We start from the raw sequence: 57,671 nt of genomic DNA on the forward strand, positions 1-57,671 counted from the left end.
GGTTTGTACTTGTTAAAAATCTAATTTTCTACGAGGTTTTGTTTGATTGAAACCTATTTGGCTTTGGCTTCTAGAGCTTCTAGACGACTTTTCAGATCTTGGTTTTCCTGTTTTACCTGATCGAGTTCAGTGCGGAGTTGTTTGACGGCTTTGTCTGATCCGCAGCTTTTCTGCACTTTTTGCACGGCTTCTTCAGCAATGCGGCGCACCCGACCATCGGGGGTTTGGTCTGCCAAGCCTTGGAGAATCGCGATCGCTTTGGCGGTTTCCATTTGTCCCAGGGCGTTGGCAACAGCAACTTGGGTGAGGAAGAAGCTTTCTCGTGAGAGTTCTTGCAGCCGATTTAAGATCCGCTCTAGGTTGACGTTGGTTTGTCCGCTGGAGAGGGTGCCGAGGGCGCGAATGGCGGCGAGTCGCAAGGCTTGGGGAATGCCTGGTTCTGTGTAGTCGAGAACTATATCCAATGCGGCTTCTGAGGTTTTTATTTGGCTGAGAGCCGCGATCGCACCCGATCTCACTACTTCATTCCAGCCTTGGCGCTCTTTTAGCACCGACTTCAGCAGTTTCAAGATTTTTTCTTCTTTCACATCCGCCAAGTTGGCTCCGGCAATGCCGCCTAACGCACGAATGGCGGCAGCTTCCACGTAATAGCTAGCATCGCCTTTTTCCACAATCGGCTTCAAGGCTTTGTAGCTATCGATGGTTTTGATGGTTGCTAAGGCTTCCACGGTGGCGCGACGCACTTTGGCATCGGTATCTTCTAGACCCATCAGCACGCCTGCAAATGCCTGATCCAGCTTAATGCTTGCCAAATTTTTCACCACTTCCACCCGTACACCCCAGAATGGCTCTTGTTTCAGGGCGGCGGCAAGAGCATTGACGGACTCTAATCCGCCTTTTTTTGCCAGGGCTTCGGCGGCGTAGATGCGAGAAACCGGATCGGGATCGTGCTGTAGCTGGGCTTTGAGTTCGGGCATTGGATATTCCAGCGCTACGGTTTTCAGCGTGGGATTGTTCACGTCAAAGCTAATGAAGTGTGGCTTTTGTTCTAGCGGAAAGTAGAAGGATTGTTCGCGATCGCACAGTCGCACGGTGAAGGACTTGAGGTGTGGCTTCTCTGATGACTCTGCCACGTAGCCAAAAGCGATCGCAATTTTCAGGTCAAATAGATCTTTGCTGTTGCTATCGCTGGCTTGGATTTGGGTGACGCTGACTTTTGCCAGATTGCTGTCGCTATCCCAGGAGTAGGCGACTTTGTAGTCGGGGTGTCCGCCCCGAAAGACATATTGGTCGAACAGGAACAGCAGATTGCGTCCGGTGGCGGTTTCAATAGCACGCAATAGGTCGATCGTTTCAACCGTTCGGTGGGCGTTGTCGTTGACAAATTGAGCGATCGCCTTCCAAAACAGATCCTCGCCCAACTCTGCCCGAATCATGTGATAGACGCAGGCTCCTTTTTCGTAGAGGTGGCGATCGTAGAGTTCGATCGCTTCTCGATACACGTGGGTAACAATCGGGCGACGATAGCGAGACTTGTCTTCTTCTAAATAGTTGCGGGCTTCGTTGAGCAGATAGTAGGCGGCATCCTCAGCACCGTATTCATGAGCCGTCCACATCACCTCGGAATAGGATGCCATGCCTTCTTTCAGCCATGCGTGTGACCAGTGTTTGATCACCACGAGATCCCCAAACCATTGATGCGCCAATTCATGGGCAACCAAACTTTCGGTATTGCGGTTGTCGATCGCGGCTCGTTCGTCAATCAGGCAGCGATCAGTCAACAGTGTCGTGGAGGTGTTTTCCATGCCGCCAAAGATAAAATCATCGACGCAAACCTGAGCATATTTAGGAAATGGGTAGGCGTAACCGTACTTCTCACTAAAAAACTCAATCATGCGCGGCGTTTTGCCCATGCTGATCTGAGCTTGAGCTTCTTTCCCTTTCTCCACGTAATAAGTGACGGGTTTGCCATTCCACTCATCTCGTAGTTCAGCAAAATCACCCACGGCAAGCGTCATCAGATAAGTAGGATGCACCTGCTTTTGATGCCAGTGAAAAATTTTGGACTTGCCCGCTTCTTTTATTTTCACCAATTCACCATTGGAGATGGCAATCAGGGTTTTGGGCACTTTCACCCGAATTTCTGAAGTTGCCAGTTGCCCTGGATAGTCGAAGCAGGGAAACCAAAAGCGAGAATCTTCATCTTCGCCTTGAGTCCACACCTGCACGGGCTTATTGGGGTAGTGCTTATCGGGCGCGATGAAATACAATCCACGCTGAGGTTTTTCCACACGATAGGCGATCGCCACGGTCACTATTTTTCCAGCTTCCGTTGGCTCAGTTAGCTGCACATGCAGTTGTTCCCCGTCATAGTCAAACTTCTGCGGAGTTTCTGCCACGGTTACTGCGTCAATGATCAAGTTGACGGCATCGAAGGTGAAGAACGCGATTCCACTGCGAACGGGCTTAATCTGAGTGCTGCACGTTCCTTCGTAGCTCTGGTTGGGAATGTCCAGAATGAGATCTAAAAAAATATGCTCCACCTGCCCAGGGCGATCGGGATTGTAGTGAGGTTTCGCACCGGGCAATTCAAAAGACTTGTGACCGTTATTAGGATTCAGGTGTGACTGCATGGTGGGGCAACTAGGGAAACATTGTCTAGAAAAGTAATTGTAGTCTTTACTCGCTTGCCTAGGCTACGTGCTGGATAATGAGTTTGGATATTTACAATCGTTTTACCTAATTTTTTATGACTGCTACTATTTCGGCACCCAGCCTCGCTTCTCGTTTAGTCAATGGCATTCTGGCAATTAAACCGATCGCCGCTCTGGCAAAAAACCGCGCTCGTCAAATGATGATTCAACGGGCGGACGACATCGGCGTGCCTTGGCTAGAGGAAGTAGCGACCCTGAGGGCACGAGACTGGAGCGCGGATCTAACTGCGGTGCAAAATCCCGATTTACACTATCCCGCTTACTACACCACATCCTTTCACGCCTATGAAGAAGGGAATTTGGGCTGGGAACCTGCCTTAGAAGTGGAAGTTGCTGCCCACGCCGTCCATGCGCGAATTTGGCAAGAGGGCGACGCAACGGGAGACTCTCGGTTACGCCAAAGCTACCATGAGGCGATGAAAGCCCAGTTGTTAGAACTGCCCACCGATATTGTGGATTTGGGCTGTAGTGTGGGCATGAGTACCTTTGCGCTACAAGCGGCTTTTCCAGATGCAAAGCTGACGGGAGTTGATTTGTCGCCCTATTTTCTTGCGATCGCCCACCATCGCGCCCAGTTGCGATCGCAAGATCAGGCTTACGGAGTACAAGCCCGCTTTCTGGATACTCCACACACACCCTCAACGCCCCGTTGGGTTCATGCCGCTGCCGAAGCCACAGGCTTACCGAGCGCTTCCTATGATTTGGTATCGACTTGTCTGATGTTTCATGAGTTGCCCCAAGCAGCCGCGATCGCGATTTTGCAGGAAGCCCGTCGCTTGCTGCGTCCCGGTGGTCATTTGGCAATTATGGATATGAACCCTAAATCAGAGATTTATGCCAAAATGCCGCCCTACATTCTGACGCTGCTCAAAAGCACTGAACCCTATCTAGATCAATACTTTGCGTTGGATATAGAACAGGCGATCGCCGATGCTGGATTCGATCGCCCCACCATTACCCGCAATACGCCCCGCCATCGAACGATTGTTGCCCAAGCGAGATCTATGTGATTAACCAACGTGGAGGTGAAAATGTGGCTTTAATTACCGACTTGTAAGATTCTCGTAAGATTAAGGAGTGACTAAACTAGAGCGACCCATTTCTGCAAACACAATGGTACAACTGGCACTCCGACAACTCAGCGTTCCTCCCGGACAGAAAGTTCTGCTCTACGATGTCTCCTGGCAAGAATTTGAGGCGATTTTGGACGAGCTAGGGAACCATCGCGGTTCTCGTCTTGCTTACGACAACGGTGTTTTGGAGATTTGGATGCCGCTACCCGAACATGAAGATGATAAAGAAATTATTGGCGACCTCCTAAAAGCTCTCCTGGAAGAGTTAGACATCGAATTCAGGACACTTGGCTCAACGACTTTTAAGAGCAAACAACTTGGGCAAGGCTTGGAACCCGATCAATGTTTTTATATTAAGAACGAAGCCGCGATTCGAGGAAAGAAGCGACTCGATTTAACCGTTGATCCACCGCCTGACTTAGCGCTTGAAATTGATATCACCTCTCGCACTCATCCCGATATTTATCAAGCATTGAAAGTACCGGAATTGTGGCAGTTCGATCGCGCTCAATTGCAAATCAAAATTCTACAAGACGGTGAATATATTGAAGTTAACGAAAGCCCAACTTTTCCCAAAATGCCACTCAAGCAGATCATCCTGCAATTCCTGGAAGACAGTAGAACTATAGGACGCAACGCCGTTATGAAAGCCTTTCGCCAATGGGTACGCGATTGGGTATGCAAACAAAAACCTTGGTAATTGAGCTTTTAGATTGACACCGCGATCGCTCAACAGGAGCAAAAGCGATCGATAAAATTGCGTTATAACCACACAATAAGCCTAAACAGAGTGCATGGAGGCGACGATGCGGTTGACTGCCGAATGTGAAATTTTGTTTGAAGCCAGCGAACCAACCCCCGTCATTTTCATGCTGCGCCCTCGCAGTGGTCAGGGACAGTGGGTTGTGGCGGAAACCTACTTGCTTGAACCCAACGTTTCCGTCACTGAATATACTGACACCTTTGGTAACCTATGTCAGCGGTTAGTGGTGCCAACGGGCGCGTTTCGGCTGCATACCACCGCGTGTGTCGAATCTGCTGCTGAGATTGATGTGTTTCCGGGTGCGCCCTTTGTGCCGATTCAAAATCTACCAGAAGACGTGCTGCGGTTTCTGCTGCCTAGTCGTTACTGCCAATCGGATCAAGTGGGCGACTTGGCATTAGAAATCGTCGGTGATGCTGCTCCAGGCTATGACCAAGTAGAAGCCATTCGGCACTGGATTCAAACCCAGGTGGACTATCAATATGGCACCAGCGATGCCTCAACTTCCGCCATGGACACCGCCCATAGCCGTGTGGGAGTCTGCCGGGATTTTGCCCATTTAGGAATTGCCCTCTGCCGCAGCCTCAATATTCCGGCTCGGATGGTCGTGGGCTATCTCTATCAGCTTGATCCAATGGATCTTCATGCCTGGTTTGAAGCCTATGTGGGCGATCGCGCTGAAACTCCAACAGAAGGACGCTGGTATACCTTTGATGCGACTCAAAAAGAACCACGGGGCAACCGAATCGCGATCGCCTATGGCTGCGATGCCACGGACGTTGCCCTTTCTACCCAGTTTGGGGCAATGCAACTGCTAGAAATGAAAGTAGGAGTGGAAGCAGTGGGGGAAGGAGTCAGGGAATAGGGAAAAGAAAAAAGGGAATAAGGGGACAAAAATAAAAGTCAGAAATCACGTAAAGGGCTGATTTCTGACTTTTTAAGTTTGATTACTAATTGCTGACTAATCGCTGAAGATTAACCAACTATTTTGGCAAATTCCCAACAATTTGATCCTTCAATTCACCTAGCTCTTGTCCTAATTCTTGGCGTGTTGATGCCTTCAACAGATAGCGATAGACAAACCAAGCGCTATATCCAAGCCCAATCAACTGTAAAACTGGAGCCAGTAGCGGAATGTCATCCACGGCATCGAGTAACGCTAATGTCATCTTAACGGCTAAGATGCCGCCAAAAAGTAGTCCCAAGGTAATCAAAGGACGACGATATTCGCTAAAAAAGTCAGACAAGTATTCAGGCAACCCAGCCAAAAACTTGGAGACGCGCTCTCCAGCCTCGTTCAGTTGTTGCTTAACATCGCTACTAGATTCACCAGGGGGTAGAAGAAGCGGCTCATCAGAAATCGGCAGCATGGCAGGATCGCTGTAAGCAGGATCGCTATAGTCGGAGGGGGTTACCACTGGAATTTCAGTTTCTGTAATTTCGGAGTTCATATTCATTACCTGGAACAACAACCTAAATACTGCCTGTTGGGGGAGTCACCACCACTAAATACCAACGGCTTGATAGAACTATTTTGACTAACTTTTCTGATAAATGACATATGCAGTCAGATAGATAAATACTCGATATTCCTAAATCTGTAAACGGTATTTAAAAAGATTCCATGTGATTTTCTTGACGATGTTGTTTTTTCTGACCGTCTGAGAGGAGAAATGGCTAAACTTTAAATGCTGTGCTGTTGCTTTAAAGAGGTGCGCGATCGCATAGGTTCAGGTTCTCCTAACTGTTGAGTAAGGGCAGTAAAAATTTCTTCTTGGACATAGTAAATTGATAGGCGAGTTGCCCCAACAAGCACCCAGGCATCCCAGCAAAGTTTTTCCATGTCATACAACAATTGATCGACCATCCAAGGCTCCGTGCAATGGATGGCTAGCAGATTGTTAGGGTTTAGATGGAGAAAACATAGCGATAAAGACTGAAGAGACACAGCCCGAAATCGCTCTATCCGCTGCTGCTCAAGCGTGAGTAAATCATTGTGGTTAAGGTCTAAAAACATAGGACGATCTCGGTTCGGAACAATACATTGATTTAACCGGACTGGAAAAGATACCCCTACGGTAAAACCTAGGATATTTTTAGTCAGCTTCATAAGCATCTAAGGAAATTTACTTAATAGTTGTCAATAGAACCAAGCCAAGATGCACTGAGCATTATGCGGGATTGACTGCAAATCATTGATGATGAATTATGAAGTGTGGATGAGCCTGGGAAATATATTTGTAATGTGAGAGATCGTAGGGCACGGGCGATCTCAACCAAAGGGATAGGTTTTAATCCCATTACTTTGATCGCGATCGCCGAATGTCAAAATAGGCTTCTAGCAGATCTTGCCAGCGTGGATGGTGTTTCAGTCGAAGTTTCTGCCATTTAGCCGCTGTTTGTTGAATAATTGCAGCAAAGCTGGAGGATGGGATAACGAGATCGGTGAGGGCTTGAATTTTGAGGCGTTGTTGGAAGGCGATCGAGATCGTGCCAATGAACTCTTCGGCGTGGTTTCCGACGACATGGGCACCCAGCAGCGTTCCATCTCGCTGCACAACCAGCTTGCAAAAACCAGTCAAGTCACTGTGGATCTGAGCCTGGTGCAGGGTATAAAACGGTTGCCGTAAAACCACGACATCCTTGCCATACTGTTCAACAGCCTGATGTTCAGTCAATCCTAGCCATGCGGCAGATGGATGAGTTTGAGTGCTAAAGGGAATGATTCGGTACTGGGTGAAGAACTTGTGGACGAATAGCGCATTCTTAACTGCAAGTTTGGCTTCATAAGCGGCTAGCTGTAGCGAGAGAGAATGCCTTGTGCGCCCTTCACAAATGTAAATGCTAGGGTTGGTGGTTTGCAATTGAGAATTCCGTAAAATCCCGTGGTTTAGCCTTTGCACATTCATTGCATCCAGATTCCAGATTTCTACATCAGGGATTTGCTCCGTTGCTAGCAAAATGTCATCTACAACGAGAGAACGATCGCCCCACTGAGCCGATTTTTTGCCATCCGCAGATTTCACTTGACTAACGCTGACATTTAGCCACACCTGTACTCCTTCTGCCTCAAGCTGTGCCTGGATTAATTGAGAGACCTCTCGATCCGCTTCGTTGAGCAGTTGAGCAGTGGTCATCAGTAGAGTAATTTGGCATCCCAACCGCTGAAGCGTTTGAGCAAGCTCTACGGCGGCTGTCGTACTGCCCACGATCGCAAGGGTTATCGGTAAAGCAGCGAGTTGTAAAAGCGTTGCCGGGGTTTGATACCCTGCGGCTTGCAAACCGGGTATGGCGGGAATCGGCGGGCGATGAGCCGGGGCAAGCAGGTAAGACCGCGATCGCAGCAGTCGTCCATCCACCAGAAATCCGGGGGCTGGCTTACGGCAAAATTCGCCGCTGTCAGTGATGATGTCAATACCAAGAGTTGCCAGCGCAGAAGGTGACTGTAGCTCGTCTAGATTATGGGCGATCGCCTGTATCCAAGGCTTCACGGCTTGCCAGTTCACAGTCGGAGATGCCGTTTCAGACCAGAGGCTCGATTGCTGCGATCGCTGCCATGAATCAGCCCTGTGCCCAAGTTGGGCGATCGCGGATATCACTAGTGAATCCGGTAGCGTAGAAAAAGAAATTCCTTGCGTTACCAGTGCTACACGCGCTTTAAAGTGCGCTGCAAAAATGGCGGCTTCCACTCCCGCAGTAGTGCCGCCAATCACAACTAGATCGTAGTCAACGGGCATAGCGTTGACTATTCCTCATATTCAGTAATATCGCCAGCACCAGCGGTTACAGCGGTGGCAGTCGGCTGGAGTTGAGGCTGGAACTGGAATAGAGAATAGACCACATTCCGGCGAATATCGGTCATCATTTCCAGGAAGAATTCGTAGCCTTCGCTCTTATATTCAATCAGCGGATCTTTTTGCCCATAGCCCCGTAAGCCTACGGATTCACGCAGTCCATCCATTTGCTGGAGGTGTTCACGCCAGAGGGTATCAATTTGCTGCAAGATGAAGAACCGCTCTGCCTGCCGCATCAGTCCGGGCTGAAGTTGATCGACTTGCGCCTCTTTAATGTCGTAAGCAATGCGGACTTGCTCATGCAAGAAGGCTTTGATTTCCCCAATGGAAAAGTCTTCTAGCTGTTTGGGTTCCAAATCTGCCAGGAGATAGACAAATTCTTTCACCTTGCTAGAAAGCTTCTCCAGTTCCCATTCTTCGGGGGGCAGTTCCGGATTGACGAAGGCACCGACAATGTCGTCCATGGTCAATTCGGCGTACTTGATCATCTGCTCTTTCAAGTCTTGCCCTTCCAGCACCCGGCGACGTTCGGCATAAATCGCTCGACGCTGGTTGTTCATTACTTCGTCATACTCAAAAACTTGTTTGCGAATGTCGTAGTAATAGGTTTCGACTTTTTTCTGTGCGCCTTCCAAGGAGCGGGTTAACATGCCCGATTCAATCGGCATATCTTCCTCCACGCGGAAAGCATTCATCAAACCCGCGACGCGATCGCCGCCAAAAATCCGCAGCAGGTTATCTTGCAGGCTGAGGAAAAATTTGGTGGAACCCGGATCACCCTGTCGAGCAGCCCGCCCCCGCAGTTGGTTATCAATCCGCCGAGATTCATGCCGCTCCGTGCCGATGACATGTAAACCGCCCAGATTCACCACTTCATCATGTTCCGCACTGGTAAAAACCTCGTACTCTTGGCGAATTTGATTGTAAATTTGGCGCAGCTTTTGAATCACGGGATCATCGGTGGGCGCTTTTTCGGAGGCAACCGCCACCATATCTTCGGCTTCTAGCTCAGGCAGCGATCGCTCTCCATACTGCTTGACCGCAAATTCCACTGCCTCTTTCAACAACTTTTCAGTCTCTTTTGAAAGGTTCGTAGGATAAATTTGGGGTGACGCTTTCCAGCTTTTCACCTTACGACCCGGAACAAAGCCCTGTCCCCCGCCTTTGGTACTGTGGGCACCGGGGACATCGGTTACACCAAATTCGTTTTCATCTTCCGGCTGCACAATCCGGGGCATGAAGTATTCCCGCAGCTTCAGCCGCGCCATGTAGTCTGCGTTGCCGCCCAAAATAATGTCAGTGCCGCGTCCTGCCATGTTGGTGGCGATGGTGACTGCGCCTTTACGTCCAGCTTGTGCCACAATTTCCGATTCCCGCTCTACGTTTTCGGGCTTGGCATTGAGCAGGTTGTGGGGCGTGTTGACTTCTTCCAATAGACGAGCCAATAGCTCAGACTTTTCAACGCTGGTGGTGCCCACGAGAACAGGGCGACCCGCTTTGTTCATTTCAGCGCATTCTAGGGCGATCGCGTTCCACTTGGCATCTTCAGTTTTGTACACTACATCCGACTGGTCTTGGCGAATGTTAGAGCGATTGGTTGGAATCGTCGTCACGTCCAGATTATAAATCTTGCCAAGCTCTGCTTCTTCAGTTTTGGCAGTGCCCGTCATCCCTGCCAGATTGGGGTAGAGCAGAAAGAAGTTTTGGTAGGTAATCGTTGCCAAGGTCTGGGTTTCGGGTTGAATTTCCACCCGCTCTTTCGCTTCAATCGCCTGATGTAATCCGTCACTCCAGCGGCGACCCGGCATCACCCGCCCGGTAAACTCATCCACAATCACCACTTCATCATTGCGAACGATGTAGTTCACATCTAGGATAAATAGCTCTTTGGCTTTGATCGCATTGAAAATATAGTGCGCCCAAGGATCTTTCGGATCGAACAGATCCGTCACTCCTAAAATTTGCTCTGCCTTAATAAACCCTTCATCCGACAGCAGCACGTTTCGCTGCTTCTCATCCACCTCATAGTGTCCTTGGGTGTCATCTTCATCCACTTGGCGAACCAGTTGCGCCGCGATCTCAGCCGCTTTCAGATATTTCTCACTGGGGTTATCGACCTGCCCTGAGATGATCAGCGGTGTGCGGGCTTCGTCAATCAAAACCGAATCGACTTCATCAATCACGCAGTAGTTAAACGGACGCTGCACCACGTCTTGGATATCAGTCGCCATGTTGTCGCGCAAATAGTCAAATCCCAACTCGCTGTTGGTGCTGTAGGTGATGTCACAGGCGTAGTTTTTCTTGCGCTCGGCTGGGGTCATGGTTTGCTGGATTAGCCCCACACTCAAGCCCAAAAAGCGATGGACTTGCCCCATCCATTCGGCATCGCGACGCGCTAAATAGTCGTTAACGGTGACAACATGTACGCCTTTGCCGGCGATCGCATTCAGATAAGCAGGCAAGGTAGACACCAGGGTTTTTCCTTCCCCCGTTCTCATTTCGGCAATCTGCCCTTCATGCAAAATCATGCCCCCCAACATTTGCACATCAAAGTGGCGCAGTCCTAATACCCGTCGGGCGGCTTCTCTGACGACCGCAAAGGCTTCGGGCAGCAAATCATTCAGGGATTCGCCCTTTTCAATCCGCTGTCTAAACTCAACAGTCTTCCCCTTTAAATCTTGGTCTGACAGGGGTTGAATGTCGGCTTCAAACAGAGCAATTTCGGTCACAATCGGCTGATACTTTTTGAGCTTCCGTGTATTCGGATCGCCCAGCAACATTTTTAACATGGCGGAATAATTGCAAATTTCTAAGTTTTTACTGGCAATTTCACTGACAAGAATCGGGTTGCGATAGGAAAATTTTGATCAGTCGAAGACTCTCAAAATTCAACCCTTATTCTCACGGTGCATTCTGCCACTCGGCGCTGAGGGTGCGGAAATCATAGGTTCCGGCTCCGGGATGGCAAGAGAGGCAGGTGGTCAAACTTGCTCGTTCGGGAAACTTGACTCGCGGATGCAGCAATTGAAAATAAGAAGATTGATAAACCCGGTAGGGAACGGGTTCGTCTGCACCCAACGGACGGGAATAGTCTCGCAGATATTGCCAGACGATTTGAACTTCAGGATTGACTAACGGTTTGATGGTTGCGCCGTAGTGGTCGGCATCTTGCAGCAGCGATCGCCAAGTTTGAGATGGCATCACCGCAGGTGGCAACCCAATATGGCAAGTGGCGCAATTTTCTAAATAAAGCTGTTGTCCCAACTTCTGACGGTCTGGAACCACATCGACGGTGCCGATCGCCGCAGTTGTTATGGCATCAGGCGTTGTGGAGTCAGGCTTAGCAGCATCAGGCTTTATAGAGTCAGACGGTGCGGCAAGCTGAGCCGTCGAATCTCGTTCTTGAAACGGAATGACTGCCGATTTTGGGGGTTCTATAGCTTGTGCCAAACCGATTCCTAGGCACAAGCTCCAGAGCAGCAATAGCACCAGCAATACCCAAATAGACCGCTTTTGAGGAGGTTGAAACTGACGGTTTTTGCGCCTCGTGCGATCGCGGTTTGTTTGAAAATTGCGTTTGGGAGAAGTCATGCTAGCTACAATTGCCAGTCAGAATAATTTAGAAGAAAGGGCTGTGAGGTATCTAAGTCCCACATTGCATTCTAGCGCTGCCTGTATGCAATCAGGCACGTAAGTTTTATCAAGGAGCAGTCAACCCCTCTAAAAAGACAAAGTTTTCTGCATCAAAGGATTCATTTATTACCGAAATGGTTCTTGTAGTCTAAATGAAATCATTCAGTGCAATTAGGTCTATGGATTGTCGAAAAATTCAGTTTTGCGATCGCCATTCTCAGGTTGATTTTCAGCAGCTTCAGGCGTTGTTCAACCTCGCGGCATTTTGGGCACGCGATCGCCGCTCCGAAGACCTGCAAATTGCGATCGCGAACAGCAATCCAGTGATTACCGCCTGGGATACTTTGGAAGCCTCTCCCTACGAACAGCGGATGATTGGCTTCGCCCGCGCCACCTCAGACGGTATTTATCGCGCCACTATTTGGGATGTAGTCATCCATCCCGATTATCAGGGCGCAGGACTCGGACGAAAACTGGTACAAACCGTGATCAGCCATCCCCAACTCAGCCGTGTAGAGCGGGTCTACCTCATGACCACCCACCAGCAAGAATTTTATAAAAAAATTGGCTTTGAACCCAATACCAGCACCACAATGGTCTTGCATAATCAACCAATTGAAGGAATTAGGGATCAGGTTTCGGGTTTCAGGGAGTGGCGAGTGGCAACTGGCGAATGACGAGTGGCGAGGGGTGAAAACACACGCGATCTCGGTGAGTGCGTTTCGACTTCGCTCAATCCACCAAAAGACAGGAGTAAAAAATAAATGTCACGATGGCAATAGTTCCAGCAAAAGTCTAACTCCACCTGAAACCCGAAACCTGAAACCTAACTACCTGTTGTGAAAAAACGTGTTACTCTGACCTTTCCCAAGCGATCGGTGCAAATGCCGGTCACCTATCGGCTGGCAAAAGATTTTAACGTGGCAGCAAATATCATCCGGGCGCAGGTGGCTCCCAATCAAATTGGCAAGCTAGTAGTTGAGCTTTTGGGAGATATTGATGAGTTGGAGGCGGCGATCGAATGGATGCGATCGCAGGATATTGGAGTGTCTTCATCGAGTCGCGAGATTGTAATTGATGAAGACGTTTGCGTTCACTGTGGGCTTTGTACGGGCGTATGTCCTACTGAAGCGCTCACCTTAGATCCAGCATCTTTTAAGCTCAACTTCACGCGATCGCGCTGCATTGTTTGTGAGCAGTGTGTTCCCACTTGCCCCGTACAGGCAATTTCTACCAATCTTTAAAACCCATTTGCCATTCTGCTAGGATACGTTTCGTAAGGCTCGATATCCCCCACACTATCCCTTGTTTCACTCGCCATTCGCCGTTCGTCACTCGTCATTCCCTTCTCCGGCTTCCCTCGGTTCCCACAAAGCCGTAGACTTACATACAAGACTGAGTTTCTCAGTTTTGTCCTGTTTACCCCACCGAGCGACCCGTGCGTAAGAATGTAATTGCTGGCAACTGGAAGATGTATAAAACCCAACTGGAAGCCTCAGAGTTTCTGCAAGGGTTTATGCCGCAGTTGGAAGATACTCCTCCAGATCGGCACATCATCCTGTGTGTGCCCTATACAGATCTGTTCGCAATGTCCCAAAATTTGCACGGTAGCAGCATTCGTTTAGGTGCCCAAAATGTTCATTGGGAAGAATGTGGGGCTTATACCGGCGAAATTTCCGCAACCATGCTCACTGAAATGGGTGTGCGCTATGTAATTGTGGGACACAGCGAACGGCGGCAGTATTTTGGAGACACCGATGAAACGGTGAATATGCGAATTAAAGCGTCTCAAAATGCTGGATTGACTCCCATTCTGTGTGTGGGTGAAACCAAGCAACAGCGAGATATGGGTGAAACAGAATCTATCATTTGTGAGCAATTGGCACGTGGATTAACGGATATTGATCAAACTAATTTGATCGTTGCCTATGAGCCAATTTGGGCGATCGGAACGGGAGATACCTGTGCTGCGAAGGATGCCAATCAGGTCATTGGGTTGATTCGCAGTCGATTAAAAAATACCGATGTGACTATCCAATATGGCGGCTCTGTGAAGCCAGATAATGTGGATGAAATTATGGCGCAACCAGAAATTGATGGGGCGTTGGTGGGCGGAGCCAGCTTACAGCCCGACAGCTTTGCGCGGATTGTAAATTATCAAAAGATTTAGGGTGATTTTCGTTGTTTATTCGCAATTACTCGTTTGCTTGGGGCGCTCGCACCTACATTATGGGCGTTTTAAACACGACTCCAGACAGCTTCAGCGATGGAGGAGAGTTTAATACGGTAGAGAAAGCCGTAGCACAGGCGCGATCGCTGCGGGATGCCGGGGCAGATATTTTAGATATCGGTGGACAATCGACTCGCCCCCACGCCGCAGAAATTTCTTTACAAGAAGAACTCCAACGGGTGGTTCCGGTGGTGCAGGCGGTGCGCCAAGAAATGGATCTACCGATTTCAGTGGATACCACACGGGCGGCTGTAGCAGCAGCGGCGATCGCGGCGGGTGCCGACCTGATCAATGACATTTCGGGAGCAACTTACGATCCCACAATGCTGGCAACGGTGGCAGAACTAGGCATCCCGATCGTTTTGATGCACATTCGCGGTACACCTGAAACCATGCAGCAGTTAACCGACTACCAAGATTTGATTGGGGAACTGATGTCGTTTCTGCAAGGGCGAATTGAGGCTGCCGTTGCCGCAGGAGTGAAACGAGACTTGATTGCGATTGATCCAGGCATTGGCTTTGCCAAAACTTACGCTCAAAATATTGAAATTTTGCGGCATCTATCGGCGTTTCAGGCGCTTAGTTGTCCGGTACTGATCGGGGTTTCGCGCAAGAGTTTTATTGGGCATATTTTAGAGCAACCCGATCCAAAACAGCGGGTTTGGGGAACTGCGGCTGCGTGCTGTGCCGCGATCGCCCACGGTGCCGATATTCTACGAGTCCATGATGTTCGCGAAATGCGAGATGTTTGCCGGGTTGCCGATGCCATCTGGAGATCGCGATCTTAAACTTGCTGGCACACTTTTTCCTTTTTCCTTCATATTAAGCTTCCCCACCACCCATATTTTGAATATTTTCAGCCACTTCACTATCAACTAAGCCACCGATCGCTTCATTTAGCTCTTTCGGATGCATGAAGATAATTTTAGAGTTATTACTTTTGCCTAACTCATAGTTTGCTTCTACATACTGTTGGGCAAGCAGATATTTTAAGATTTCGGAGGTTTGATCCTTGTCTTCCTTTAGCGCTTTGGCAATACGTCGGATCGAATCCACCGTCCCATCTGCCTTAGAAATAGCCGCCCGCCGTTCGCTTTCTGCCGCCTGTTCATTTTCTAAAGACTTTTCCAAAGCGGATGGCAGTTTAATTTCTTGCACCTCCACTCGAATCACCTCAACACCCCACGTTGCAGTGGGTTTATCTAGCTCTTTTAATAGCACTTGACTGATCTTGTTGCGTGAAGAAATCGTTTCTCGCAAATCCATATGCCCAATCTCTGCCCGTAGCGTAGTCAGCACCAAACTCTTCAACGATTCTTCAACATTTTCTACGGAATAATAGGCTGCCTGGACATCCAAAATTCTCCAAGACAAAATGGCATCAACAATAATCGTTACTTGATCTTTAGTGATGACAGACTGCGGATCAACGTCTAGAAGATGTTCACGGGTGCTTTCTACCAGTACAGTGTCTAAAAACGGCACTACAAAATTGAGTCCCGGCTTTAAGGTGCGTTGGTATTTGCCAAGCCGCTCTACAATGCCTTCATAGCCCTCGTTGATAATTTTAATTGAGCCGATGATGTAGCCCACGATCGCTAAGGCGACAATGACAATTAATGAAGGGAGCACTGTATCCACAAAATCAATGCCTCTAAAGGTCGGAATTCTACTGAAATTGTAGCCTTGCTTTGTGGATACAGTGCCTAACGATCGGTTTCAATGAGAGATGCGTCTAAACAGGCATTGCCATTGGCATCACCGCACGATTTCCGTAGAGATCATTGGACGAATCGCCAATTGACCGTCCCACCGCCGCCGCGATCGGTTCCAAATTGGTCATCAACTCAGCCATTGCTTCTAAAGACAGGGCTTGACGAGCATCAGACACCGACTGTTCAGGCAGGGGATGGCATTCGATGATTAGTCCATCAGCACCCGCCGCGATCGCGGCTTTTGCTAAGTTCGGCACCAACTCCCGCTTCCCTGCCGCATGGCTAGGATCAACAATCACAGGCAAATGGGTCAGTTGTTTCAAGCCAATTACTGCGCCCAAATCCAGCACATTGCGAGTGAAGGAGTCGAAACTGCGGATGCCTCGTTCGCACAGCACCACATTGGGGTTGCCATGCGCCAAAATATATTCCGCTGCCATGACAAACTCTTCCACCGTTGCGGCTAAGCCCCGTTTTAGCAGGACGGGCTTGCCTGCTTGCCCTACGGCTTTAAGTAATTCAAAATTTTGCATGTTACGGCTACCAATTTGCAACATATCGGCGTAGGCGCAGACTGGCTCAATTTGGGCGATCGCCATCACTTCCGTCACCACAGGCATTCCATACTGTTCTCGCATCGCGGCTAAGATTCGTAACCCGTCGATGCCCATGCCCTGGAAACTGTAGGGCGAAGTGCGCGGTTTGTATACGCCCCCCCGCAATGCAGCAACCGCGATCGCGGAAAGCGACTGAGCGACCTGCTCCATTTGATCCCGTCCTTCAACTGAACACGGTCCGCCAATTACCACTAGGCGATCGCCACCAATCATCACCTGCTTAGAGAGGGAAATCACCGTCTGATGATTGGGTTGAGATTTCATTGCCAATTTAGCTTCTAACACAGACTAAACTCCTTCAAAAAAGCGTAATAGAACATACAAAAAAGCCCGGAGCTAGAGAGTTCCGGGCGAAAACAGGCTTTGCACAGCAGTTTACCCAGAAGATTCCCTGATCCAAAAATAAAAGATAGAAAACCAACCGAACTGTTGAGCCATTAGATGAAACGAGAAATAAATTAAGTTAGGGAAAATACCTAGAAAAACAAAAAGCCGCAGATGTCACTCTGCGGCTCACCAGTAGATAGCATCAACGATGCTCACCTCCGGTGAACCGCTGGATACCAAAAATAAAAGTTAAACAAGATCATCATCTTTTTGGGGAATTGATTTATATCTCACTAAGCAAAGTTAACAAAGCCTAGAGATGCAGTCAAGCCCTAATGGAATCGTTTTTCCAAGTTTTATGGGAAATATCTCCTCCTTTGGGTATGCATGCCGCCGCTTACAAAAGCATAAATTATGTAAAAGTCTGATGAAGCTGTCCGGGTTCAATGGTATCGATTGAGAAAGATTGTTTAAAGGCTGGTTTCAGCGACTCATGCTTGAACTATGTCTTTTGCTCACTACATTTACTGACTTTAATAATTGATGAACATACTTTGCCCTGAAACAATTGTAACGAGAGCCTTTCCAAGGAAAATATTGCTAAAGACGAGAAGGTTTAATGCATATACTCCTCGCTTCAAGACATCTTTATAAAAAATCCGTAGATCTACTGGGCAGATTCAGATAATAGACCTAATATTAAGCAAAGCACAAATTCAAACCTAATGAACGTGTTCCGTAACTCTGTAATTTGCATAATATCGCTGATGACGGTAGCCTCTGGGCTATCAGGATTTCAATCGAGAAATTTTGCTGTCTCTAAAGCGTTGATTGCTTCCTTTGCAGCGGACAATGCGGCACCCAAAGAGGTTGATTTACAGCAGCAAGCTTCTCAGTGGTGGGTATGCTCTTATGAACCACCTCCAGATATCGGGGGTCCAAAGCGTACTGGCGGTTCTGGTGGGCGCTACGTTTAACTAAAAGTTTTGATCCTACCAATTCCTAGTTTCCTAGTAATCCTACTTATCAGCTTTTTAACTGTCTTGTGGTTTAGCGGCTTCCAAAACCTTTCCCAGGCAGCGCTTGAGACCAGATAAAAAGTTCTCCGTTTTGTCCACCTGCGGCAAGCTGATGACCTTGGGGATGCCACGCTAGACAGGAAAAGCCATTAGCCGCGCCTTTTAGAGTAAGGGAAAGGGTTTTAGCGTGATGCCATAGACTAATTTGCCCATCTTTTGAAGCGGAAGCGAGTAAAAAGGAATGGAACTGAAAGGCGATCGCGCTAATCTTCTCCTGATGATGCTTCAACTCGGTGGCATTCCAACCAATTTGTTCGTCTTGATCCTTTTCCCATCTCACTATGCTATCTCCACTGCTGGCAATCAGCAGCGGTGCGCCAGACGGAGAGGCTTGATCCGACCAAGCAAGCTGGCTGACCTTACTGGGAAATCCTTGCATTTGCCAAGGATACTCACCGCCCCACTGCCACACCAGCAGGGTGCGATCGTGTCCACCCGCAGCGATATAATGTCCATCGGGCGACCAAGCGATCGCAGAACTAGGTGCGGCTGTTTCCCAGTCGTGCTCAAGTTCCCAGGTTTGGGTGTTCCAAATGCGGATGCTGTTTTTAACGGCGATCCCGAGTGCTTGCCCATCGGGGTGCCAACCCAAATCTTGAGCCGTAGCATCAAGGCTCAAGGTTTCGACAACGTGAGCGGCTTCTGCATCCCAAATTTGTATACAAAAGCCCAGTTGAAAGGCAAGACAAGGGCTGGTTGGACTCCACGCTAGGCGATCAATCCAAGTTGCGCGAGTCTCTATAGTGGTGATCAGCACGGGTGACTCAGCCTGGAACTGCCAGATTTTTACCAGCCCTTGCTGTCCGGCGGCGGCTAAAAACTTGCCATCCTGGGAAAACGCAACGCAGTCCATTGACTGTCCACTACTCGCTTCTAGCAAGGTGACCTGCCGCAGTTTAATATCTAGTAAGCTCACTTCGCCTGCCGCAGAAGTTGCTGCTAGATAGTGACCATTGGGCGACCAAGCGATCGCCGTAATATATTCCGCTAGCGTTCCCTGCCAATGATGTTCAAACTCACCCTGCTTTTTTGTTTTCACACCAAACATTCCCGAAAATCCTCTCGCAGTTGAGCTTCGTCCAAGTTGCGACCGATGAAAACCAGTTCATTTTTGCGGGTTTCTCCGTCTTTCCAGGGGCGATCGGCTTTGCCATCAAACAGCATATGAACACCCTGAAACACAAAGCGTTGATCTTCACCAGCGATCGTCAAAATGCCTTTCATCCGAAAAATATTGGGACCTTGGGTTTGTAGCAATTTACCAAGCCATTCATTGAGCTTAATGCCATCTAGCTCACCCGATTCCACGATCGCCACAGAACCCACCGTTTCATCATGTTCGTGAGCAGTTTCATTGAGGAAGTCCGGATCAATTTCCAATGCCCGATCCAGATCAAACGCACCAATTCCCAGCAAAGCGTCCATTTCCAATTCGGCGTTATGGGTGCGATAGATTTTGGCAAGGGCGTTCATGCTGCGAATTTTTCGTTCCAAGGCATCTAAGGCTTCAGGTGTAACCAAATCAGTTTTGTTGAGCAGCACCACATCGGCAAAAGCAATCTGTTCCTGCGCCTCTTCCGCGTCCCAATGTTGCGAGATATGCTTGGCATCTACCACCGTCACGACTGAATCGAGATTGGTTTGCGCCTGCACATCTTCATCCATGAAAAAAGTTTGAATCACCGGAGCCGGGTCAGCCAGCCCAGTAGTTTCAATCACCAGATGGTCAAATTTGTCCCGCCGCTTCATCAGATTGCCAATAATGCGGATCAGGTCACCCCTCACGGTGCAACAAATGCAGCCGTTATTCATCTCAAAAATTTCTTCATCCGCATTGATGATTAGCTGGTGATCAATGCCCACATCTCCAAACTCATTGACAATCACCGCAACTTTTTTGCCGTGTTCGTGGGTGAGAATGCGGTTTAGCAGCGTGGTTTTGCCTGCTCCTAAATAACCTGTAAGCAGGGTCACAGGAACCGAATTTGCTGTTGCGGTGTTGACCATGTTTTAGATGCTCATATTATTTAGGAACGAGAACCATTATCGCTCATAATTCATGATCTAGGTGAGAGAGTCGATCGCCGCAAGAAAAATCTTCTCAAGGATCAATCCGGTTTTGCTTCCATAGCTTGCCAATGCTGCATTTCGGCGGAGATGAAGTGCTGGATCAATGCCTCGTAAAACTGAGCGATCGCCTCTGGATCTAACCCCGCTGAACTTGCCCACGCTCGTCGCTCTTGCAGCATTTGTTTCAAGCGCTCTGGAGCTTTGACGCTCTCAACATCAGTTTTGAACGGAATCGCCGCTTTGACATAGGCAAAACGTTCACCCAAAGCCACAATGATTTGCCTATCAATCCGGTCGATTTCCCTCCGAATATCTTGCATATTCGTACATTCATCAGGCTGTTTCATCGTCTCAATTATTGTTTGAGGCATGACTAGTATAACCAGCAAAAAAGCGAATGGAAAAGGTTTGGTTGCCTACCCATCCGCCTTCTTCAGAAGTTTAGCCCGTGTCTTTACCGAATTTTGAGGTTTGGCTGATAGCACACGCCGGAGCCTTCATCCGGGACAAACTGGCACTCCTTTTGAGAGCGGAAGAAGCTTTTCCAGATTGGCTGATCGGATTTGCGGTAGTAATCGCCCAAGATGGGTTTGATGGCTTCGGTCGCTGTCTTCAGGTGGTAGTGGGGCATGTTCAAGAAAATGTGATGCGCCACGTGGGTGCCAATATCGTGATGAATGGAGTTAATGAAGCCATAGTCGCGATCGATGGTAGAAAGGGCACCTTTGAGGAAATACCAATCGTCACCGCGATACCAAGGAATATCGGATTCGGTGTGGTGCAAAAAGGTGACCAAATCGAGCCAGATGACGAATACGATGTAGGGCATGACATAGTACTGCACCAAAAACAGCCAGCCAAATGTGTAGGTGAGCCAGCCTAGAAAGCCGACCATGCCTAAGATTGCTGCCGTGCTGGTCAATACATCCCATTTTTCTGAGGGGCGAAACAGCGAACTGCCGGGTAAAAAGTGGGAGCCGCCTTCACGGTCGGGCGATCGCCGAAACAAGTAAATCGGATAGGCGATGAGCGGCAAATTAAACCGGAACAGCTTTTCATACCAGGTCATTTGCTCGTAGGTGGATTGTGAAGTGGGATACCAGCTTTCGTCGGTGTCGATGTTGCCCGTGTTGGCGTGGTGGGTGCGATGACTAATCCGCCAGCCGTGATAAGGCACCAAAATTGGCGTGTGGGCAAGGTGTCCAACCAAGCTATTCAGCCATTTGATCTTAGAAAAAGAGCCGTGTCCGCAGTCGTGCCCAACGACGAACAGCGACCAGAATAAGGTGCCTTGCATCAACCAGAAAAACGGGAAGAAGAACCAGGAATCGAGGCGATAGGCGATCGCGTAGAGTCCCGCAATCATGCCAATATCTAGGAAAAAGTAAGCGAGGGATCTGCTAACGGACGGCTCGAAGCAATAAGCCGGAATCGCAGCCTTCAAGTCTTGCAACGTAAACGGTAGCTCAGGAGTCCGAGAGGTAGAGCCTTGAGCAGGCGCTGGATTGAGAACGGTATTTGATTGCACGTAGTTTCCAATATATCTGAGTTTTCAGCCCAATCTGCGTCATTCGTGAAAGGCACGCGACACAGGAGATAACCGCAGTCATTCTACTCTTTTACGACTCAAAATGTTACGGGATCGTTACGGAAATCTCACAGTGATTCTTTCGGTAGCAATTTGCCGATGGTGCGATTTTGGGGCGTGAAAGTGGCTTTGGCGACTCGCTGAATGTCGATCGCGCTAATCGCCGCAATGCGATCAGGTTCCTTAAACAGGTTGCGCCAGTCATCGGTCTTCACGTCATATTCCAATAATGCTTGCGCCATGCCCATATTGGAGTTGAGCGATCGCAGCAATCCGGCTCGTGCCTGAGTTTTGACGCGTTCCAATTCTTCAGCGGAAACCAGGTCAGTTTTCAGGCGATCGATTTCGGCTCGCAGGGATGCCGCCACTTCATCAACGGTATGTCCCGGAGCCGTGAGCGCATAGAACAGCATCAGGTTAGGGAATTTATTACCCGGAAACCCGGTAAACCCTTGAGCCGTCAAGGCGATTTGCTGCTGTTCGACCAGCGTTTTATACAGGCGAGAGGTACGTCCACTGCTGAGAATGCTGCCAATCATGTCGTAGATCACGTAGTCTGGATCGCGAAATGCTGGAGCGTGATAGCCTTCCAGATACCATGGCTGAGATTTGAGGCTGATGGTCACCTCGCGAGTTGCGGTTTGAGGCGGTTCCACAACAGTCACTTGGGGTGGCTTGGGCTGTGCCTTATAGCGTCCAAAATAGGTGGTTGCTAAGCGCTTCACTTCGGCTGGGTTGACATCTCCCACGATCGCGATCGTCAGGTTATTCGGCACATAATATTGCTCGAAAAACTGGGTAACATCTTGCCGAGTTAAGCCGCGAATGTCTTTGTCATAACCAATCACCGGGCGAAGATAGGGATGTTTTTTAAATGCTGTTCCCAAAAAAGCTTCCACCATCTGCCCAATCGGAGAGTTGTCGGTGCGGAGGCGGCGCTCTTCTAAAATAACGTTTTGTTCTTTGTAAAATTCGCGAAAGACCGGATCTAGAAACCGCTCTGATTCCAGAGACATCCACAGTTCTAGTTTGTTGGATGGGAAGCTAAACAGGTAGCGGGTGGCATCGGTGGAAGTGTTGGCATTCAGTCCTACACCGCCAGCCTGCTCGACAATGCGTCCCATTTCGTTTTGCTTGACCAGTTTGACCGCTTCCTCTTCGACCCTGGTAAACTCTGCTTTCAAGGCTAGGGCTTTTTGAGTCTCACCTTTGGCAGTCGTCGCCTGAATTTGCTCCGACAGTTGATCAAGTTTGTCTAACAAAGGCTTTTCGGCGATCGCGTCGGTCGTGCCGATTTGACTGGTGCCTTTAAAAGCGAGATGTTCTAGAAAGTGAGCAACCCCTGTTTTGCCATCGGGTTCATCTGCGCCGCCGACATCGGCATAGGTAACAAAGGAAATAACAGGTGCTTGATGCCGTTCTAACACCAAAAACTTCATGCCGTTTTCTAGCCGAAACTCGGTCACTTTTTGAATAACGCGATCGAGATAAGGCTGAATACTGACAGCCATGGAGTTTGCAGTGGGAGTTTCAGCCAGCGCGATCGCGGGTTTGGGTGCGATCCCCCAACTTAGTAAGCCCACCAGCAAGAGAATACAGCAATGACGTACTCGCTGTGGACGAGGCAACCAAGCAAAAAAAGCACAGGGCGATCGCAACAATAAACTCATAGTTACACTCAACAATGGCACTGCTTTAGAATAGCGAACTCTTTGCCTCAATGAGGTTTGGAACTGAGAGCTTATTCACACTCAAGGTCAGGCTGAGCAGTAAAAATTTTAATTTCTTCTGGTTTTCAACCTCATGCTGCGTAGAGATAGGAATCCCGTGGCTTGTCGTATTAAAGTGTACAGATCGGTGGAGTGAGGATTTTAAGGAACCATGCAAATTAGGCGATCGCAAAAGCGATGGATCTGGGCAGCTTTTGGGACTGGAATACCATTGGCCCTGTATTTTTTTAGTCAAGCGCTGGTGCTTTGCAACGAAGCTGTACTAGTCGATCTGGTGCGCCAGCAGGGTCAATATGCCCCATTTTTCTTTGTGCTGCTGTTCACCCTAGCCACCAGTTTAGGGTTTCCGGGCAATGTTATGTCTCTCGTTGGCGGGGCGGTTTTTGGGCTGGTTTGGGGCACAGTCTGGTCTTTGCTGGGAGCCACTTTTGGCGCACTGGGCGCTTTCCTACTTGCCCGATCGCTCTTGCATAGTTGGGTTACTCGCCAATTTGGACATTTAACTCTGTTACAGCGGCTCAATCAAGCGATCGCCGACCATCCTTTTACCTTAGTGTTGGCAAGCCGATTTACTCCCCTGTCGCCCTTTAGCCTGCTTAACTTTTTGTTTGGCTTAACCCCCATTGACCTGAAGACCTACACGTGGGGCACTTTTTTGGGACTCATTCCCCTCACCTTTGCCTATGCTTGGCTGGGTGTGACTGGACACACTGCCCTGAGCGGTGGCGATCGCGTTCCTGTGATATTTGCGCTCAGCTTGCTAACGGGACTGTCTCTGTTGCCTATGCTGACAAAAAAAGGGGCAGTCAGGAGCTAAGAAGGCAGGGGTTAACCATAGAAACTAACTATCAAGCTTAGGTTTTAAAGCTTAATCTTGCTGTCTTCTTCGTCTAATGGGCGCAACGGTTTGAGGAAAAGCCAGCTAACGAAGAAGAAAGAGGCGGTAAATAGTTGAGTGATGTCTAGAGCGGAAAGGTAGCCATCAGAAAAACACGCAATTGTGCGATCGGTGATGCCAAATAGCCAGGAGGAAACACCAAAAAACCAGATGCCCTGCTTAAGGTTCATCGAAAAAGGATCAAGCTTATTCGATAACTTTGGATTCATAGAGTTAGCCTCTGGTTAAGGTTGTCATACAGGAAAAACAGTTTTGTTAAGCACTTACGCTCCTTTGTGTCTATATATTAAAAAATATTTTTAATTCTTGCCATATGTCGCAAGTAATAGTACAGAAAGACACGAAAAGGCGATCGCTAGAGTCTGCTCCTAATCCAAACCAATTACAGTAGAATGTCGAAGCTATCTTGACTGTTCCTGTACGCGCATGAATTCTGTCCAGCTAAACAGTGGATTTACGCTACTCCTCAGCTTGTTGGTGGAGGCGTTCCCCTTTTTGCTGCTAGGGGTGTTGTTCTCCGGGCTGCTGCAATTTTTTGTAGATGAACGCAAGCTCGTGCAATGGATGCCCCGTGGCGCATTCTTGGGCGCTTTGTTTGGAAGCTGCGTTGGTTTTCTATTTCCGGTTTGTGAGTGTGGTAACGTGCCTGTGGCAAGGCGACTGCTGATGCAAGGAGCGCCTTCTTCGGTGGCGATTGGCTTTTTGCTGGCGGCTCCCACTATCAACCCCATTGTCTTTTGGGCAACTTGGACGGCGTTTCGCGATCAGCCAGAAATCGCCTTTTTACGAATTGGGTGTTCCTTAGTGATTGCGACTCTAATTGGTTGGGTGTTTAGCTTTCAGCGAGATTTACGTCCACTTCTACAGCCTGCGGTTGCGTTGGCAATGCCGATCAAAAGTCGTGAACCGAGAGGGGCAAAAAGTAAGTCAGCCCAGTCAACTCCACCCTTGCTACAGTCAGGAACCTATTTTTTAGGGCAGTCTAGTCAACCGATCGATTTGGCTGAGTTTGAGCAGATGGCGGCAGCGGCGATCGCAGATAAGCCCTTTGCTTACAAGCTGAATCTGATGCTCGATGCGATGCTGCAAGAGGTTCGCGAATTGGGTGGGGTGTTGATTTTGGGAAGCGCGATCGCGGCGGCAGTTCAAGTATTCATTCCAAGAGAAGCAGTGCTGGCTTTGGGTCAAGGTCCAATTAGCTCCATTGTGGCGATGATGCTGTTAGCGGCGATCGTGTCTATCTGCTCCACCGTCGATGCATTTTTTGCCTTGTCTTTTTCCGCTACTTTCACCACTGGCTCCCTACTTGCCTTCCTAGTTTTTGGTCCAATGATTGACCTGAAAGGCATCGGCTTAATGCTATCTATCTTCAAGCCTAGAGCCGTTTTCTATCTGTTTGCGCTGGCTGGTTCACTCACCTTCTTATTCGCGTTGTTCATTAATTTGTATGTGAGTTAAAACGAATGACGAATGCAGAATGGCGAGTGGCGAATGCAAGATAGGAAATAGCAGATGTTGAATGTCACCTAATCTTTAGTTTTTCTACACGGTATCCTTTGTCCTTTTCATTCCATCTTTCGCAATTCGTCCCTCGTCCTTCGTAATTCCTCTTATGGCTTTTCGGTCTCGTTTTCGTTCTTTTACTCCTTGGCTCGAAGTGCTGGCGATCGCAGCATGGGGATTGCTACTCACAAAATATTGGCTGACGGGTAAGCTTTATCTGCTAATTCACCCCAACTACATGGGATTGACGGTGGCAACGGCGATCGCTTTTTTCTCTTTGGCAGGCTGGCGCGCGATCGCACTGCTCAAACAGCGATCTCGTCGCGCCCCTTTAACGGCTGCCGAGCAGCACATGACTTTGTTGCCTAAGGGATGGAGTACAACATTGATCTTGGGAGTAGCACTGTTGGGATTGTTGATTCAGCCACGGGCATTTGCCAGCCAAACGGCAATTCAGCGAGGCGCGATCGATGCTCCAGTCACCCTGACGCGAGTGAAACCCCAAGCGTTTCGTGCTTCTTCAAACACTCAGGACAAATCTATTATTGATTGGATTAGAACACTGACGGTGTATCCTGAACCCGATGCCTACACAGGACAAAAAGCAAAAGTTCAAGGATTTGTGATTCATCCACCCAACCTACCCAATCAATATCTGCTAATTTCTCGCTTTATCATTACCTGCTGTGCTGCGGATGTATACCCCGTTGGTTTGCCTGTGAAGTTGCCCAAAACACGGGATGCTTATAAGCCGGATAGCTGGCTCGAAATTGAAGGAGAAATGACCACAGAAACCTTGGCGGGCAAACGGCAGCTTGCCTTGGTGGCTAAATCGGTTAAGCCGATCAGCGAACCCAAAAATCCTTATGACTTTTGAGCAACATCACTCTACTCGATTTCAAATTGTTGGATGGCTTCAACTAAGCGATCAATCTCTGATTCCAAAGTGAAGTAATGGACACAAACACGCACGCAGTTAGGAGTAAGAATGTTCCGCAACACAATGGCGCGGGATTCCAGAAATCGAACAAGCTGGGTATGAGATTTACCTGGTAGTTGAAAAGGGACTAATCCGGCTTGTGGAGGACTATTTTGCAGGCAAACCACGCCGGGTGTTTCGGTTAGTTTTTGCCAGAGCAATTGGCTTAAAGTCCGAATGCGTTGATAGCGATCGCGGGCAGTGCCAAACTGATGATGCATAGCGATCGCTTCCCGTAATCCTGCATACAGTGGGTATGCCGAGGTTGCCACTTCATATCGCCGCCCATCGGGTTTCCAGCCAGCAGGCATTCCAGCGGCATCATTGGTAATACTGCGCCACCCAATAAACGTGGGATGCAGAGTGTTCATCGCTTCGGGGCTGATATATAACCCGCCCAACCCTTCCGGTCCACACCACCACTTGTGTCCCGTAAACGCATAAAAATCCACTTGGGTATCGGGCAAGTTTAAGGGCAACACGCCGACCGATTGCGCTGCGTCTACCAATACACGCACCGGGCGATCGATAGAGTAGCTGTGGCAAGCGGCAACAATTTCCGCTAAGGGCAGCACTTGCCCGGTATTCCAAAGAATGTGGCTTAGCACCACAAGCCGCGTGCTGGGTCGTAAATGACTGGCAATCACAGCAACGGGATCACCGTGGTTCAAAGTCCCCTGCAATGGGCAAGTCGTCACCTCAACCCCAAAGCGACGGGCAATTTCTTGAGCGGCAGCAATAATGCCGGGATGTTCACAATCGGATAACAGCAGATGATCCCCTAATCGCCAATCGATGCCCCACAGGGCGATATTGCATCCCGCAGACACATTTTCGGTGAGGGTGATGGTTGCTGGAGTCGCCCCTAGTTCTTGGGCGATCGCCCGTCGGGTTGACTCTCCTTCATGGGTAACCCAAGCATTGGCACTATTGGAAAAAGGTCCCACTGTTTGAATTTTTTGATAAGACCGAACAATGGACTCCAGCGCAATTTGCGGCATTGCCCCCTGCCCACCGTAATTAAAATAGGATTTACTATGTAGGGCTGGAAGTCCTTGTCTTAGGGCTTCTATCGACACTGAAGAATTGGAAATGCCCGTCATAAGGTGCTGCTAGGGAAGAGCTACTGCTTATTTATGGTACAGGCAGGCAGGGAAGGAAAATGGAAGAGTCGGGAGAAATCCTAAGATTTTTTAGCACTCTCCAGCTTAGAGTGCTAAATTCAACTTAAAGAACTGTGAAGGTGACTATGGTAAAAATCATTGTTTTTAATGAAGAATCTCGGCAAGCGCTAGAGCGTGGAGTGAATGCTCTGGCAGATGCAGTGCGCGTCACCTTGGGACCCAAAGGGCGTAATGTGCTGCTAGAGAAAAAATATGGCGCACCTCAGATTGTGAATGATGGCATCACAATCGCCAAAGAAATCGAATTAGAAGACCCACTCGAAAATACGGGCGCGCGGTTGCTTCAAGAAGTGGCTTCTAAAACAAAAGATTTGGCAGGCGATGGCACCACGACGGCTACTGTACTTGCCCAAGCAATGATCCATGAAGGCTTGAAAAACGTTGCCGCTGGCACTAATCCAGTAGCGCTGCGACGTGGGATTGAAAAGGCTGTTGCCAAACTGTTGGAAGAAATTAAAGCGATCGCCAAGCCTGTTGAAGGCAAAGAAATCGCCCAAGTTGCCACCGTATCTTCGGGGAATGACGAAGAAGTGGGCGCGATGATTGCCGCTGCCATGGAAAAAGTCGGCAGAGATGGCGTAATCACGGTCGAAGAATCGAAATCTCTGGCGACCGAGATGGAAATTGTGGAAGGCATGCAGATCGATCGCGGCTACCTTTCTCCCTATTTCGTCACCGATTCAGAACGCATGATCGCTGAATATGAGAACATGCTGATTCTGCTGGTGGATAAAAAAATTAGCTCTGTCCAAGAATTGGTGCCCGTCTTAGAAAAAGTGGCGCGCGCGGGTCAGCCTTTACTGGTGATTGCTGAAGATATCGAGGGTGAAGCATTGGCTACCTTAGTAGTCAACCGACTGCGTGGCGTGCTGTCGATCGCGGCGATTAAAGCCCCTGGATTTGGCGATCGGCGTAAAGCCATGCTGCAAGATATTGCCGTACTCACTGGCGGTCAGTTAATTTCCGAAGAAATTGGCTTAAACCTCGACACCGCCACCCTGGAAATGTTGGGTACAGCCCGTAAAATCACAATTACCAAAGACACCACCACTATCGTGTCGGATGTGGCAAACTCCTCTGATATTGATAAGCGTGTGGCTCAACTGCGTCAAGAACTGGAGCGGACTGACTCCGACTACGACAAAGAAAAGACCCAAGAGCGGATTGCCAAGCTGTCCGGTGGCGTAGCCGTGATTAAAGTCGGTGCTGCAACCGAAACCGAACTCAAGGATCGCAAACTCCGAATTGAAGATGCCCTCAGCGCCACCAAAGCAGCCGTAGAAGAAGGAATTGTTCCGGGTGGTGGCGTGACCTTGATTCACCTGGCTTCTAAAATCAATGATATTAAGAGCAGCCTGACCCCAGAAGAGCAAATCGGTGCAGATATTGTCAGCAAAGCGTTAGAAGCGCCTTTACGTCAAATTGCCGATAACTCTGGAGTGGAAGGCTCGGTGATTGTGGAGAAGGTTCGTGAGATGACCTTTCCCATGGGTTACAACGCCCTGACCAATACCTTTGAAGATATGATCGCAGCGGGAATTGTTGATCCGGCAAAAGTGGTGCGATCGGCGTTACAAGATGCAGGATCGATCGCGGGTATGGTGATCACGACTGAAGCCCTGATTGTCGAAAAACCAGAGAAGAAATCCGCAGGCGGCGGCGCTCCCGATGGCGGCATGGGTGGCATGGGCGGTATGGGTGGCATGGGCGGCATGGGCGGCATGGGTGGCATGGGCGGCATGGGCATGATGTAATATCTGCACCGTCCTTAATTTGCATCGTTCATATCAAAAAACCCCAGCCATGGCTGGGGTTTTTTATTGTGGTTGGAGGGTTGACCGTAGTCGAAACCCGGCGTACTAGCACTTTAATTTCATGTAAGTGTCTGAACTAGGCTTATGGACTTACTGAGCGTAGTTAAAATCTCGATTAGAAGATCGTGACGGATCAAATCCTTCATTTCGGACGCGGCGACGCAAATCACCCGGATCAGGAGAGGCTTTCACCGCTTCATCAGGACTAATTTTGCCCAACAAAACCAAGTCGCACAATACTTGGTTCATAATCTGCATCCCATCATTTGCGCCCGTTTCCATTAACTGGAACGCTTCAGATTCATTACCCTTCACCAGGAAGTCTTGCATGGCAGCAGTATTCACCAAAATCTCGTGGGCAGCCGTTCGCCGTCCATCCGTGGTGGGAATCAACATTTGGGCAATGATCGAAACCAGTGATTCGGTGATTTGAATCCGCATCGTGGTTTGCTCATCGGGATTATAGATATTTAACAGCCGATTCAGGGTATTAATCGCGCTGCGAGTATGCAGCGTTCCTAGGACTAAGTGACCTGTTTGAGCCGCTTTCAGGGCAGTATCCACCGTAACGCGATCGCGCATTTCCCCAATCAAAATCACATCCGGGTCTTCCCGCAGCACCGCTCGCAAGCCATGTTGAAATTCCAGCGTGTGTAACCCTACTTCTCGTTGGCTGATCAAACACTTTTGAGACGCATGAACATACTCAATCGGGTCTTCGATCGTGACGATGTGGCGGCTCGTCGTTTCATTCATATAGCGCAGCATGGCAGCCAGCGTCGTCGATTTGCCTGAACCCGTCGGTCCTGTCACCAAAATTAACCCTTGAGGTTTGGTCGATAGATACTTGAGAACTTCTGGCAAGCCTAACCCATCAATTGAAGGCACATCTAAAGAGATTAACCGTAAGACGATCCCGCCTCCGGTTAGCGAATCAAAGCAGTTTATCCGGCAGCGCACCAATCCTGGATAGAAAATTGCCGTATCTAACTCTTTGGTTTGGGCAAAAAGTTCGCGCTGATGGGGATTCAATATTTCAGATAAATACTGCTCAAATAGTTGGGGCGTGACCTTTACCTGATCCCGCAGCAGCACCATCTGCCCCTGAATCCGAAATCGCGGTGGTTCTCCCACCCGAATATGAATATCTGATGCCTGACGGGCATGGGCATCGCGCACCATCTGCTCAATCGAATGGGTCGCTTTAATAGTGGCAGAAGCAGGCGGTGGAGGCGGTACGGGAGATGAACTCTCGTTCGATCGAGGGGTCATGGAACTGGTCATGGGGATCTCCCTGATATGTCACTCGTCGGGCAAGGGGCTGAAGCTGAAGCCACAATTTTAGTGCAGGCGAACCTGTGGTAAACCAGCCAAAATAGTTTGAAACACTCAAAATATTCGCAAAACTACGAATATTCTAAATTTTGATAGTCTCCATTGTATCGATTATCTCAATAGTGGCTCGACTGTTGAGGGTATATCGGTAGAAAAATCTTTAAGCCTAGGCAATGGGCTGCTCGGCAATGCTCCGAAGTCGCTGATATGGTGTAGGTTGTGAGAGATAGTATCACTATCTGGTCAGCTATGCGATCGCCCAAGAAAATTTTAGAATGGCTAGAAACCCATTGGGTCACGCCTGCCTATGGCGGTGGGCTGTTGGCTGGGCTATCTATCTTTTTCTTTGTGGCGGCAACCAACACCCTATCCGGTTGGCTCTATGTCATGAGCGGTGTGGGGTTGGCACTGTTGGCGATCGCTGCCATTTTGCCCGAACGCACTCTAAGGCAAGTGAATGTGCATCGAGCGCCGATCCATCCGGTCAGCGCGGGAGATCAGATCACCGTGGAATTGATTGTAGAAAACCAGAGCCGCCAACTCAAGACGCTGTTGCAAGTAGAAGATCTGCTGCCTGCTGCGCTGGGTAAGCCCATCATTCAATCGATCGAAGAAATTGCGCCTAATCGCGCCCATCACTGGATCTACTCCCAATTGGTGGAGCAACGCGGCATTTATCGCTGGGAAACCGTTCATCTCCGCACCGCCGCCCCCCTGGGTTTGTTTTGGTGTCGTCGTCCTCGCACTGTTAAGGCGATCGCGATCGTCTATCCAACCGTGTTGCCTTTAACTCACTGCCCATTAATTGATGAAATGGGACAGGATCAAAGCTTGCTGTTGAACAGCGATCGCCGTGCCCAAACTGCCTCCGAGGGAGTGACTCGTTCTCTGCGCCCTTACCGCTGGGGCGATCCGATTCGCATGGTACACTGGCGCACCAGTGCCCGCTATGGTGAACTGCGCGTTCGAGAACTGGAGACTTTCACAGGTGGACAGGAGCTTGTGATTTGCCTAGATAGTGCGGCTGTTTGGCTTTCTGACTCTGTTCAGGATGACTTTGAACAGGCTGTAATTGCGGCAGCTTCCTTATACTTTTACGCCTGTCGTCAAAGTCTACAGGTAAAACTATGGACGGCACGCACGGGGCTAGTTCAAGGGAATCAAGTAGTCTTAGAAACCTTGGCAGACACGCGATCGGGTGAATCCATTCAGGCAAGTAGCCGACCGACCAGTCCTTTCCTCTGGCTGACCCAAAACCCCGATAGTCTTAGCGCTTTACCCTCCGGTAGCCGCTGGCTTTTGTGGCAGGCGATCGCCCCTTTCAATCCAGCATCTCAAAATCTTGCTTTACAACGCAATCCTGGCATTCTGGTCAAACCGGATCAAGCGCTCCAAATGCAACTGCAATTACCTGCCACCCGATAAACCCGCCACCCGAATCAGAAGAAAAAATGGAAGAGATTCCTGATGAATTTTGGACTGGCGTAAACCAGTTTAACCAGCAGCAATACTACGCTTGTCATGACACATTGGAAGCGCTGTGGATGGAAGCGGATCAAGCAGACAAGGGCTTTTATCAGGGAATTTTGCAGGTTGCAGTCGGGCTTTACCATTTGAGCAATGAGAACTGGCGGGGAGCCGTCATTTTAATGGGGGAAGGTCTTAATCGCCTGTATTCCTATCTGCCCGTTTATGCTGAGATAGATGTGGAAAGTTTCGTCGGGCATACTTCTCACTTGCATAAGTGGCTACAGCAGCTAGGAGCCGAACAAGTGGCGATCGCTCTCCAGCAGCTTAACTATGGCTCTGATTCCATGGCTGCAACCTCACCTTGGACATTGCCCACCCTGCAAAAAATGATCCTAGAAAGATAACCCCTCTAATCCTGGATTGCTTTAATCAATCGACCCGGAGAATCACATTGAAGGGAATGTTCTAAAGTATGGTTAGAGTGAAAGTTTGCAGAAACTTTTCGAGACATTCAAAAGTCCCTGTGTTATGACAGGGTTGTAGTGAGTTCACCGTTTTTGGATAGTCCTTTTTGCACCATGCGTTATTCTTCACTTCTCAGGGTTCCCTTGCGTAAACTTGCGCTTTTTGCGATCGCGCCCATCACCATCACCGCAACACTGCTGCTTGAGGGTCTGATTGGGTTTACGCCCGTTGGCACTCAAACAGTAAACGCTCAAACGGCGGAACCATCACGACCGCTGACATTGCGATCGGATATTCAAGAAGCGAACTCCAAAACGGGAGTGATTACCGCCCGTGGCAACGTCCAAATTTACTACCCATCGCGGCAAATTCAGGCAACTGCTGCCCAAGCTCAATACTACAGTCGTGAACGCCGCATCATTCTCACGGGTGACGTTTATGTGTTGCAAAAAGGGAATAGCCTGCGCGGTGAAACCATTACTTACCTAATCGATGAAGGGCGCTTTGTTGCCCTGCCTCAATCTCCCAGACAAGTCGAAGCCATTTATCTGGTGCAAGACAGCCCTGCCCAATCTCCGGCTCCCGTTGCCACACCAACCCCCGTGCCAACGGCTGATCCCTTTGGTCAATCTGAATTCGCTCCTTCAACCACTCCCAGTGGAACGACTCCAGCCCCAACCCGTTGATAGGTGCCCTCATAGCCTCTGATAAGATGAGTACTGCGAATTGTGGTGACTGTAGCCAGGAGTGGGCGGTTGAAAATTGTTCTTGAGAATATTCATAAATCTTATGGGCAGCGCACTGTTGTTAGCCGGGTGAGTCTTTCAGTAGCTCAAGGTGAAATTGTGGGGCTGTTAGGTCCGAATGGGGCGGGCAAAACGACTACGTTTTACATTGCCACAGGGCTAGAAAAACCGGATCAAGGACACGTTTGGCTGAACGACACTGAAATTACTAGCGTTTCCTTTCATCGACGGGCACGCATGGGAATTGGCTATCTCGCTCAAGAAGCCAGCATTTTTCGACATTTGACCGTGAGAGAAAATCTTCTTTTGGTGATGGAGCAAACCCGTGTACCGAGATCGGAATGGGAGGGTCGGCTGCATCAACTCCTGAAAGAATTTCGGCTTGAGAAAGTGGTTAATACTTTGGGGCTGCGGGTTTCTGGGGGTGAGCGTCGCCGGACTGAGATTGCTAGAGCATTAGCCACCGGACGGGAGGGTCCCAAATTTTTGCTGCTGGATGAACCGTTTGCCGGAGTCGATCCGATCGCCGTTAACGAAATTCAACAAATTGTCTCTAAGCTCCGCGATCGCCAGCTTGGCATTCTCATCACCGATCACAACGTCCGGGAAACACTGGCGATTACTGATCGGTCGTACATCATGCGAGACGGGCAAATTTTTGCCTCTGGTAGTTCTGAGGAACTTTACGATAACCCAGCAGTTCGCCAATATTACCTGGGCGATCGCTTCCAGCCCTGAGCGTTAAACTTTCTCCTGCCAATTCCGTATACTTTTCAGCACAAGGCTCATGACTACTACCGACATTTCCACTTCCAAAAAGCCCCCCTTTCGACTTTCCAGCTTTTCAATTCCGGGGCTTTCGTTGATGGATCGGTACATCACCACCGAATTAATTGTGCCCTTTGTCTTTGGGGTCGTTGCCTTCACCTCCATTGGCATTTCAACCGGTGTCCTGCTAGACCTGCTGCGGCGCGTCAGCGACTCTGGCTTGCCCATGAGCATTGCCATGCAATTCTTTTTGCTGCGATTGCCTTACTTCGTCGGGCTTGCCTTTCCCATGTCCATGGTTTTGTCGTGCCTATTAGTCTATGGGCGGCTCTCCAGCGACAGTGAATTGATCGCCCTCCGCAGTTGTGGAGTCAGCATTTATCGATTAGTGGCTCCGGCTGTAGTCATTGGGCTGATTATGAGCGGCGTGACGTTCGCCTTTAATGAAGCCGTGGTGCCTGCTGCCAACCTTAGAGCCACCCAAATACTGGATCAGGCGCTCAACAAAAACAAGCCATCTTTTAAAGAACGAAACATTCTTTATCGTGAGTCTAAAACAATTCGACTTCCTAGCGGTGAAAAAGACGAACTGCTTTCGCGCCTGTTTTATGCCAGAGAATTTGATGGACAGCAAATGAAGGGGTTGACCATTTTGGATTTTTCCCAAACGGGCTTAAACCAGATCGTGGCATCCGACTCCGCTATGTGGAATGCCGAGGAGAAAACCTGGGATTTCTTCAACGGCACAATTTACGTCGTTGCGCCCAATGGCTCCTATCGCAACATTGTCCGGTTCGATCGCCAACAGATTCAGCTTCCCCGCACTCCGCTGGATATTGCGAACACTGCTCGCGATTCCGAAGAAATGACTATTTCCGAGATCCGTCAGTATGTCGAATTGATTGGGCAAACGGGCAACCAAAAAGAAATCCGCAAAATGCGTCTCCGGGCAGAGCAAAAATCTTCTATGCCTTTTGCCTGTCTAGCGTTTGGATTAGTCGCTGCAACGTTGGGTATTCGCCCTCAGCGTTCTGGTCGTGCTGCTGGCTTTGGTCTAACGCTGATTATTGTGGTTTCTTACTATGCGCTGATGGTTGCAGGGCAAATTCTCTATCAGGCTGGCATTGTGAATGCCTTTATTGGCGGCTGGCTACCCACCCTCGTGGCATTGACCACAGGGGTGATTTTGGTCGTTAAACTCAACCGATAATCTTTAAGAAATTTGATTTGCAGAATCGCAGAGCGTTATGACCACCACCTCAAGCTATAGGCTCTTGATCAAGGGTTGTAGCTTGCCTTATAGCTGATTAGAAACGCGTTAGAGATCGCAACGATCAACTCAGCAGGGGTTACCCATGCTGCCGTATCGTTCACTTTGTCCGCGATCGCCCACTAGTGGGTCATTTGGCATGAGTATTGCCATATTTAGAGGGACGATTTCTAGAAATTGGGGAAGCCGTACAAGCACCTGAACCACCCAACTGATGCTGCCGTCGGATTCGTGCTCTCTGTCGTCGCGCAGACCGTTTGCCACTCCACTCAAAGGGAGTTGGATGCTGATTCCAAGCTTGAGCAACTGCTTCAAACCAATCCATAATTTGCTGAGGGGTTTGGGGATGTTGCCCAGATAAGGCTCGTCGTTTCAAAATCCGTTGGATGGATTCTGCCATATTGAGCCAACTTCCGCCCAAAGGAGTGTAAAGGGGTAAGATGCCATGAGCGCATAGCCAGAGGACAAACTCAGGTGTTTTATGTCCTGCCAGATTGTCGCAAATTAACAGCATTCTTAAGGGCGGCAGTGGTTGGGGCAATGTAAATTTGATGCTCAGATTTTCGCGCCATCGTTGCCATAATAAACGCGTATCCGTTGCACTCGTTGCAGCAATCGGGGCAGGTAGAGATTGGACAATCTCTGCTAATTCTTGTTTCAACCAAGGATGTAATACCTGATTGGTACAGCTTTGTACCCCTTTGACTCGGACTTTCCCGTCCCTGGGATGAAAGAGTGTTAACAGCTTGGCAGTCCCATCTTTGACATACTCATGCGAATAAGTTGCTGGATGTTCCTGGGGTTGCCAACTCTCGCCTGGGTAAGGAACCGTGGTAAACGGACCTGCTTCATCTTCACACCAAACGGCTAATCCCATTGCCTCTGCGACGGTATAGGCTTGCTCAATTAATGCTTTTTTGCTTCACCATCCGGGTCTACCACTGTCACCACTCCCGATTTTCGTTTTCGCACCACTTTCCCGGTTTCACACCAACTCCGGTTCTTCTGCCAACTCCATCCTGACTCTTTCAACACCTTGTGTAAGGTGTAGGTACTCACCCGCGATAACTCTGGTTCCTGCTCTCGAATGCTCCGCTGTAGAGTACTCAAGCTCCAGGTTGCCGTTCCATCGGTTAGTCGTTCCGGTTTGCGTTGCACTGCCTGAAGGATTTTGGAGCGTTGTTCACTCCCATACACAACTTCAGGGCCTCCTCCATGTCGGAAGTTCAGTGCTGTAATCCCTTCTTGGTTGAACCGTGCCACTAATTGGGCAACTGCATCTCCAGAGCGTCGTCCGACTCTTCGAGCTGCATCCGTGTAATCGCAACCCTCTGCTACCGCCAGTAATAGTTTGGCGCGGGTAACTCGACTGGCGCTTTCACTTTGCGACCGACTCACTTTTTCTAAATATTGCTGCTCTTCTGGAGTGAGACTCCGAAGGGGATGTTTTTGATGACGAGTCATAGCCTCACCTCACGCTAGAATGTCATCATTTTCGAGCCTTTAGAGAATGGCAGCAACCGTAGCAAATGACCCACTAGGAAGTTTTGACTCACAGGCTTTAATTTTGGTGTGCGATATACGGAAACCCGTACAGTTCCAAAGATTGCATTCATCCTAGCAGTTTCGCTAAATTAGCACTCAAGAGGTGAGAGTGCTAATTTTTGGCTTAAACCCGTTAGACTATTAATAGAGATAACGGTCGGTAGTCAGTCAACACTCTTTTGGCTAAGCCTTTTGTTACTTGTGGCTTGTCTTGGCTAGAGCCTCTTTAGGAATAAAGCATTTCATTCAGCCAAGCCACATCTGAAAAATTTCCTTTGATCATCCCGCTAGTTTGGAGCATTGCATATGGCATCTGTATCGTTGAGCGTCTCTACTGTTAAACCTTTAGGCGATCGCGTGTTTGTGAAGGTCAGCCCTTCTGAAGAAAAAACCGCTGGTGGCATTTTGTTGCCAGATACCGCAAAAGAAAAGCCCCAAGTCGGCGAAATTGCGGCTGTGGGTCCTGGCAAGCGTAGCGACGACGGCGTTCGCCAAGAACCCGAAGTGAAAATCGGAGACAAAGTTCTTTACTCAAAATATGCTGGCACCGACATCAAGCTAGGTAGTGAAGAGTACGTTTTGCTGTCTGAGAAGGACATCTTGGCGATCGTGGATTAAGGAATAGTTTTGAGTTCTCAGTTTTGAGTTTTGAATTCAGAAGGTCGTTCAAAAACTCAAACTTGAAAATTCAACACTAAAGACTTTCCGTTCTATCTCCGCTTACAACATTTCTACTATTCACAAAGGCAACAAAGACTTATGGCTAAGCGCATTATTTACAACGAAAATGCTCGTCGTGCCTTAGAGCGCGGCATGGATATTTTGGCTGAAGCAGTGGCAGTAACGTTAGGACCCAAAGGTCGCAACGTCGTGCTAGAGAAGAAGTTTGGCGCTCCCCAAATTGTCAATGATGGCGTGACCATTGCCAAAGAAATTGAGTTGGAAGACAACGTTGAGAACACGGGCGTGGCGTTGATTCGTCAAGCGGCTTCCAAAACCAATGACGCAGCCGGCGACGGCACCACAACTGCAACCGTTTTGGCTCATGCGATGGTCAAAGAAGGTCTGCGGAACGTGGCAGCAGGCGCAAACGCAATTTCCCTCAAACGTGGGATCGATAAGGCAACGGGTTTCTTGGTAGACAAGATCGCTGAACACGCTCGTCCCGTGGAAGATTCTAAGTCGATCGCCCAAGTAGGTGCCATCTCCGCTGGAAACGACGAAGAAGTCGGTGCCATGATTGCCAACGCCATGGATAAAGTGGGCAAGGAAGGCGTGATTTCCTTGGAAGAAGGCAAATCCATGACGACCGAATTGGAAGTCACCGAAGGAATGCGCTTTGACAAAGGCTACATTTCTCCTTACTTCGCTACCGACATGGAACGGATGGAAGCAGTGATGGAAGAGCCTTTCATCCTGTTGACCGACAAGAAGATTGCTTTGGTACAAGACTTGGTGCCCGTGCTTGAGCAAGTGGCGCGTTCTGGTCGTCCCTTGGTGATCATTGCAGAAGACATTGAGAAAGAAGCGCTGGCAACTTTGGTCGTCAACCGTTTGCGCGGTGTGCTAAATGTGGCTGCTGTGAAAGCGCCTGGTTTTGGCGATCGCCGTAAATCAATGTTGGAAGACATCGCCGTGCTAACGGGTGGTCAAGTAATCACCGAAGATGCAGGCTTGAAGCTAGATGCTGTCAAACTGGATAGCCTAGGCAAAGCTCGCCGCATCACCATCACCAAAGACAACACCACCATTGTGGCTGAAGGCAATGATGGCGCAGTTAAAGCGCGTGTTGAGCAAATCCGTCGTCAAATGGAAGAAACCGATTCTTCCTACGACAAAGAAAAGCTACAAGAGCGCTTGGCTAAATTAGCCGGTGGCGTTGCGGTGATCAAAGTCGGTGCCGCCACTGAAACCGAAATGAAAGATCGCAAACTGCGGTTGGAAGATGCTATCAACGCAACCAAAGCGGCTGTGGAAGAAGGCATCGTTCCCGGTGGCGGTACAACCCTAGCACACTTGGGTCCTGAGTTGGAAACTTGGGCAAACGACACTCTCGTTGGTGAAGAACTGACGGGTGCGCTGATTGTCTCCCGTGCATTGGCAGCGCCTCTGAAGCGGATTGCTGAAAACGCAGGTCAAAACGGTGCGGTGATTGCCGAACGGGTGAAAGAGAAATCTTTCAACGTGGGCTTTAACGCAGCAACCAATGAGTTTGTGGACATGCTGGAAGCGGGCATCGTTGACCCTGCGAAAGTAACCCGTTCTGCTTTGCAAAACGCAGCTTCGATCGCTGGCATGGTCTTGACCACCGAATGTATCGTGGTTGACAAGCCTGAGCCTAAAGATGGCGCTCCCGCTGGCGGCGGCGGCATGGGCGGCGGCGACTTCGATTACTAAAAGGGATGAGGAGTTAGGAGTTTAATACTGCTTTCCCCTGAAACCAAATAGCTAAAAAGCGATCGCTCCTTTGCCAGAAGCGATCGCTTTTTCTATTGATTATCTTGCTTACCAGGGAACTCTACACTTGTGGAATCACTTGGTAGAAAAACTAATGGGTAATGTTCTAGACCTGTGGATCTAAACATTCAAGCCAAACTCATAGCGGTTGATGAATAAACCAATGACGACATCATGCAACCAAGTTGACTTTGAAAAGCAGATGGTTTTGCGAGCTAACCGCTTAATTCGAGTTCGTAACGTTAAATGCTTGCGCTCAATTGTTTGAGTATTCCGTTTGCCAACGGTATGAAACGTCGGATCAAGATGGCGTAATGCCTCCGGCAGGCTACGCCAACATAAGCGCCCCAGCCATCCGTGTAGAACTGCATGATGCCAAACGGTTCTAACATCGCTTTGAGTTCAAGAAAGGCACTATCTTGATGAGTGGACAACACATATGCCAACACTTCACCTGTTTCATGGTCAATGGCGTGCCACAACCACCGTTGCTGTTTTTTTGACCCCACATAGCTCCACATTTCGTCGGCTTCAGCCTCCAAATCTTGCCACTGGCACAGTTTAACGACCGTTTGAGTCGGTTCAAGTTGTTCCAACCGCGCCTGATTGACTGATTTGAGATGTCGATCTTTTTTTTAAGGTTTCAATCACTGTGGTCGGACTAATCTTCAACACTCGTGCGGTATCTCGGATGCCACTTCCGTTGACTGCCATATCCACAATCTGCTGTTTGACTTCAGGCAAATAGCCTCGGTAAGCATAGTCTCGAATAAAGGTGCTGCGAGCGCATTCCGAATTGCGACACTTGTAGCGTTGTTTGCTCTCCTCAGACCGACCGTGCTTAACCACGTTATTGCTTCCACAATCAGGACAAAGAACAGGTTCCAAAACCATACTGTGAGTTCAGGGGTAAATATCTGCCTGTATTCTCGCATTCCCACAGGTCTAGAACATTACCCTCAAAAACCACCTGCTTTAATTGAGAACAATAAAATTGTTGGTTTTATTACTAAAAATCCAAGATTTAGAGGGCGCATTGATCCCGACATACTCAAAGTTACCATTTGTAATCAGTAGAAGAGAGCATATTAATGAAAATCTTGAGCATGGACTTTGCTACTGCTATTTGTAATGGATGAGGTGTTTGATTCCATTTTTATTAGAAGCGATCGCCCCTTTTGTGAGAGCGATCGCTTCACTTTACAGCCATCAGGTTAGGTTCTAAGTCTAAATAGGTGTTGAACAGGTCTGCTAAAACAGCTTCACTATCAATGTCGCCATTGCTGCAAAACCGTTCAACTTCAACCGTTGCGTCTTCAAAAAACTCGATTTCCCACCGTTCACCTGGAATCGCCACATTGACCATTACTGTCTCATCGCGTTGATGCGTTAGAGAGTAGACAATTTGCGCTTTCTCCAACTTCGTTAAAAACTCAACCAGCTTGCTGAATCCATTAGCCTTCATCGATCAAATCTCCTATCGCTCAGTAACTTACGAACTACTTTTAATCCTGTTTGATTGGCATCCGCACCTACCTCTACCTCCTCCCAAACCATCCCAATTAACTCTTCCCAACTCGGCGTGCCCTCTGGCAAAGGTGCTTGCTTAATACTTGCTCGTTTAAGTTTTAAAATGTCAGCAACTCTTAGTCCTGCAAATTTGTGTCCTATTTCTAACCTCCTTGGCGCGATCGCCTGATCTATTTCATGATAATTCGAGGCAAGTTTTGATTTTTAGAATAAGCCCTAACTATTCCAAATTAAAAACTACAAATTAATTTAGAAAAATTAAAATATATCAAATAAACTTAAGATATTGGGAACTTTCTTTACATAGTTCCCGTCTACACATTAGTCAAAGTGTTTAGGCACAAATTTCAAACTGACTACAGGTCTTAAAGGAAAAACTGATGAACGTTTTAAGCTTAAAAACTTTGGTAATTGCCGGCGGCGTTACTTTAGCTGCTACCGCCTTCTCCAACGCGATCGCTCCATCAGCCAGCTTGGCAGGAATGCAAATGCAAAAAGGCGAGATGATGCCTATGGCTGCCCCTGCTAAAACTAACATGGCTAAAACCAGCACCATTGTTGACGTAGCAAGTGGCAATAAGTCTTTTTCCACGTTGGTTACAGCAGTGAAAGCAGCCGGGTTAGTAGAAACTCTGTCTGGCAAAGGTCCTTTCACGGTACTCGCGCCGACTAACGAAGCCTTCAACGCAATACCCAAGGCGACTTTAGAAAATCTTCTGAAGCCTGAAAACAAAGCTACGCTACAAAAAGTATTGACCTATCATGTGATTCCGGGCAAGGTCAAGGCAAAAGATGTCAAACCTGGCTCAGTCAAAACTGTGGAAGGTAGCCCCGTAACCGTGACCGTTCAAGGTGGCAAGGTGATGGTTAACAATGCAAATGTGATCACAACTGACATCAAAGCTAGCAACGGTGTGATTCACGTAATCGACAAGGTGCTTTTGCCTCCCGATATACAGTAGCACTCTTTTTGTAAAGGGTAGAGGAAATCAGGATTCGCTATCATGGTGTAAGCATTCATTTTGCATCTGTGCATCTTAGCCCTCCACCAAGAAGCTTTATTTCCTCTGCCCCAATTGTGGTTCAGACGGCATCGTGGAAAAATGCCGCAACTCGACGGGGTAAACAAACTTACAAATGCCGTGAGGCGTTGCTGATTTAAGAGATGAATTTCGTAGGGACGTTTTGCGAAGCGCCCCTACAGTAAGGGGCAACATTTTCAAATCATCCCCAGATTCAGCAACACCTGCCGTGATTGTGGTCGTCAGGTTGTCAAAAATCCTCAATGACACCCGAAAGATCACGATACCCACGCGCTGATCGTTTGCTGCTCGAACGAATTCCCTTCAAATGATGTTTATAAATGAGTGTTAAGTAGTTTCTTGTTTCCACCGTCTGCGATTAGTCCCTAGTCGGTGCAGCGTCACCTGAATCATGGCAATGTCCAACCATCTCTTGATTATTCTCGCTCACCCGTTCATGGTCTCGCGTTAGTCCTCGGCAATTTTAGAGCCATGCCCAATTCCGTTCGACAACCCATCGCTTGCGTGAATCAAGTAGAGAGAGCCAGTTCAAAGTTGACGATCGCCGCAATCAGGTTGAGGCACAACCCGAAACGCTTGCTTCCCGCAGGGTGGCGATTAGTTGCACATCGCATGAAGTATGGATACCAAAGTTTCACACTTTGCCACTCGTCATTTTTCTGATTCTGAGGCTTTTTGAATGCGGCTGGCAAAATAGTCTTCGCGGAATTTGAGTTGTTGAGCCAACGGCAGAGCTTGCTGAAAGGCAGCGATCGCTTCGGGATATTCTTTTCGCAGCAGATGCACTTGTCCCAGTTGGTCGTAGGCATTCATCACGCCGTAGGTGTTGTACGCTTGTTTTTCAATGTCCACTAGAAAGATATACATTCGCAGGGCTGAGTCGAGGCGATCGTTGGTTCGATAGAGATCGCCTAGTTTTTTGAGCGCGTCTGCTGCGTTGGCGAACTGCAATAGCGGGATCGCCAGCTTGTATGCCAGTTGATAGTTGGTTTCGGCTTGATCGAGTTGGGTCAAACGGCGATGGTTATCAGCAATTTTGAGGGTTAGAGCCGGAATCAGGGTGGCATCGCCTAAAGCAGTTTGATGAAAGGTGATCAGTTGCTCTTGATAAGGAATAGCTTGGGCGGGCTGCTTTGCCTGTTCGTGGATATAGGCAAGCCGATCAAGGTACAGGGGAAAATTGATCGGGTCACGACGCGATCGCGATCGCGCCAACAACTCTTGATAGGGCTGCACCGCGCTGCCATAGTCAAACCAAGCAAGGTGAAGTTGCCCCAAGGTAATCAGCGTCGCCTCCAGCTTAAAGTCATCCTTACGCCGTCGGGCATCTGCCAGCAATTGCTGATAGATTTTGACCGCCGTTTGCGGGAGGCGCACTTGTTGATAGGCAAATCCCAAGGCATCTAGCAACGAAACTTCTTTATCTAGGCTCCCCAAGATGGCGATCGCATTCACGCCCCCTACCGCCAACGGATTGGTATCAAGCGTATCTAAGAGTTGTCGGGCTGATAAAACGGGGGGCGCTTGAGTTTGCGCTTGCGGCTGACTTGATACCGAGTTGGTTTCAGTGTTTCTTGAGGGTGGATTTAGCTCCAATGCTAAAGAAAGATCGGCGGGTAGCGTTTCAAGAGCGGATGAGGGAACAGGTGCCGCCAACTGCCCTTTGCTAGCCGATTGTTCTGCCTGCGATTTTGCCAAAATCTCATCTAGGCGTTTTGTGACCCAGCGCAGTTGAGTGGTGTCGCTGCCCTGCCATGCCACATCGCCCACTCGCCCCAAAGCCAGCACTTCCTCGGTCAAAGGACCTGCTAAGCGCCGAAACCGTAGTTCTCGGTTCCAAGCGTTAAACGCCGCGACGCGATCGCCCTGTTCTAGTTTGGTCGCCCCAATCACCGCTAACCGATTCGCCCCCGCTCGAAGCTGTCGAATTTCTTGAGTCGTTAAAGGGCGATTTTTGTAATCGTAGGGAATCAGCGGATCAGGCGCAGTGATTTCGAGTGGGTTTGAAGGAAATTCTTCTTCAACAGGTTGTTTGCGCTTGTCTGGTGATTTGTTACTTTGAATCGGTTTTGGATTTGCTGGAGCCGACTTTGGAACCAGTTCTGGTGGGGATTGTTGGCTAATTTGGGCGATCGCGTCATGCTGATCCAGCAGACCGCTCGTGCTGATTCCAGCTACTCCCGCCAAGAGACTAAGAGAAACTCTTATTTTTAACTGACTCATCCATCGCCACACCATCCCACTTTTTTCCCACAAAATCGACTTGTTTAACACATTAGACCATCAGACTTACACTCAGTCTAAAGGTTCCGCTTCTTTTAGTCCCTTAAACCCTACAGAGTCTCGGTCTTTTCCTAAAATTGCTGCTATCTGCCGCCGTTGAACACTCATCGTTTCTCTGTAATATTTTACCAATGCTCGTTTCAGCCACGTTTTTGGATGTTTTAGAAAAATCTCATTATTAAGACCATGGCATAATAGAATTCGTTTAGCGTGGCTGCGCGATTTGTGCAGCGCTAGCGAAGCTTTCCACAGGAATTTCTGCGGGAATCCGCCATTATCTTCGGTAAGGGGTTAGAAAACGGTGAAGGTTTTGGTCGTTGGCAATGGAGGGCGCGAACACGCCATCACATGGAAACTGCTGCAATCAGAAAGGGTGCAGCAAGTCATTTGTATTCCCGGCACAGGAGGCACTGCATCAATGCCTCGCTGCCGCAATTTGGCAATGAATGTTTCAGATTTTGAAGGAATTGCCCGATTTGCCTTGGTGAATGGCGTTTCATTAATTGTGGTGGGTCCAGAGGTGCCGCTTGCCGCTGGCATCACCGATTTTCTTCACGCCCAAGGGCTGACGGTGTTTGGTCCAACAAAGCTCGGTGCCCAAATTGAAGCGAGTAAAGCCTGGGCAAAAGATCTGATGCATGAAGCCAAAATCCCGACGGCGATCGCATCAGTTTTTACGGCTGTTGATCCCGCTTTGGCATATGTCCGCGCTCAAGGCTTGCCAATTGTGATCAAAGCAGATGGGCTAGCTGCTGGCAAAGGCGTGACGGTTGCAACCACCTTGGAGCAAGCAGAAGCTGCGGTTCAGGCTGTGTTTAGCGGAAAGTTTGGCGATGCCGGACAGCGGGTTGTAGTTGAAGAATGCTTAACCGGGCAAGAGGTTTCTATTTTGGCGCTCACGGATGGCATCACCATTCGTCCACTGCTGCCCGCCCAGGATTACAAGCGAATTGGAGAAGGGGATATCGGCGAGAACACGGGCGGGATGGGAGCCTATGCCCCCGCGTCGATTGTGACTCCAGCATTGATGGAACGCATCCAGCAGGAAATTTTGGAGCCAGCGATCGCAGTTCTCCGCAAACGCAACATTGACTATCGGGGCGTGCTTTATGCAGGTCTAATGATTACGCCCCAAGGTGATCCTAAGGTGATTGAATTTAACTGCCGTTTTGGCGATCCCGAAACTCAAGTGGTGCTACCGCTGCTAGAAACGCCATTAGACACATTGCTGCTTGCTTGTGTTCATCAGCGCCTAGCCGAACAACCTGCGATCGAATGGAAACCAGGAGCGGCTGCCTGCGTGGTCATGGCATCCGAAGGATATCCCGACACGTTTCAAAAAGGCAAACTAATCAGCGGCATTGACCAAGCGGAAGAAGGCGGGGCGATGGTTTTTCATGCCGGAACCCAAAGCAAACCCCAAGGACTGATCACCGATGGCGGCAGAGTGTTAGGAGTTACAGCCGTAGGTGACAGTTTAGATGTCGCTCTAGACGATGCCTATGCCGCTATTAAACAGATTCAGTTTGATGGCGCTTACTATCGGCAAGACATCGGTCATCAAGTACGCCGCACCATAAGCAGGGAGCAGGTGTTAGGGGTCGGAGTCCGGGAGCAGAAAGCGGAACCCGAAACCTGAAACCCGAATAGAGACAAATTTGAATTCGCTGGTTTCTCTAGGCTAATTGTTAGAGAATAGATAAATAAATCTTAAAACGATCGCTTTGAGATTTATTCGTTACTCTTTGATACAAATAGCCATTATTCAGCTTTGCTAAATTTCTTAAAGCAAATTCAGAAAACAATCGCTCGCTGGTGGTCAGAGTTTACACTCCAGACCAAATTGATGGCAGTGGCAACGCTGGTTGTATCGCTGCTGATGAGTGGTTTGACCTTTTGGGCGGTCAACATCATTCAAGAAGATGCGCGCTTGAACGATACCCGGTTCGGCAGTGATTTGGGTTTACTGTTGGCTGCGAATGTGACCCCGCTGATTGGCGAAAACAACAAAACAGAGCTTGCCCAGTTTTCTCACCGTTTTTACAGCAGCACTTCCAGCATTCGCTACATGCTATATGCTGACGAGGAAGGCAGCATTTATCTAGGAATTCCTTTTTCAGAGTCGGAAGTGCAAAACTCGCTGACGATTCGCCGCAAAATTCACCTTCCGGACGATTATGCTCAACACACGGATGAGCCAATGGTGCGGCAGCATTTGACTCCGGATGGGGAAGTCACCGATGTGTTTGTGCCAATTATTTATGAAGGAGTTTATAAGGGAGTCTTAGCGATCGGCACCAATCCGAATCCCACAGTGGTCACCTCTTCTAACTTGACCCGCGACGTGACGATCGCCGTTTTCGTATCCATTTGGGTCATGGTCATCTTAGGAGCAGTCTTTAATGCGCTCACCATCACCCGCCCAATCAAAGAGTTACTGGTCGGGGTGAAAAATATCGCCTCTGGCAATTTCAAACAGCAAGTGGATTTACCCTTTGGGGGCGAATTAGGGGAGTTGATCGTCAGCTTCAACGAAATGGCAGAAAAGCTAGAGCGCTATGAAGAACAAAACATTGAAGAACTCACCGCCGAAAAAGCCAAGCTAGAAACCTTGGTATCGACGATCGCCGATGGTGCCGTCTTGCTAGATACTGAACTGCATGTGGTGTTAGTGAATACAACCGCACGCCGATTTTTGAATTGGGAAGGGCTGGCGATCGAAGGCAACAATGTCTTGTACTCCTTACCCAATGAAATTCAAGCCGAAATCACTCGTCCGCTTTATCGCATGGCAAAAGGGGATATGCGAGAGGGCGGCGAATTTCGAGTCACTCTCAAAGAACCCATAGACCGCACCATTCGGATCTTGCTAACAAGCGTCTTAGATCTAACGCGAGAAACAGTGAAAGGAGTGGCGATTACCATTCAAGACATTACCCGTGAAGCTGAGCTAAATGAGGCGAAAAGCCAGTTTATTAGCAATGTCTCCCACGAACTGAGAACTCCTTTATTTAACATCAAATCGTTTATCGAAACCCTGCATGAATATGGTGACGATTTGAGCCTAGAAGAACAGCGAGAATTTTTGGAAACAGCGAACCGAGAAACCGACCGCCTGACGCGGCTAGTCAACGATGTTCTCGACCTATCCAAGCTAGAATCTTGCAGAACCTATACCTTTGAAGCAGTCGATTTAGCGCAGCCAATCGAACAAACACTGCGAACCTGTCAGCTTAACGCTCGTGATAAAGGGATTGAACTCAAACAAGAGGTTCAGCCTGATCTTCCTTCCGTTTTCGGACATTACGATCTGCTCCTACAAGTATTTACAAACCTCGTGGGAAATTCCCTGAAATTTACTCCAGCAGGAGGAACCGTTACTATTCGAGCTTATCTGCTGGAAAAAGCAGCGACTAGCGAACCGGATCAGGATCATGAACTATTCCACGTTTCAGAACCGACTCGCACAGTCCGAATAGAAATTGCAGATACGGGTATTGGTATTCCTTCAGAAGATCAGCAGGCGATTTTCGATCGCTTCTTTCGGGTCGAGAATCGAGTTCACACATTGGAAGGAACGGGATTGGGCTTATCCATCGTTCGTAATATTGTTGAAAAACACCAGAGTCGCGTTCACTTATCCAGCGAAGTTGGCGTAGGAACGACCTTTTGGTTCGACCTTGCCATATTTCAAGCGGTCAAACCCGCTTTGCAACCCGATCACCTGGCAGATCACCCATCAGGCGACCTTGAAACCATGCTAGATGTCGCTGCTATCACTGCTCAATAATTCACCTCTAACGGCGAATTAAGACAATGCCCAGACTTACTATCAATAGACCTACGACCAAAAGCAACGACGTATTTCGTTTAACCCACCGCTTCAATTGAAAACCAGCGTCATACTGCGAACTTATCACTTGGGGATTTTGCACATCTTGATACAGTGTGCAATCCATCGCGTAGGGACGCTTGGGAAAATTGCAGCTATCATCAGCGTGATATACACAGCTTGCACAAAGCGGCTCACCCTCCGTCGCTTGAAACAACTTCATGCCGGGATGTCCATGTGCTTTTAGAGACGTGCGGCAATAAGGGCACGCGATCGCCTGAGATTTAACAAACTGGTGACATTTAGGACATTCAGGCATAAACAAAAGTGCAGAGCACAGGGTGCGAAGTCATCTAAATCGTTACAGATATTTTTGCAATAGCAGGTGTAGGCGTTCTTTCGCTTCGCTAGATATTTTGTCTAAAGGCGTGAGAATAGCGTATTTCAGAGCAGAGTGAGCGTTGGAATCGGGGGGATTTTTGGTCAGGCGACGCACAGTTTCTTGAATCACCTTCTGAGCATTGATGGCATTGCGCTGCAAATTGGCAATGACTAGCTCTACCGTAACGCTGTCATGGTCGGGATGCCAACAGTCGTAATCGGTGACTAATGCAAGAGTTGCGTAAGCAATTTCGGCTTCTCGTGCCAGCTTTGCCTCCGGCAAATTCGTCATGCCAATAATGGTTGCACCCCAACTACGGTGCAGATTGGATTCTGCCTTAGTCGAAAAAGCGGGACCTTCCATGCAAACGTAAGTGCCGCCCCGATGAAGGGTAACCTCTGTAAGATTAGAACTTTCGACGGCATCTGCCAAAACCTGCGCCAACTTAAGGCAAACGGGATCACCAAAGGCAACGTGAGCGACAATGCCTTCCCCAAAAAAGGTGGAGATTCGATTTTTAGTGCGATCGATGAACTGATCTGGCACCACCATATCCAGTGGTTTCGCTGCTTCTTTGAGGGAACCCACCGCCGACGCAGAAATTAGATACTTCACGCCCAAACTTTTCATCGCATAGATGTTTGCCCGAAACGGCAGTTCGGAAGGCAACAGGTGATGATTGCGCCCGTGCCGCGCCAAAAATGCCACCCGCACACCGTCTAAACTGCCCACAATCAAAGCATCAGAGGGTTTGCCGAAGGGTGTTTCGATCTGCACCTCTTCTATATCTTTAAGCGTCTCCATTTTGTAGAGTCCACTGCCGCCAATAATCCCGATCGCCGCTTCTGTCATTATTCGTTTTCCTTACATGCCGCCCAATAATCCTTGTCATTCTACTATCTTGCCAAGAGAGACTCGCTTTTCACTTAATCCCCAAAGTCTTCATAGCCAACATTTTTTATTCAACCCAGCACACCTAAAAAATTTGATTTTCCTTAACCTACTGTTATAGGTTTGTTTGTTTTCACTTAACTACCTGAAAGGTAGTGTAGGAAAGGACGGTCAAACAAATAATGACGCAGTTCGTTGTATTCATGAATACGTCCTTTTAATTGATGAAGAACGTGGAGTGTTTCCAGCGATATGAAACCCTTAAGCATTTTATTTGAGGGGTGTCAATAAGCTGCTAATTCAAGTTTGTTATTCAGTGTATTTGCTCTGCTGATGTAGGTTTGCTTCCACAGCAAACGCTTAATACGTTACTATTGTTACCGTGTTGGATGTGAGGATTGAATATGTCGCGCGTTATTTGGAATTCTTTTTGGTTAGCTCCTGCGTTGCTTGGAGCCACCACATTTTCAGCTTTTGCTCAAACCTCTGCGGTTCAGCCCTCAGCATCGCAAGATGCAGTGATGAATCAGGTGTCTGCTTACAGCGCTGAAGGTAGCTCTGCGGTTTCTTTGGATCAAGTAACCTCCGTCTCTCAGCTAACGGATGTTCGACCCACCGATTGGGCATTTCAGGCACTGCAATCTTTGGTAGAGCGCTATGGTTGCATTGTAGGCTATCCCGACAAAACCTTTCGGGGCAACCGTGCCTTAACTCGGTTTGAGTTTGCGGCTGGTTTGAATGCCTGCCTAGACAAAATTCAGGAATTGATTGCTGCCGCAACCGCTGACTTCGTGAAGAAGGAAGACTTAGAAGTCGTTAAGAAACTGCAAGAAGAGTTTGCGACTGAGTTGGCAGCATTGCGCGGTCGGGTTGAATCGCTAGAAGTTCGCACTGCGACCCTTGAGAAGCAACAGTTTTCCACCACTACTCGCTTGAGCGGTGAAGTTATTTTTGGAATTGCTGACACTTTTGGTGATGCTGCCACTGTGGATGGCATTGGTAGACGGCTAACCGTTAATGTCCCCGCACCGACTGCTCTGAATCCTAATGCAACGAGAGCGGTTCCAAGCCCCAGAGGTGACAACACGGAACCTATCTTTGGCGATCGCGTTCGCCTCGTGTTGAACACTAGCTTTACAGGCAAAGATTTGCTGTTTACGCGGCTAGCCGCTTCTAACATTACTCCCTTTGCAACCAACGCCTTCACCGGCACCAACAATACCCGCCTAAGTTTTGATGGTGGCACCGGTTTCAATGGTGCTACTGACAACTCCGTTCGGGTTGACAAGCTGTACTACCGCTTTGCTCTTGGCAAATTGAGACTGCAATTGGATGCGATTAACGCAGAAGCCTATAGCGGTTTAGTCAGTCCTCTCAGTGGTCCTTTCTCTAGCGATTCTCAAGGCTCCATCTCGCGCTTTGGTCGGTTTAACCCCATGCTCTATCGTGCAGGTAATCCTTCGGGAACTGCTGGCGGCAGTGCAGGCGGTTCACTACAGTACAAATTCAATGATTTCGTTCGCTTTGAAGCGGCTTACATCAGTGACAACCAAAGCAACGACCCAACATTAAACGGAACCACCAGAAATGGTTTGTTCTCTGGTTCTTACGCCGCGATCGGTCAGATTGTTCTGTCTCCCATCAGAGGCTTAGATCTAGGACTCAACTACTCTCGCGGTTATCAGCCTTCAGGCGACATCAATTTTACTGCTAGTACTGGCAGCGCCTTTGCCCAACGTCCCTTTGGCAATGGTGCAACCAGTGGGTTTTCATCTGATACCTTTGGTGCTGCTCTCCAATGGGCAGTGACCAGGAACGTTGTGGTTGGCGGCTCCTATAGCTACTCCACCGCTTACCGCAAAGTCAACTCTGACTTTGCCAATGTTCAAACCTGGAATGCGTTTATCGGCATTCCAGATATTGGTGGCAAAGGCAACTTGCTCGGCTTGTCGGGTGGTCAACTGCCCCGGTTGAACGACACTCGTTTTCGGGTAAGTAACGGTGCTGGTCTACGCCAAGTGGATCGCGATGCTTCCTATGAATTGCAAGCGTTTTACCGCTATCGAGTGAACGATAACATTTCAGTGACTCCTGGATTCTTTGTGATCTTTAATCCTGAAGGTAACGCGACCAATGAATCTCAGTATGTTGGCGTTTTGCGAACCACCTTCACATTCTAAGTTGATCTTGGCAAGCTTAATCTAACTAGAGGCACCCTCATTTTTGCAGGGTGCCTCTTTGTATAAAATCTATAAGGAAGTTTGTGGGTGTAGAAGCTAATCTTGTGAGAATGGGGCACTTCGCAAAGCACCTTATTATCGAGATTAGCCCTTGATTACTAGCTAAACATCCCTTATCAAGACGACTCATGCGATCGCGGCAAACCCTGGTTGATCTGTTCTCAACATTCGTCCGGTTTGATGCAGATACCTTTAGCGGTTGGATCAGCGACCCAAAACTGCGACGCAGCATGGAGCAATTGATGAAGTCGGCACCGGAGGGCACCTCAGAAAGTTTTTGGATACTGTACTGGCATAAAGTATGGCAAACCCAAACAACCGACTTCGCAACCAATCACATGACTGCCTACTTGCAGGAAGCCTGTTATTGGGTTGCCCGTAAAATGGCGCTGAATTTGGCTGGTCGTCAATCTACCGCAGATTTGTTTCAGACCGCGATCGCCCGCACTAGGCATGTGCTAAAAGGCTTCAATCCTCAATTCAGTTCCAGCCTCAAAAGCTATGCCGCATTTGCTTTTAGCAACGTGATTAAGGACACGCTGCGTCAGCAACAGGAGGCAGATATTTGCACCGACTGGGCGTTGTTGCAAAAGGTGAGCCAAAAGCGACTGATAGACGCTCTTACTCATGCAGGAATGGATGCTCAAACGATCGCCGCTTATGGGCTGGCGTGGCAATGTTTCAAGCACCAATACGCTCCTAGCAAAAGCGGCACTTCTCGTAAATTGGTCAGACCTGACGGGGGAACCTGGCAAGCGATCGCCCAGCTTTATAACGCTGAACGCCGTAGCCAATTGAATTCAGGAAGCACATCCTGTAGCCCCGACCAACTAGAACAAAGGCTGCTAATCACCGCTCGTGCAATACGAGGTTTTTTATACCCCACGCCAATCTCGATCAATGCCCCCATCGCCGGACAAGAGAATACTGAACTCGCCGATTTTTTACCCAACACCGAGCAAGAATCGTTACTCGCCGCCCTGATCGCTCAAGAAGACGTAAGCGATCGCCAAACGCAGCAGACCCAGTTGAGTCAGGTAATATTAGACGCGATCTCCCAGCTAGAGGCTCCCATGCAGCAACTTCTGCAAGCCTACCATGGGCAACAAATGACCCAACAGCAAATTGCTCAGTTGTTGAATATGCCGCAGTATACGATCTCTCGTCGGCTTGCCAGCCTCAAAAAAACCTTGCTGAAAGCCTTAGCAGGTTGGAGTCAGGATATCCTGCATATTTCCATCACATCTGACGTATTGAATAGTATGAGCACTGTGCTAGAGGAATGGCTAACGGTTCATTACCAGCCTTCCGACCCTTCTTGACCTCGGAGTCTCCCTATGATGTCTTTTGATTCTGCACCATCTACCTATTCAAATCTTCAGGCGCTTCACTTGGAGATTCCGCCCGTGCCAGCCACCGCCGCATTTTCTACGCCGGGTTGCCGGTGGAACGCAGATTTGAATCAAATGGCTCTGACTGCGTTGCTACCCTGGCTACAGGATGAATTCGCTTCTAGAGCAATGGTGTGGATAAATGCCAGCTTACCCAGCATTTGGGAATTTGTGAATGGCAGCGCGATCGAGATCGGAGCATTGCGGCTGGTGCTGATTCCCTCAGAGGCACTGGATACCGACGAGTTGCGTGTGCCCCAAGAATGGGTGGATCTGCCCTCTTGGGCAGCCGATTACTATCTGGCAGTGCAGGTCAACCCGGATGATGGCTGGATAGAGGTTTGGGGCTACACCAGCCACGAACGGCTCAAAACTCGCGGCGTGTACGATGCAGGAGATCGCACCTACTCCCTTGCCGAATCCCATCTGATTCATGACCTGACGGTGCTTCAGGTAGCCCAAGAGTTCTGCCCCACAGAAACGAACCGCGCCGCGATTGCGCCTCTTCCTACCCTAGAACTCACCCAGGCAGCTAACTTAATCGATCGGCTGGGGAATCCTAGCCTTGCTTTTCCGCGCTTGGCAATTCCCTTTTCATTGTGGGGCGCATTGCTGGAGCATGGCGGTTGGCGCAAGCGCTTGTATGAACGCCGCCAGGGGTTGGCTGAATCTTGGTCGGTGGCTAACTGGTTACAAGCAGGCGTATCCACTTTGGCTGATCAAATTGGCTGGCAGCGCGCCCCACTTCAGTTTGCCACAGTGCGTGGGACGCGAAGTTTACCTGCGGTTGGATTAGTGCGATCGCTGACCATTGCAGGGAAATCCTATCGGCTTCAGATTGCTCCTCTGGGCGATCGCTCTACTCCAGAACTCACCGTTTGGCAATTCGAGCTTCGGTCTGCCAACTCCACAGAGACCATTCCCGCTGGAGTCACGCTGCGATTACTCACAGAAGACCTACAGCCTTTTGAGAATAACGAGGACGTGGCGCAAGAGGCTGTAGAGCGCCTGTATATCGACGTGGCACTCCAGCCCGGAGAAGGCTTAGTGTGGGAAGTGCAGCCCACTCCAGAAGGATACGATCGCGAAGTGCTGAGATTTTGAACTGATCCGCCTAGCATTGCATAAATTTCAGCAAGCAAAGCAGCCTATCGCACATCAACAAGTGTATCCATTTTGCTTACATCGCTTGTTAGCGTATGGTCTATTTGAAGACCTCTGAGCATTGGATCGAGTCGGCTTCTTTCCAACGAAGGTTGTTTATACAGTTGCAACTGTTCAATTTGCTCGACCAGCAGAGCAGGAAGCGGTAGATTCAATGTGTTGAATAGATCTCTAAATCGATAACGCCAATCGTGACGTAGGCGAGATTCGACATAGTTACGCCTAGAGATTTCTTGAAGACGAGGTTCATCTTGCAAGAGCGCTTCAAAAAACGGCAGCACCTCATCGGGGTCATCAGGAATATCGATCGTGCTATCTTGCCAACCCATTAGTGTTGCTACTCCCTTGCCCGGAGGCTTCTTGCCTACAATCACGCAGCCTGCTGCCCATCCCTCAAACCAACGGTATAGGAGCGGCGATCGCCCCCGAAACCGCGCTATGTTGCTTGCTTCAAAACACAAGCTTATTTTTGAGCGCTGTAATAGGCGATTGAGCAATGCAAGGTGTTCTTCCATATTGTGCACTTCAGCTCCAGCAAAGGTAGAGTGCATGTAGAGTCGTCTACTCTCTGGTTTGTTGAGTTGCTGCAATTGAGCATGAACCTGTTGGTTGGTTCTGCCATAGCTAAGAATATCGATCGAGCGTTGGGGTTGATACCCATTTAAAGGAAATGTGTTTGTGGCTAACGGCAAAAATGAAGCATTGATCGAATGAAGTTGCTGCACTTCTCGTGCCAAGCTGGGCGTGATCACAAACAGATGGTCGAGCTTAGGTAAAGCATGGCGATTTAGTTGACTTGGATCAAACCCATCCAACAAATAACCCACACGCAAATCAAACTGATCTAGCAAATCCCCCATTGCAAATATAGATGCTAAAAAGCATGATTTTACTCCTATCACGAGCAATACATTAGGCCCCTCTCCTAGTGTTGGCAACTTATCAAGCTTGTACCAGCTTTTGAAAAAAGACTGTCGCGCACGGGTTATCAAGTCATGGCGATCTGTCTCTTTGGGCTTCAGCCAACCAATCCCTTCATTTTGAATTGGATGTAAAAAGTGAACGTTACAAACTGCTGATAGTGCATTTTCTAGGCTGTGACTGACCGACCAGCCCACATGGTTATGGTTTTTATAAAGTTCGGATAAAACAAATAGGTTCATAGGACAGTAAGGGCGCTATGTAGAGGTGAATTTTCTAAATATTTTTTGACGTTTCTATGAGAGGTTGATTACTTAAAGAACATACAAGAAAACACTTAGGAGAATCCACTACTGAAGACGCACTTTATGAAAACGTTAAGTAAAAATGATGAAATCCAGTAAAACTTCCCCAAAGTAAAAATGTACTTTATGAAACCATTATAAACTGCGGAAATCGGCTGAATTTATCAAAAGAGGTAGCGGCTTACAGTATCCTTTGTTTTTGCTAACTCTATAGAGTAGACGCAATGTGCGACGTGCCTAATTGCCCTCACCCTCAAGCCCTCTCCTAGAGCAGGCGCGGAACTTTGACCTATTCTTGTTCCCCGTCTCCCGACTTGGGAGAAAAGGCTGAGGGATGGAGTTCTCTTCCCGCAGGGTGCGCTGACTTTAGTTGCACATCAGGTGAGTATGTAGATTTCACTGAGTTAATGGCATTTTTGGCTCATGGCATTTTTGACCCAGTGGTCATCCAAACTTTTCCCCTCTGGACTCTGCCATGCTTATTAAGCTACAAGCATAGAAATTTTGGAATTCCATAGCAGTTACACTATACAGTTGAGGATGTTTTACGCAGTTTCAAGAGTTTGCTCATCAAACACTGTTCTGCTTCATCCATTGGTATCCATAGTTTACTCCACTCGTTTTTAGGAAGTCCATTCATGACCGTTACTCCCATTCGTGCCAAAGAATTAAAACACGAAGTCAAAGATTTATCCCTTGCCCCACTTGGGCGGCAGCGGATTGAGTGGGCAGGGCGGGAAATGCCTGTCCTCCGCCAAATTCAAGATCGCTTTGCGAAAGAAAGACCCTTGGAGGGACTTCGGTTAGTGGCGTGCTGCCATGTCACAACTGAAACGGCTCACTTGGCGATCGCCATCAAAAATGCTGGGGCTGATGCGCTACTGATTGCTAGCAATCCCCTCTCTACGCAAGATGATGTGGCGGCTAGTTTAGTTGCTGATTATGGCATTCCCGTGTTTGCTCAAAGAGGCGAAGACAACGATACCTATCACCGTCACGTTCAAATCGCGCTAGACCACCGTCCCAACATCATTATTGATGATGGCAGCGATGTGGTTGCGACGCTGATTCAAGAGCGTCAGCATCAAATTGCTGACCTGATTGGCACCACTGAAGAAACCACCACGGGCATTGTGCGCCTGCGTGCCATGTTTAGAGATGGCGTGCTTACTTTCCCTGCCGTTAACGTCAACGATGCCGATACCAAGCACTTCTTTGACAACCGCTATGGCACTGGGCAATCGACCTTAGATGGTATTATTCGCGCCACCAACATTCTGCTAGCGGGCAAGACCATTGTGGTCGCTGGCTATGGCTGGTGCGGCAAAGGAACTGCTCAACGGGCTAGCGGCATGGGTGCCAATGTGATCGTGACTGAAATCGATCCCGTGAAGGCAATTGAAGCGGTCATGGATGGCTTCCGAGTGTTGCCGATGGCGCAAGCGGCTTCTCTGGGTGATATTTTTATTACCGTGACTGGAAACAAGCATGTGATCCGGGCAGAGCATTTTGAGATGATGAAAGACGGCGCGATCGTCTGTAACTCAGGACACTTTGATATTGAAATTGACCTCAAATCTTTGGGTGCTCAAGCAACCGATGTTAAAGATGTGCGGAACTTTACCCAGGAATATCGCTTGAAAAATGGCAAAGCGGTTGTCGTGTTGGGCGAAGGCAGATTAATCAACTTGGCGGCAGCAGAAGGGCATCCTAGTGCTGTTATGGACATGAGTTTTGCGAATCAGGCGCTTGCTTGTGAGTATTTGGCGACCAATAAAGGAAAGTTGGCACCGGGTCTTCATTCCATTCCGGCTGAATTAGACAAGGAGATCGCTCGTCTAAAACTTCAGGCGATGGGAATTCAGATTGATACTTTGACTGCTGAACAAACTGAGTACATCAACTCTTGGACAGCGGGTACT

The 57,671-nt window shown here is 48.8% G+C and carries 50 protein-coding genes and 1 pseudogene (1 of these 51 running past the window's edge); 26 read left to right on the top strand and 25 right to left on the bottom strand.

Translation table 11 applies throughout. The features are described 5' to 3' along the window. Positions 1-53: 53 nt before the first annotated feature. Complete coding sequence (locus tag AC1S5B_RS00005; RefSeq protein ID WP_482033665.1) at positions 54-2,633, bottom strand: M1 family aminopeptidase; 2,580 nt, start codon at positions 2,631-2,633, stop codon at positions 54-56. Between the two features lie 116 nt (positions 2,634-2,749). Here AC1S5B_RS00005 and AC1S5B_RS00010 point away from each other — a divergent pair, with 116 nt between their 5' ends. The 3 genes from AC1S5B_RS00010 to AC1S5B_RS00020 all read left to right on the top strand — a co-directional run bounded on the left by AC1S5B_RS00010 (position 2,750) and on the right by AC1S5B_RS00020 (position 5,415). Further along, positions 2,750-3,724 carry a class I SAM-dependent methyltransferase gene (locus tag AC1S5B_RS00010; RefSeq protein ID WP_482033666.1) on the top strand — a complete coding sequence of 325 codons (975 nt, stop codon included), beginning with the start codon at positions 2,750-2,752 and terminating at the stop codon, positions 3,722-3,724. Positions 3,725-3,791: 67 nt separating this feature from the next. Beyond that, positions 3,792-4,487 carry a Uma2 family endonuclease gene (locus tag AC1S5B_RS00015; protein ID WP_482033667.1) on the top strand — a complete coding sequence of 232 codons (696 nt, stop codon included), beginning with the start codon at positions 3,792-3,794 and terminating at the stop codon, positions 4,485-4,487. A gap of 106 nt (positions 4,488-4,593) precedes the next feature. Then, entirely contained in the window at positions 4,594-5,415 is an 822-nt protein-coding gene (locus AC1S5B_RS00020) for a transglutaminase domain-containing protein (RefSeq protein ID WP_482033668.1), read from the top strand. A gap of 118 nt (positions 5,416-5,533) precedes the next feature. Here AC1S5B_RS00020 and AC1S5B_RS00025 read toward each other — a convergent pair whose 3' ends face one another. The 5 genes from AC1S5B_RS00025 to AC1S5B_RS00045 form a co-directional block, all read right to left on the bottom strand. Further along, entirely contained in the window at positions 5,534-6,001 is a 468-nt protein-coding gene (locus AC1S5B_RS00025) for a CAAD domain-containing protein (RefSeq protein WP_482033669.1), read from the bottom strand. A 233-nt stretch (positions 6,002-6,234) separates the two neighbouring features. Then, on the bottom strand, positions 6,235-6,567 hold the full coding sequence (locus AC1S5B_RS00030; protein ID WP_482033670.1) for a hypothetical protein: 333 nt from the start codon (positions 6,565-6,567) through the stop codon (positions 6,235-6,237). A 283-nt stretch (positions 6,568-6,850) separates the two neighbouring features. Next, positions 6,851-8,287 (bottom strand): FAD-dependent oxidoreductase, encoded by a 1,437-nt coding sequence (locus tag AC1S5B_RS00035; protein WP_482033671.1) that lies wholly within the window; start codon positions 8,285-8,287, stop codon positions 6,851-6,853. An 8-nt stretch (positions 8,288-8,295) separates the two neighbouring features. Continuing rightward, the gene (gene secA, locus AC1S5B_RS00040) at positions 8,296-11,133 is read right to left on the bottom strand and encodes a preprotein translocase subunit SecA (protein WP_482033672.1); all 2,838 of its coding nucleotides are present in this window, start codon (positions 11,131-11,133) and stop codon (positions 8,296-8,298) included. Between the two features lie 112 nt (positions 11,134-11,245). Further along, a complete protein-coding gene (locus AC1S5B_RS00045; protein ID WP_482033673.1) occupies positions 11,246-11,935 on the bottom strand; it encodes a diheme cytochrome C in 690 nt (229 codons plus the stop codon). A 221-nt stretch (positions 11,936-12,156) separates the two neighbouring features. Between AC1S5B_RS00045 and AC1S5B_RS00050 the strand changes: the two genes are divergently transcribed. From AC1S5B_RS00050 to folP, 4 genes are all read left to right on the top strand, one after another. Continuing rightward, positions 12,157-12,654 carry a GNAT family N-acetyltransferase gene (locus AC1S5B_RS00050; RefSeq protein ID WP_482033674.1) on the top strand — a complete coding sequence of 166 codons (498 nt, stop codon included), beginning with the start codon at positions 12,157-12,159 and terminating at the stop codon, positions 12,652-12,654. A 162-nt stretch (positions 12,655-12,816) separates the two neighbouring features. Further along, on the top strand, positions 12,817-13,221 hold the full coding sequence (locus AC1S5B_RS00055; protein WP_482033675.1) for an NIL domain-containing protein: 405 nt from the start codon (positions 12,817-12,819) through the stop codon (positions 13,219-13,221). Positions 13,222-13,415: 194 nt separating this feature from the next. Then, entirely contained in the window at positions 13,416-14,147 is a 732-nt protein-coding gene (gene tpiA / locus AC1S5B_RS00060; RefSeq protein ID WP_482033676.1) for a triose-phosphate isomerase, read from the top strand. 11 nt (positions 14,148-14,158) lie between these two features. Next, positions 14,159-14,995 (top strand): dihydropteroate synthase, encoded by an 837-nt coding sequence (gene folP / locus AC1S5B_RS00065; protein WP_482033677.1) that lies wholly within the window; start codon positions 14,159-14,161, stop codon positions 14,993-14,995. A gap of 34 nt (positions 14,996-15,029) precedes the next feature. On the opposite strand, the gene AC1S5B_RS00070 is transcribed toward folP, so the two are convergent. Both AC1S5B_RS00070 and aroF read right to left on the bottom strand, forming a co-directional pair. Further along, entirely contained in the window at positions 15,030-15,848 is an 819-nt protein-coding gene (locus AC1S5B_RS00070) for an SPFH domain-containing protein (RefSeq protein ID WP_482033678.1), read from the bottom strand. Positions 15,849-15,942: 94 nt separating this feature from the next. Continuing rightward, positions 15,943-16,824, bottom strand: a complete 882-nt coding sequence (aroF, locus tag AC1S5B_RS00075; RefSeq protein WP_482033679.1) for a 3-deoxy-7-phosphoheptulonate synthase — start codon at positions 16,822-16,824, stop codon at positions 15,943-15,945. Between the two features lie 809 nt (positions 16,825-17,633). Between aroF and AC1S5B_RS00080 the strand changes: the two genes are divergently transcribed. Then, positions 17,634-17,843 (top strand): hypothetical protein, encoded by a 210-nt coding sequence (locus tag AC1S5B_RS00080; RefSeq protein WP_482033680.1) that lies wholly within the window; start codon positions 17,634-17,636, stop codon positions 17,841-17,843. A 73-nt stretch (positions 17,844-17,916) separates the two neighbouring features. Here the strand turns inward: AC1S5B_RS00080 and AC1S5B_RS00085 are convergent, their stop codons facing one another. The 5 genes from AC1S5B_RS00085 to AC1S5B_RS00105 all read right to left on the bottom strand — a co-directional run bounded on the left by AC1S5B_RS00085 (position 17,917) and on the right by AC1S5B_RS00105 (position 23,273). Further along, entirely contained in the window at positions 17,917-18,984 is a 1,068-nt protein-coding gene (locus tag AC1S5B_RS00085; RefSeq protein ID WP_482033681.1) for a WD40 repeat domain-containing protein, read from the bottom strand. Beyond that, positions 18,981-19,952, bottom strand: a complete 972-nt coding sequence (locus AC1S5B_RS00090) for a CobW family GTP-binding protein (protein ID WP_482033682.1) — start codon at positions 19,950-19,952, stop codon at positions 18,981-18,983. Before AC1S5B_RS00090 ends, AC1S5B_RS00085 begins: the two co-directional genes overlap by 4 nt. Positions 19,953-20,053: 101 nt before the next feature. Further along, entirely contained in the window at positions 20,054-20,386 is a 333-nt protein-coding gene (locus AC1S5B_RS00095; protein ID WP_482033683.1) for an isochorismate lyase, read from the bottom strand. Between the two features lie 83 nt (positions 20,387-20,469). Next, positions 20,470-21,543 carry a fatty acid desaturase gene (locus tag AC1S5B_RS00100; RefSeq protein ID WP_482033684.1) on the bottom strand — a complete coding sequence of 358 codons (1,074 nt, stop codon included), beginning with the start codon at positions 21,541-21,543 and terminating at the stop codon, positions 20,470-20,472. 128 nt (positions 21,544-21,671) lie between these two features. Further along, positions 21,672-23,273, bottom strand: coding sequence for a M16 family metallopeptidase (locus AC1S5B_RS00105; RefSeq protein ID WP_482033685.1), 1,602 nt, complete (start codon positions 23,271-23,273; stop codon positions 21,672-21,674). A 271-nt stretch (positions 23,274-23,544) separates the two neighbouring features. Between AC1S5B_RS00105 and AC1S5B_RS00110 the strand changes: the two genes are divergently transcribed. Next, positions 23,545-24,150, top strand: a complete 606-nt coding sequence (locus AC1S5B_RS00110; protein WP_482033686.1) for a TVP38/TMEM64 family protein — start codon at positions 23,545-23,547, stop codon at positions 24,148-24,150. Positions 24,151-24,194: 44 nt separating this feature from the next. Here the strand turns inward: AC1S5B_RS00110 and AC1S5B_RS00115 are convergent, their stop codons facing one another. After that, positions 24,195-24,440, bottom strand: a complete 246-nt coding sequence (locus AC1S5B_RS00115; protein WP_482033687.1) for a hypothetical protein — start codon at positions 24,438-24,440, stop codon at positions 24,195-24,197. 217 nt (positions 24,441-24,657) lie between these two features. Between AC1S5B_RS00115 and AC1S5B_RS00120 the strand changes: the two genes are divergently transcribed. Next, positions 24,658-25,689: a permease gene (locus AC1S5B_RS00120; protein WP_482033688.1), complete on the top strand. Its 1,032-nt coding sequence runs from the start codon at positions 24,658-24,660 to the stop codon at positions 25,687-25,689. A gap of 154 nt (positions 25,690-25,843) precedes the next feature. After that, on the top strand, positions 25,844-26,611 hold the full coding sequence (locus AC1S5B_RS00125) for a TIGR03943 family putative permease subunit (RefSeq protein ID WP_482033689.1): 768 nt from the start codon (positions 25,844-25,846) through the stop codon (positions 26,609-26,611). A gap of 11 nt (positions 26,612-26,622) precedes the next feature. Here the strand turns inward: AC1S5B_RS00125 and AC1S5B_RS00130 are convergent, their stop codons facing one another. Next, positions 26,623-27,816 carry an aminotransferase class V-fold PLP-dependent enzyme gene (locus AC1S5B_RS00130; protein WP_482033690.1) on the bottom strand — a complete coding sequence of 398 codons (1,194 nt, stop codon included), beginning with the start codon at positions 27,814-27,816 and terminating at the stop codon, positions 26,623-26,625. Positions 27,817-27,962: 146 nt separating this feature from the next. Between AC1S5B_RS00130 and groL (AC1S5B_RS00135) the strand changes: the two genes are divergently transcribed. Continuing rightward, positions 27,963-29,651 (top strand): chaperonin GroEL, encoded by a 1,689-nt coding sequence (gene groL / locus AC1S5B_RS00135; RefSeq protein ID WP_482033691.1) that lies wholly within the window; start codon positions 27,963-27,965, stop codon positions 29,649-29,651. A 150-nt stretch (positions 29,652-29,801) separates the two neighbouring features. Here groL (AC1S5B_RS00135) and AC1S5B_RS00140 read toward each other — a convergent pair whose 3' ends face one another. Further along, positions 29,802-30,995 (bottom strand): type IV pilus twitching motility protein PilT, encoded by a 1,194-nt coding sequence (locus AC1S5B_RS00140; protein WP_482033692.1) that lies wholly within the window; start codon positions 30,993-30,995, stop codon positions 29,802-29,804. A gap of 270 nt (positions 30,996-31,265) precedes the next feature. Between AC1S5B_RS00140 and AC1S5B_RS00145 the strand changes: the two genes are divergently transcribed. The 5 genes from AC1S5B_RS00145 (at position 31,266) to AC1S5B_RS00165 (ending at position 35,705) form a co-directional block, all read left to right on the top strand. After that, positions 31,266-32,471, top strand: coding sequence for a DUF58 domain-containing protein (locus AC1S5B_RS00145; protein ID WP_482033693.1), 1,206 nt, complete (start codon positions 31,266-31,268; stop codon positions 32,469-32,471). Positions 32,472-32,497: 26 nt separating this feature from the next. Further along, entirely contained in the window at positions 32,498-32,920 is a 423-nt protein-coding gene (locus AC1S5B_RS00150) for a DUF309 domain-containing protein (protein ID WP_482033694.1), read from the top strand. Between the two features lie 204 nt (positions 32,921-33,124). Next, the gene (locus tag AC1S5B_RS00155; protein ID WP_482033695.1) at positions 33,125-33,667 is read left to right on the top strand and encodes an LptA/OstA family protein; all 543 of its coding nucleotides are present in this window, start codon (positions 33,125-33,127) and stop codon (positions 33,665-33,667) included. A 69-nt stretch (positions 33,668-33,736) separates the two neighbouring features. After that, positions 33,737-34,465 carry an LPS export ABC transporter ATP-binding protein gene (lptB, locus tag AC1S5B_RS00160; RefSeq protein WP_482033696.1) on the top strand — a complete coding sequence of 243 codons (729 nt, stop codon included), beginning with the start codon at positions 33,737-33,739 and terminating at the stop codon, positions 34,463-34,465. A 49-nt stretch (positions 34,466-34,514) separates the two neighbouring features. Continuing rightward, a complete protein-coding gene (locus tag AC1S5B_RS00165; protein WP_482033697.1) occupies positions 34,515-35,705 on the top strand; it encodes an LptF/LptG family permease in 1,191 nt (396 codons plus the stop codon). Between the two features lie 190 nt (positions 35,706-35,895). Here the strand turns inward: AC1S5B_RS00165 and AC1S5B_RS00170 are convergent, their stop codons facing one another. Together AC1S5B_RS00170 and AC1S5B_RS00175 are read right to left on the bottom strand one after the other, a co-directional pair. Then, entirely contained in the window at positions 35,896-36,642 is a 747-nt protein-coding gene (locus AC1S5B_RS00170; RefSeq protein ID WP_482033698.1) for a transposase, read from the bottom strand. Positions 36,643-36,671: 29 nt separating this feature from the next. Beyond that, on the bottom strand, positions 36,672-37,229 hold the full coding sequence (locus tag AC1S5B_RS00175) for a helix-turn-helix domain-containing protein (protein WP_482033699.1): 558 nt from the start codon (positions 37,227-37,229) through the stop codon (positions 36,672-36,674). Between the two features lie 387 nt (positions 37,230-37,616). Here AC1S5B_RS00175 and groES point away from each other — a divergent pair, with 387 nt between their 5' ends. Together groES and groL (AC1S5B_RS00185) are read left to right on the top strand one after the other, a co-directional pair. Continuing rightward, complete coding sequence (groES, locus tag AC1S5B_RS00180) at positions 37,617-37,928, top strand: co-chaperone GroES (protein WP_482033700.1); 312 nt, start codon at positions 37,617-37,619, stop codon at positions 37,926-37,928. 141 nt (positions 37,929-38,069) lie between these two features. Continuing rightward, positions 38,070-39,707, top strand: a complete 1,638-nt coding sequence (gene groL, locus AC1S5B_RS00185; protein ID WP_482033701.1) for a chaperonin GroEL — start codon at positions 38,070-38,072, stop codon at positions 39,705-39,707. Between the two features lie 180 nt (positions 39,708-39,887). Here groL (AC1S5B_RS00185) and AC1S5B_RS00190 read toward each other — a convergent pair whose 3' ends face one another. From AC1S5B_RS00190 to AC1S5B_RS00200, 3 genes and pseudogenes are all read right to left on the bottom strand, one after another. Continuing rightward, the gene (locus tag AC1S5B_RS00190; RefSeq protein ID WP_482036586.1) at positions 39,888-40,118 is read right to left on the bottom strand and encodes an IS1 family transposase; all 231 of its coding nucleotides are present in this window, start codon (positions 40,116-40,118) and stop codon (positions 39,888-39,890) included. Next, positions 40,010-40,661, bottom strand: a pseudogene (locus tag AC1S5B_RS00195) (IS1 family transposase). The gene AC1S5B_RS00190 and the pseudogene AC1S5B_RS00195 overlap by 109 nt, the downstream one beginning before the upstream one ends. A 301-nt stretch (positions 40,662-40,962) precedes the next feature. Then, positions 40,963-41,232, bottom strand: coding sequence for a hypothetical protein (locus AC1S5B_RS00200; RefSeq protein WP_482033702.1), 270 nt, complete (start codon positions 41,230-41,232; stop codon positions 40,963-40,965). Positions 41,233-41,677: 445 nt separating this feature from the next. On the opposite strand from AC1S5B_RS00200, the gene AC1S5B_RS00205 reads away from it, so the two are divergent. Then, positions 41,678-42,259 (top strand): fasciclin domain-containing protein, encoded by a 582-nt coding sequence (locus tag AC1S5B_RS00205; RefSeq protein WP_482033703.1) that lies wholly within the window; start codon positions 41,678-41,680, stop codon positions 42,257-42,259. Between the two features lie 732 nt (positions 42,260-42,991). On the opposite strand, the gene AC1S5B_RS00210 is transcribed toward AC1S5B_RS00205, so the two are convergent. Next, on the bottom strand, positions 42,992-44,614 hold the full coding sequence (locus tag AC1S5B_RS00210) for a tetratricopeptide repeat protein (RefSeq protein ID WP_482033704.1): 1,623 nt from the start codon (positions 44,612-44,614) through the stop codon (positions 42,992-42,994). 310 nt (positions 44,615-44,924) lie between these two features. On the opposite strand from AC1S5B_RS00210, the gene purD reads away from it, so the two are divergent. Together purD and nblS are read left to right on the top strand one after the other, a co-directional pair. Then, positions 44,925-46,262, top strand: coding sequence for a phosphoribosylamine--glycine ligase (gene purD, locus AC1S5B_RS00215; protein WP_482033705.1), 1,338 nt, complete (start codon positions 44,925-44,927; stop codon positions 46,260-46,262). 132 nt (positions 46,263-46,394) lie between these two features. After that, entirely contained in the window at positions 46,395-48,413 is a 2,019-nt protein-coding gene (nblS, locus tag AC1S5B_RS00220) for a two-component system sensor histidine kinase NblS (protein ID WP_482033706.1), read from the top strand. Positions 48,414-48,420: 7 nt separating this feature from the next. Here nblS and AC1S5B_RS00225 read toward each other — a convergent pair whose 3' ends face one another. Beyond that, positions 48,421-48,774 (bottom strand): zinc ribbon domain-containing protein, encoded by a 354-nt coding sequence (locus AC1S5B_RS00225; protein WP_482033707.1) that lies wholly within the window; start codon positions 48,772-48,774, stop codon positions 48,421-48,423. A gap of 42 nt (positions 48,775-48,816) precedes the next feature. Beyond that, positions 48,817-49,689, bottom strand: coding sequence for an S-methyl-5'-thioadenosine phosphorylase (locus AC1S5B_RS00230; RefSeq protein WP_482033708.1), 873 nt, complete (start codon positions 49,687-49,689; stop codon positions 48,817-48,819). 443 nt (positions 49,690-50,132) lie between these two features. Between AC1S5B_RS00230 and AC1S5B_RS00235 the strand changes: the two genes are divergently transcribed. The 3 genes from AC1S5B_RS00235 to AC1S5B_RS00245 all read left to right on the top strand — a co-directional run bounded on the left by AC1S5B_RS00235 (position 50,133) and on the right by AC1S5B_RS00245 (position 54,463). Next, positions 50,133-51,908 carry an iron uptake porin gene (locus tag AC1S5B_RS00235; protein ID WP_482033709.1) on the top strand — a complete coding sequence of 592 codons (1,776 nt, stop codon included), beginning with the start codon at positions 50,133-50,135 and terminating at the stop codon, positions 51,906-51,908. A gap of 188 nt (positions 51,909-52,096) precedes the next feature. Continuing rightward, entirely contained in the window at positions 52,097-53,290 is a 1,194-nt protein-coding gene (locus tag AC1S5B_RS00240) for a sigma-70 family RNA polymerase sigma factor (RefSeq protein WP_482033710.1), read from the top strand. Positions 53,291-53,305: 15 nt separating this feature from the next. Next, entirely contained in the window at positions 53,306-54,463 is a 1,158-nt protein-coding gene (locus tag AC1S5B_RS00245; protein WP_482033711.1) for a DUF1822 family protein, read from the top strand. A gap of 44 nt (positions 54,464-54,507) precedes the next feature. Here the strand turns inward: AC1S5B_RS00245 and AC1S5B_RS00250 are convergent, their stop codons facing one another. Next, entirely contained in the window at positions 54,508-55,383 is an 876-nt protein-coding gene (locus tag AC1S5B_RS00250) for a glycosyltransferase (protein ID WP_482033712.1), read from the bottom strand. Between the two features lie 1,004 nt (positions 55,384-56,387). Between AC1S5B_RS00250 and ahcY the strand changes: the two genes are divergently transcribed. Then, positions 56,388-57,671, top strand: partial view of an adenosylhomocysteinase gene (gene ahcY, locus AC1S5B_RS00255; protein ID WP_482033713.1) — the 5' portion only. It continues 3 nt past the right edge of the window; only the first 1,284 of its 1,287 coding nucleotides appear in the window; the start codon lies at positions 56,388-56,390; its stop codon lies beyond the right edge, outside the window.

It is taken from the genome of Leptolyngbya sp. CALU 1928, assembly GCF_056784215.1.

Excerpts from the sequence above, each read along its gene's own strand:
- AC1S5B_RS00225 (WP_482033707.1), bottom strand. The coding sequence starts at position 48,774 with ATGCCTGAATGTCCTAAATGTCACCAGTTTGTTAAATCTCAGGCGATC.
- AC1S5B_RS00020 (WP_482033668.1), top strand. The coding sequence starts at position 4,594 with ATGCGGTTGACTGCCGAATGTGAAATTTTGTTTGAAGCCAGCGAACCA.
- AC1S5B_RS00165 (WP_482033697.1), top strand. The coding sequence starts at position 34,515 with ATGACTACTACCGACATTTCCACTTCCAAAAAGCCCCCCTTTCGACTT.
- AC1S5B_RS00140 (WP_482033692.1), bottom strand. The coding sequence starts at position 30,995 with ATGACCAGTTCCATGACCCCTCGATCGAACGAGAGTTCATCTCCCGTA.
- AC1S5B_RS00200 (WP_482033702.1), bottom strand. The coding sequence starts at position 41,232 with ATGAAGGCTAATGGATTCAGCAAGCTGGTTGAGTTTTTAACGAAGTTG.
- AC1S5B_RS00250 (WP_482033712.1), bottom strand. The coding sequence starts at position 55,383 with ATGGGGGATTTGCTAGATCAGTTTGATTTGCGTGTGGGTTATTTGTTG.
- AC1S5B_RS00035 (WP_482033671.1), bottom strand. The coding sequence starts at position 8,287 with ATGCCCGTTGACTACGATCTAGTTGTGATTGGCGGCACTACTGCGGGA.
- AC1S5B_RS00010 (WP_482033666.1), top strand. The coding sequence starts at position 2,750 with ATGACTGCTACTATTTCGGCACCCAGCCTCGCTTCTCGTTTAGTCAAT.
- AC1S5B_RS00170 (WP_482033698.1), bottom strand. The coding sequence starts at position 36,642 with ATGGGATTAGCCGTTTGGTGTGAAGATGAAGCAGGTCCGTTTACCACG.
- AC1S5B_RS00240 (WP_482033710.1), top strand. The coding sequence starts at position 52,097 with ATGCGATCGCGGCAAACCCTGGTTGATCTGTTCTCAACATTCGTCCGG.
- AC1S5B_RS00080 (WP_482033680.1), top strand. The coding sequence starts at position 17,634 with ATGACGGTAGCCTCTGGGCTATCAGGATTTCAATCGAGAAATTTTGCT.
- AC1S5B_RS00175 (WP_482033699.1), bottom strand. The coding sequence starts at position 37,229 with ATGACTCGTCATCAAAAACATCCCCTTCGGAGTCTCACTCCAGAAGAG.
- AC1S5B_RS00235 (WP_482033709.1), top strand. The coding sequence starts at position 50,133 with ATGTCGCGCGTTATTTGGAATTCTTTTTGGTTAGCTCCTGCGTTGCTT.
- AC1S5B_RS00090 (WP_482033682.1), bottom strand. The coding sequence starts at position 19,952 with ATGGTCAACACCGCAACAGCAAATTCGGTTCCTGTGACCCTGCTTACA.
- AC1S5B_RS00150 (WP_482033694.1), top strand. The coding sequence starts at position 32,498 with ATGGAAGAGATTCCTGATGAATTTTGGACTGGCGTAAACCAGTTTAAC.
- AC1S5B_RS00125 (WP_482033689.1), top strand. The coding sequence starts at position 25,844 with ATGGCTTTTCGGTCTCGTTTTCGTTCTTTTACTCCTTGGCTCGAAGTG.
- AC1S5B_RS00130 (WP_482033690.1), bottom strand. The coding sequence starts at position 27,816 with ATGACGGGCATTTCCAATTCTTCAGTGTCGATAGAAGCCCTAAGACAA.
- AC1S5B_RS00205 (WP_482033703.1), top strand. The coding sequence starts at position 41,678 with ATGAACGTTTTAAGCTTAAAAACTTTGGTAATTGCCGGCGGCGTTACT.
- AC1S5B_RS00105 (WP_482033685.1), bottom strand. The coding sequence starts at position 23,273 with ATGAGTTTATTGTTGCGATCGCCCTGTGCTTTTTTTGCTTGGTTGCCT.
- AC1S5B_RS00005 (WP_482033665.1), bottom strand. The coding sequence starts at position 2,633 with ATGCAGTCACACCTGAATCCTAATAACGGTCACAAGTCTTTTGAATTG.
- groL (WP_482033701.1), top strand. The coding sequence starts at position 38,070 with ATGGCTAAGCGCATTATTTACAACGAAAATGCTCGTCGTGCCTTAGAG.
- groES (WP_482033700.1), top strand. The coding sequence starts at position 37,617 with ATGGCATCTGTATCGTTGAGCGTCTCTACTGTTAAACCTTTAGGCGAT.
- AC1S5B_RS00050 (WP_482033674.1), top strand. The coding sequence starts at position 12,157 with ATGGATTGTCGAAAAATTCAGTTTTGCGATCGCCATTCTCAGGTTGAT.
- AC1S5B_RS00095 (WP_482033683.1), bottom strand. The coding sequence starts at position 20,386 with ATGCCTCAAACAATAATTGAGACGATGAAACAGCCTGATGAATGTACG.
- AC1S5B_RS00025 (WP_482033669.1), bottom strand. The coding sequence starts at position 6,001 with ATGAACTCCGAAATTACAGAAACTGAAATTCCAGTGGTAACCCCCTCC.
- AC1S5B_RS00120 (WP_482033688.1), top strand. The coding sequence starts at position 24,658 with ATGAATTCTGTCCAGCTAAACAGTGGATTTACGCTACTCCTCAGCTTG.
- AC1S5B_RS00115 (WP_482033687.1), bottom strand. The coding sequence starts at position 24,440 with ATGAATCCAAAGTTATCGAATAAGCTTGATCCTTTTTCGATGAACCTT.
- AC1S5B_RS00245 (WP_482033711.1), top strand. The coding sequence starts at position 53,306 with ATGATGTCTTTTGATTCTGCACCATCTACCTATTCAAATCTTCAGGCG.
- secA (WP_482033672.1), bottom strand. The coding sequence starts at position 11,133 with ATGTTAAAAATGTTGCTGGGCGATCCGAATACACGGAAGCTCAAAAAG.
- groL (WP_482033691.1), top strand. The coding sequence starts at position 27,963 with ATGGTAAAAATCATTGTTTTTAATGAAGAATCTCGGCAAGCGCTAGAG.
- AC1S5B_RS00045 (WP_482033673.1), bottom strand. The coding sequence starts at position 11,935 with ATGACTTCTCCCAAACGCAATTTTCAAACAAACCGCGATCGCACGAGG.
- AC1S5B_RS00030 (WP_482033670.1), bottom strand. The coding sequence starts at position 6,567 with ATGTTTTTAGACCTTAACCACAATGATTTACTCACGCTTGAGCAGCAG.
- AC1S5B_RS00230 (WP_482033708.1), bottom strand. The coding sequence starts at position 49,689 with ATGACAGAAGCGGCGATCGGGATTATTGGCGGCAGTGGACTCTACAAA.